The following is a 56424-nucleotide window of genomic DNA, read 5'->3' on the forward strand; positions in this document are numbered from 1 at the left end:
CACGTGGGTCAGGTTTGGATGGAAATCCCGGGGGTTACTGGGTCAGTTCTGCGTGGAAATCAACAGCTCCACTTTGGCCCGCACACTGGCCTTCAGGCGCTCGGCCTTCTCCAGCAGTTTGTGCAGCGCCCGATTGGCATCGAGCGCCTTGCGTTTGGCCGGGCGCATGGCCACCTGCCACCTGGCCTTGCACCCTTGCATCTCCTGGCGCTTGTCCACTCCCTGGTAGCCCGCATCACCCCAAGCATGCTTCTCTTTGCCATGCAGCAGGCCTGCTGCCTGCGTCACGTCGTTGACGTTGGCGGCCGTGCCGATGACGGTATGCACCAGTCCTGAGTCGGCATCCACGCCAATGTGCGCCTTCATTCCGAAGTGCCACTGGTTGCCTTTCTTGGTCTGGTGCATCTCGGGGTCTCGCTCACCTTCCTTGTTCTTGGTCGAGCTGGGCGCCGCGATGATGGTGGCATCCACGATGGTGCGGGTCTTGAGCATCAGGCCCTGCTGGGCCAATCCGGTGTTGATGGCAGCCAGCACCTGGGGAGCCAGTTGATGCTTCTCCAGCAGGTGGCGAAAGCGCAGGATGGTGGTCTCATCGGGCATGCGCGCCGCACCATCGAGGCCGGCAAAGCGGCGGTACAGGGGCCGCTCGTGCAATTCTTCTTCCATGGCCGGATCGCTCAGGTTCCACCACAGCTGCAGGCAGTGGATGCGCAGCATGGTCTCGATGGGGAACGGTGGGCGACCACCCAGAGCCTGGTGCGCGCCCCGGGCGAACGGGGCAATGAGGGCCACCAGAGTTGCCCAGGGCACCACCTGGTTCATCTCATCGAGAAAGATCTCCTTGCGGGTCTTCTTGGGCAGTGGGTCCAGGCCCAGGGTGTATTGATCCATGGCGCCATTGTCTTGGATGCTTGGCGCTGGGGAGGATCAGACGGGGAGGTTTTGCAGACCTTCCTTAGGAGAACTTCGATGAATTCACGATTTCCCAGCCGGTGCGGGACGCTATCGCGCGTGCTGATCTCGCTGTTGCTGACCGCCTGCGCCGCGGCGCCGAAGGACGAGCCGCCACCTATCGCGCGCGAGCCGAAGCTAACGCCGCTGCCTGCGGCAATCTCGCAGATCGACTTGAAGCCCTCGACCGCCACATTGTCGAAGGGGGAGAAGTGGTTGCAGGACTCCGAAAGGATCTTGGCCGGCGAGACGCCGAAGTAGTGCTGCTACGCCGGCAGGTGGACATCGAACGCGCGATGAGTGCCGAATAAGAGACTCGGTTACTCAGAAGCTCAAGGTCTATTCATCGTGATCGTCTCGCAACGGTGAAGTATCAAACCTACCGCGCTCTCGAATTGTCCATCCTTCGCCGCGCGCGTCATTGGCATGGGTTCCGAGCGGCGCGGGCTTGCTCACCTTTTTCCGCAACACTGACTGAGCAGTATCCGGCCGCTCGGTGTAGTGGCGGGGGTAGATGCCCACGCCGCCGCACTTGAAGCAACCGTCATTCAAACCATTGCAGGTGCAAGCCTCGGCAATGTAGTAGCCCTGTCGAGAGGTATGCAGCAGAGTGCCTAAGGGGGGGGCGAGGTTGATCTTGCTGCGTGCTGAGTCAATCGCTAACTTCAGGTCGCCGGTTGCGCGCTTGCGGGAATTCCGCAATTTGGCTGCTGTAGACGGATGGGGGACCTTGATGCCTTTAGGGCTGGGCGGTCGTCGTTTCTTCGCCAAATTGCCTCCTACGTTTTTCTTTCGAACATGCTACTGCTTTCTGCCACGCACCAATCCCTAGCGAACGGATGCTGTTTTTTTATACAGTATTATTCCGACATGACGACCGAACAAACCAAAATCATTGAGTCAATGAAGGATCAGATCGAAGTGCTGACGCATGCCGTGAAATGCCTCTGCACCCAGCAAGGCGGCCGACTGACGCGCCAGCAAATGGCCGACCGCCTGGGTATCCACCGCAACACCCTGAGCAACATGCTGGCACGCGACCGATCTATGCCTCGCCCAGGGAAAGAGGGAAAGTGGCTTCTGGCGGACGTAATTGATTGGGAGTTGCGGAAACGGCGGATGGCCTAGACAGGACGGCCGGCTGGATCAGGCAGTCCGCGATCTGCTCAACGGTGGGGTTGTAGGAGATCATGGCCCGCTTGGGGGGATCTTGCAAGATCCAGAATTTCCGCAGTTTCCTGGTCTTGGTGTCGTGGGAGATTTCCGCGGGAGATTTGCGAGGATTTTTGGGGAATCCTGGGGAATAGGTTTGGCGGGTGCACTTGGAAGCCACTGATTTTCCATACAGGTCCACTTGGTTCGAGTCCAATTGCGCCTACCAAATACCAAAAGCGTTCGCTATTCCGTAGCGAACGCTTTTTGCTTTGGGGCCTGCATGGCCTGGCGCCGTCAGGGTAAATGCTGCGCTGCGGCAGGACGTCCGTTACTACAATGAATGCAGGCTTGGCGGTCGCTGCCGCCTGGGTACGAGCATTCTCAACTTGTCAGGAGTCACCGCGTGTCGGAGAACCAAGCAACGGGCGCTGCCGCGTCTGCGGAACGAGTCATCAAGAAATATCCCAATCGCCGTCTGTACGACACGCAGACCTCGGCCTACATCACGCTGGCCGAAGTCAAGGCGCTGGTGATGCAGAGCGAGCCCATTGCCGTGCGGGACGCGAAGACGGGCGAAGACCTCACGCGCAGCATCCTGCTGCAGATCATCCTCGAAGAGGAGGCCGGCGGCGCGCCCATGTTCTCCGAGGCCATGCTGGCCAACATCATCCGCTACTACGGCCATGCGATGCAGGGCTTCATGGGCTCGTACCTGGAACGCAATGTGCAGGCCTTCACCGAGATGCAGAACCGCTTTGCCGAGCAGATGCAGGGCATGACGCCCGAGACCTGGCGCAAGATGATGGGCGTGCAGGGGTTTGGCGACGTGGCCACGATGGCCGGTAGCTACCAGGAGCAGTCCAAGCAGATGTTCACCCAGATGCAGGAGCAGATGCAGAAGCAGACCGAACAGATGCTGGGCGCCTTCGGCATCAAGAAGCCCTGAGCTTCGCCCGCCATCTCCCGCCAAGGCGCACCCCGGTGCGCCTTTTCTTTGGGGCGAATGCCCCGCGCATGGCGGCCGGTGCGCCGACCTGCGAAAATATCGCCCCTATGAGCGATACGATCACCACCCTCCCATCCCCCGCCGATGCCGCCAAAGCCCCCAAAGTGGGCTTCGTGTCGCTGGGATGCCCTAAAGCCCTCACCGACTCCGAGCTGATCCTGACCCAGCTCAGCGCCGAGGGCTACCAGACCTCCAAGACCTTCGAGGGTGCGGACCTGGTGATCGTCAACACCTGCGGCTTCATCGACGATGCGGTCAAGGAGAGCCTGGACACCATTGGCGAGGCGCTGGCCGAGAACGGCAAGGTGATCGTCACCGGCTGCCTGGGTGCCAAGGCGGCCAGCGACGGCGGCAACCTGGTCAAGGAGATCCACCCCAGCGTGCTGGCGGTGACCGGCCCGCATGCCACGCAGGAGGTGATGGACGCGGTGCACACGCACCTGCCCAAGCCGCACGACCCCTTCATCGACCTGGTGCCGGGCGCCTTCGGCGAGGCGGGCATCAAGCTCACGCCCAAGCACTATGCCTATCTGAAGATCAGCGAGGGCTGCAACCACCGCTGCACCTTCTGCATCATTCCGTCGATGCGCGGCGACCTGGTGTCGCGCCCGATTGGCGATGTGCTCAAGGAAGCCAAGGCGCTGTTCGAAGGCGGCGTCAAGGAGTTGCTGGTCATCAGCCAGGACACCTCGGCCTACGGCGTGGACGTGAAGTACCGCACGGGCTTCTGGGATGGCAAGCCCGTCAAGACCCGCATGCTGGAACTGGTGCAGGCGCTGGGCGAACTGGCCCGCGCGCACGGCGCCTGGGTGCGCCTGCACTATGTGTACCCGTATCCGAGCGTGGACGAGGTGATCCCGCTGATGGCCCAGGGCCTGGTGCTGCCGTACCTGGACGTGCCTTTCCAGCACAGCCACCCCGACGTGCTCAAGCGCATGAAGCGGCCGGCCAACGGCGAGAAGAACCTGGAGCGCATCCAGCGCTGGCGCGAGCTGTGCCCCGACCTGGTGATCCGCAGCACCTTCATCGCCGGCTTCCCGGGCGAGACCGAGGAGGAATTCGCGCACCTGCTCGACTTCATCCGCGAGGCGCAGATCGACCGCGCCGGCTGCTTTGCCTACAGCGATGTGGAGGGCGCTGCCGCTAACGAGCTGCCCGGCATGCTGCCGGTGGAGCTGCGCGAAGAGCGCCGCGCGCGCTTCATGGCCGTGGCCGAGGAGGTCTCCACCCAGCGCCTGCAGCGCCGCGTGGGTGCGACCATGCAGGTGCTGGTGGACAAGGCCGTGGCGCTGGGCAAGAAGGGCGGCGTGGGCCGTAGCTATGCCGATGCGCCCGAGATCGACGGCCTGGTGCACCTGCTGCCGCCCGAGAAGATCAGCAAGACCTACAAGGTCGGCGACCTGATCCGCGCCCGCGTGGTGCGCACGCAGGGCCACGACCTGGTGGCGCTGCCGATCTGATTGCTATATAAAAAATAGCTTCTAGCGCTTGCTGGTATTGCGCTAGAGGCTGTTTTTGCTTGAAATCCCTTAGTCGACCTTCAGGCCCTTCAGCTCAGGCTGGTCCACCGGGTACTGCGGGTTCATGCCGCGCAGCACCTGGTTCAGCAGGGTGTTGACCATCAGGTTGCGGTGCAGCTTGCTGTCGGCCGGCACCACGTACCAGGGCGCATGCCGGGTCGAGGTGGCGTTCAGCAGGTTCTCATAGGCCTGCTGGTAGTCGCTCCAGCGCTTGCGCACCTCGAGGTCGGCCAGGTCGAACTTCCAGCGCTTCTCGGGCGTGTCGATGCGGTCCTGCAGGCGGCTGCGCTGCTCGTCCTTGCTGATGTGCAGCATGCACTTGACGACGGCCGTGCCGTTCTCGACCAGCAGGCGCTCGAAGTCGTTGATCTGCGCATAGCGCTGGCGCGTGGTGGCGTCGTCGATCCAGCCGTTGACCACCGGCACCAGCACATCCTCGTAGTGGCTGCGGTTCCACACGCCGATCTCGCCGCGCGCCGGCACTACCGCGTGGCAGCGCCACAGGTAGTCGTGCGACAGCTCTTCCTTGCTCGGGCTCTTGAAGGTGGCCACGCGGATGCCCAGCGGGCTGGTGCAGGCGAACACGCCGCGCACCGTGCCGTCCTTGCCGCTGCCGTCCGTGCCCTGCAGCACCAGCAGCACCGAGCGCCGGGCCTCGCCCTGCAGCGCGCGCTGCAGCCGGGCCAGGGTGTGGTTGAGCTTGTCCAACTCGTCCTTCTGGTCCTTGCGGTCGCCGCTGGCAAATGGTGTGGCAGCCGGATCGGCGTCCTTCAGCTGGAATTTGCCCGAGGCGGGCACCCGGTAGTCTTTGAGGTTGGGCATGGACGATGTCGCAGGATGGATCAGGAAGACGATTTTTACACCATCCGGCGGATGGGCTTGTGCTTCCACACCCGGTGGTAGTACGCCGCCTGCAGCGCCAGCGTGATGGTGTAGGACAGCGGAAACGCCATCCACACGCCCGTCAGCCCGAAGTGGCGGCTCAGCAGCCAGGCCAGCGGCAGCTCGAGCACGGCCAGCACGGCGATGGTGATGCCGGTGGGCACCAGCACGTCGCCGCTGGCACGCATCACCGCCGACAGCGCCACGAAGCAGCCGAAGATCAGCCCGCTCCACAAGATGATGTGCAACAGGTGCACGGCGGTGTCCACGACCTGCGCATCGGCGATGAACAGGCCCAGCAGCGGCCGCGCCAGCACGCTGCCGATCAGCGCCAGCGAGCCACCAATGAGCAGGTTCATGCGGATGGCCGTGGCCGCGATGGCGCCCAGGCGCTCCGCATGGCCGGCGCCGATGGCCTGCGCGCCCAGGATGGACGCGGTGATCGCCACCGAGACGATGGGGAACTGCGCGAAAGCATTGATCTGGTTGACCGCGCCATAGGCAGCCGTGGCGTTGGAGCCGAAGCCGTTGACCAGCGACACCACCACCAGCGCCGCCAGCGAAGACGCCACCATCTGCACGCCGGTGGGAATGCCCATGCGCAGGATGGCCTGGAACAGCTGCGGGTCGATGCGCAGCGCGCGCCACAGCGCCCGGTTGGGGGCGAGCGGGCTGCCGATGCGGCGCAGCCGCCAGCCCAGCCACAGCAGGGCCAAGGTGAAGCCGAGGATCATCGACACGCCGGCGCTCATCACGCCCAGGCGCGGCAGGCCGCCCCAGCCGGCGATGAGGGCGGGCGTGGCCAGCAGGCCTACGCCGGTGGACACCACCAGCGACCACATCGGCGACACCGTATCGCCCACGCCGCGCAGCATCGAGGTGGCGAGCAGGAAGACGAACAGCCCCGGCATGCCCAGCAGCACCACGCGCGAGTAGGTGGTGGCGGTCTCCAGGATGTCGGGCGGCGTGCCCAGCAGGCGCATCAGCGGCGCGGCGAACAGGCCGCCGAACAGCGCCACCAGGGCGCCGAAGATCAGGCCCACCGCCAGGCTGGTGCCGGCCAGCGCGCGCACCTTGTCGGGTTGGCGCGCGCCCCAGGCCTGGCCGATCAGCACCGAGGTGCCGGCGCCCAGGCCGATCATGAAGGCGATGAACAAAAACATCACCGGAAAGAACGCCGCCACCGCGGCCAGCGCCTGCACGCCGATCATGTGGCCGAGGAAGGCGGCATTGACCGTGCCCGACAGCGACTGCAGCAGGTTGGACAGGATCATGGGCCCGAGAAAGCCCAGGAACACGCGCCACAGTACCGGCTGGCCGGCAGTGGCCGCGCCGGCCGGGCGCGCCGGGCGCGCCGGGGCGCCGCCGGGGGCGGCGAGGGGCGGATCGGATTTCATGAGGCGGACGGCTCGGATTGCCACACCGGCTGGCTGAGCCGGTGCAGGTAGGCCAGCACGTCGCCGGGCCAGCTCTGGGTGTGCAGCACGAAGGGCTGGTACTGGCGCGCGAACAGGGCGCGGCAGGCTTCCTCGAAGCCGGGCAGGTCGCCCGCCATCTCGTTCATGAAGCGGTAGCTGGCCTCGGTGGCGGCGCGCAGCGCGTCCTGCGCGGCGCTGGCATTGCGGGCGTCGTCGATCAGGCGGCGCAGCGTGCCGGAGGCGCCGCCGGGCTGGCGGCCCAGCCACTCCCAGTGCCGTGGCAGCAGCGTCACCTCGCGCGAGATCACGCCCAGCTTGGGCCGGCCCACCGAGCGCGCCTTGGCGGGCGAGGCCTGCTCGGGCGCTGCTGCCGGATCGGGCGCGGCCGGGGCCAGTTCGCGGCGCCAGTCCAGGTCCAGCCGCAGGCCGGTCTGGTCGTCGAACACCCACAGCGGCGCCGAGGCACCGCCCTGCGTGGCGATGTCGTGGTGCTGCAGATACTGCAGCACGGCCTGGCGGTCGCCCTGCAGCAGGCGGTGCCGACCCTGGAAGATGGTGTATTGGGGGGAGTTGTCGCTCATGATGTCGCTTATATTACCTGGGTTAAATTGTGCATGTCAATTTAATCAGGGTAAATTAATGTGAGCGACGGCTGCAGGTGTCAGCGCCGGATCCACTGCCAGGCGTGGTGCACCAGGCGCAGGGCCGAGCGGTTGAGCACCCGCACGATGCGCCAGGGCCGGCTGTTGCGGATGGCGCCCAGCACGCCGTCCTTCCACTGCACCCAGCGCGGGTACCAGCGGGCGAACCAGGGCAGGCGCATCAGCGTGGGCTGCACCAGCTGGAACAGCCGCGCCACCAGGGCCGTGCCCAGCAGCTTGGCGCCCACCAGGGCCGACATGCCGAGCAGCACATGGCCGTGGCCGATCAGCAGCAAGAGCAGCAGCTTGACCGGCAGCAGCAGCAGGGCTGGCGCAGCGAACAGCGCCAGCGCCGCCCAGGGCGGCTGCCGCTGTATCCAGGCTTCGAGCCGACCCCACAGCGGCAGGCGGGCGAGCTGCTGGGCCAGGCGCTGCAGCGGCTCCCAGCCCCATTCCTCGAACAGCAGCAGCGGCGCGAGAACGAGGGCGGCCGCGGTGTGCAGCAATTTGCGGAGCCAGGTCTTCATGCGCTGCATATGGCGCCGCACGGGCAAGAAAAAAGGCCCTGCGCCGTGGAACGCAGAGCCTTTTTGCCGCGAGGGCCGAGGGATTACACGCGCTTGCGGTATTCGCCGGTGCGGGTGTCGATTTCGACCTTGTCTTCCTGGGCCACGAACAGCGGCACGGACACTTCGAAGCCCGTGGCGATCTTGGCGGGCTTGAGCACCTTGCCGGACGTGTCGCCCTTGACGGCGGGTTCGGTCCAGGTGATCTCGCGCACCACGGTGGTGGGCAGTTCGACCGAGATGGCCTTGCCGTCGTAGAACACCACTTCGGCGGTCATGCCGTCTTCCAGGTAGTTGATGGCGTCGCCCATGTTCTCGGCTTCGACTTCGTACTGGTTGAACTCGGGGTCCATCCAGACGTACATCGGGTCGGCGAAGTACGAGTAGGTGCAGTCCTTCTTGTCGAGGATCACGTTGTCGATCTTGTCGTCGGCCTTGAACACGTTTTCGGTGCCGAAGTTGCCGATCAGGCTCTTGAGCTTCATGCGCACGGTGGCGGCGCCGCGGCCGCCGCGGGCGTATTCGGTCTTCAGGACGACCATCGGGTCCTTGCCGTGCATGATGACGTTGCCGGCGCGAATTTCTTGAGCGATTTTCATAGCAGATTTGCCTGTGGTGGAGCCGCTCGATCTTGCGGCCGATCTTGCAGCCGATGTCGCAGCTTTGAGCGCTTTACCAGGGTTGGTTCCCAGGCTTGGTGCCCGGGCCTGCCGCCGGCACGGTGCCGAGGCCGCAAAAAGCGCAAAGACCGCGATTTTAACCTTTTTCGGCGGCGAATGTCAGCAGCTGGCTGGCCAGGTCGGTCTGCGCCAGCAGCCGCGCACGGGCCTGGAGCACGCAGTCGCGCCATTCCGCCAGCAGCGCCGGGGTCAGCGCGGGCCAGTCGTCGTCGGCACCGGGCAGGCCGTTCCAGCGCAGGTGGGCCTGGCGCAGGCTGGCCGGGGCATCGAGCCAGTCGAGGAAGGCGAGCAGCTTGTCGTGGTGGGCGTCGTCGTGCTGCGGGTAGATGTGCCAGACCAGCGGCTGCCCGGCCCAGAGCGCGCGTACCAGCGAGTCCTCGCCGCGCACGAAGTTCAGGTCGCTGGCCCAGAGCAGCTCGTCGAAGGCGGGCTGGGGCAGCAATGGCAAAAACTGTAGCTGCTCGCGCTTGATAGGTAAGGATTCTGAAGCATTTTGTATTTGAGTGGCTTGTGCATCAAGCGCTGGAAGCTCCTGCTTCAGGAGCGACTGCACGGCCGCCGTGGCGCGCCCGGCCGTCACCGCAAGCGCCAGCGGCAGCGGCGATGCAGCCAGCGACCGCCACCACGCGGCCAGCCCGGGTGGCTCGTAGCAGAACAGCGAGACCTGGGTGGCAGCGGACGGCAGGCCGTGCCGGGCGCGCCAGTCTGCGCGGTCGAAAGCGGCCTGGCGCGCGGGCAGGCCGGCCTCGCGCAGCAGGCCGCCGGTGTCGGGCGTGAAGCCGGGGTAGAAGAACCAGCGCGTCCAGCCCGCGGCCGGGCCGCTGGCCAGCAGCGAGGGCAGGCGGTGGCTGCGCGCCACATAGGCTTCGGCCGACAGGTATTCGAGGTTGATCCAGGCCGGCTGGCGCGGCCCGGCCTGGCGCACCAGCTCCGTGAGATAGGCGTCGGGCGGCTCGCAGCCGAAGGCCTCGACCAGCACCTGCGGCGGCGCGGCGGCGAGCAGCGCGTGGGTGCCGGCATCCAGCACCTCGGGCCAGGGCAGGACCTGCACGTTGGCGGGGCGTTCGGGTGCCATCCACGCGAGGGCGCTGGCGTCGTCCACCCACAGCCGCACGGTTTCGCCGCGCGCCGCGAGCTGGCTGGCCAGGCGCCAGCAGACGCCGATGTCGCCGAAGTTGTCGATCACCTGGCAGAAGACGTCCCAGATGCGGGGGGGAAAGGGATGGGAAGGCATGGTCGGAACAGGGATTCAGTCGGCGGCCGAGGCATCGTCGGCCGCGCGCAGGTGGTTGAACAGCAGGCGGCCGGCGCTCGACAGCGATTCGACGGAGCGCACGCACAGCGCCAGCTGGCGCCGGGCCCAGGGCTCGCGCAGCGGCCGCACCACCACCGGCAGGCTGCCCTGGTAGAGCGCGGCGCTGCCGCGCGGCAGCACGCCTATGCCCATGCCGGCGGCCACCATCAGGCACTGCGCATCGTAGCTGGTGACTTCCATGCGCATGCGCACCGACTGCCCCACGGCGTTGGCCGCCTGCTGCAGCAAATGGTTCATCGCGCTGCCGGGGTGCAGGCCGATGAAGTCGTGCTCCAGCACCTCGGCCAGCGCAAAGCCGTCCGGCGCGGGCTGCCGCGCCAGCGCGTGGTCGGCCGGCATGATGAGCACCAGCTCGTCGCGCCGGTAGGCAAACTGCTGCACACCGGGGCCGTAGTGGCCGGCGTTGAGGATGCCGATATCGGCGGCGTTGTCGGCCACCTGGCGCGCGACCGCGGTGCTGATCTGCTCCTGCAGCCGGATGTCCACCTGCGGGTAGCGCTGCAGAAACTGCTGCAGCTCGGCGGGCAGGAACTGGGTGATGGCTGAGATGTTGGCCGCGATGCGCACCTGGCCGCGCATGCCGCTGCCGTAGTCGCGCATCTGCTGTGCGATGCCGTCCATCTGGTCCAGCACGCCGCGGGCCAGGTTCTGCAGCGCGAAGGCCGCGGCCGTGGGCTCCATGCCGCGGTTGCTGCGGGTGAACAGGCTGACCTTGAGCTGCTGCTCCAGCTCGGCCAGGCGCCGACTGGCGGCGCTGGGCGCGATGTGCTCGCGCTGCGCCGCGCGGGCGATAGCGTTCTCTTCCATCACGGCGAGGAAGAGGCGCAGCGACAGCGGATCGAGCTTCATGGCGGGGTGGGGCGTGGCCATCGCATATTGCGATGGTGAAATGCCGTAATAGCGTTTTGCGCAGAATCGGTAAGCGGTCAATATTGTCGTATGGTTCCGCCATGCCGAAAAGGGATGGCAGACCGCAATGACGAAGGAGACCGGATGACAAGCAACACACACAGCGGCGCAGCGCCCGCTCCCATGGCCCTGCAGGGCGTCAAGGTGGTGGAGATGGGGCAACTGATCGCTGGGCCGTTCTGCGGCAAGACGCTGGGCGAGTTCGGCGCCGAGGTCATCAAGATCGAGCCGCCGGGCGCGGGCGATCCGCTGCGCAACTGGCGGTTGCTCCAGCACGGCACCTCGGTGTGGTGGCAGGTGCAGTCGCGCAACAAGAAGTCGGTGGCGCTGGACCTGCGCCAGAAGGAGGCGCAGGACATCGCCCGCCGCCTGATCGCCGAGGCCGACGTGCTGGTCGAGAACTTCCGCCCCGGCACGCTCGAGGGCTGGGGCATGTCGCCCGAGGAGCTGCATGCGCTCAACCCCGGCCTGGTCATGCTGCGCATCTCGGGCTACGGCCAGACCGGGCCGTACCGCGATCTGCCCGGCTTTGGCGTGATCGGCGAGGCCATGGGCGGCCTGCGCCACCTGACGGCCGAGCCCGGCCGCGTGCCGGTGCGCGTGGGCGTGTCCATAGGCGACACGCTGGCCGCGCTGCACGGCGTGATCGGCGTGATGATGGCGCTATACCACCGCAAGGTGAATGGCGGCGCCGGCCAGGTGATCGACGTGGCGCTGCACGAGGCCGTGTTCAACGTGATGGAGAGCCTGCTGCCCGAGTACAGCGCCTTCGGCGCGATCCGCGAGGCCGCGGGCAGCGCGCTGCCGGGCATCGCGCCGTCCAACGCCTACCCCTGCCAGGACGGCTGGGTGCTGGTGGCCGGCAATGGCGACTCCATCTTCAAGCGGCTGATGGCGGCCATCGGCCGGTCCGACCTGGAACACGACGCCGGACTGGGCGACAACGCCGGCCGCGTGGCGCGCATCACCGAGATCGACGCGGCCATCGCCGACTGGACACGCACGCGCACCGTGCAGGCCGTGATGGACAGCCTGGCCGCCGCGCGCGTGCCGGCCGGCAAGGTCTACACGGCGCGCGACATCGCCGAGGACCCGCACTACCGTGCGCGCGGCATGATCCTGACCCAGCACACGCGCGACGGCGACCGCCTCGAGGTGCCGGGCATCGTGCCCAAGCTCTCGGCCACGCCGGGCACGGTGCGCAGCAGCGCGCCGCATGTGGGCGACGACACCGGCTCCGTGCTGCGGGGCATGGGCCTGAGCGAGGCGCAGATCGCCGAGCTGCGCGCGCGCGGCATCGTGGCCGGCGCGCTCTGACACCAGAACCACCAAGGAGACAACACCATGCACCAGAGGATTCGCCATGCACTGGCGGCCTGCGCCGCCGCCTGCCTGCTGGCCGGCTGCGCCGGCGGCGATGGCCTGCGCGTCAAGGAAGTGGGCAGCTTCCATGTGGGCGGGCGCAGCGCCACGCTGTCGGGCCTGCCCGAGCGCGAGATGCGCTACAGCCCGGGTTCGCCGCCGGTCAAGCTCAACCCCAACGGCGACTTTGCGGTGGAGCAGATGTATGCCCGCTACACGCGGCTGGCCGAGCCCCGTGGCCAGGTGCCGCTGCTGCTGTGGCACGGCGGCGGCCTGTCGGGCGTGACCTTCGAGACCAAGCCGGACGGCCAGCCGGGCTGGGAGATGTATTTCCTGCGCGCGGGCTGGGACGTGTACGTGAGCGACGCGGTCGAGCGCGGCCGCGCCTCGTGGGCGCGCTACCCCGAGATCTTCAAGACCGAGCCGGTGTTCCGCACGGCCAAGGAGGCCTGGGAGCTGTTCCGCTTTGGCAAGACCTACGACAGCGATCCGGCCAGGCGCGTGGCGCTGCCGGGCACGCAGTTCCCGGTGCAGAGCTTTGCGCAGTTCACCAAGCAAAGCGTGCCGCGCTGGGCCAGCAACGACGCGGCCACGCAGGCCGCCTACGACCAGTACGTGGAGCAGGTCTGCCCCTGCGTGATCGTGGTGCACAGCCAGGGCGGCAACTTCGCCTTCCAGGCGGCGCTGCGGCACCCCGACAAGGTCAAGGCCATCGTCGCGGTGGAGACCAGCGGCTCGCCCGATCCGGCCAGCACCGACTTCGCGCGGCTCAAGGACGTGCCCATGCTGTGGGTCTGGGGCGACTACCTGGACGACTACCCGTTCTGGCAGGCGATCTTCCAGCGCCAGGAGGCGTTTCGCCAGGGGCTGGTGCGCGCCGGCGGCCGCGGCGACGTGATCGTGCTGCCGCAGCAGGGCATCCGCGGCAACAGCCACATGCTGATGATGGACCGCAACTCCGACCAGGTGGCGGCGCTGGTCCAGCAGTGGCTCGCGGCCCAGGGACTGGTGCGATGAACGCGCAGCACAACCCCTGGCACGGCGCGGGCCGCCGCATCCACATCAACGAGGTCGGCACGCGCGACGGGCTGCAGATGGAGCCGGTCTTCGTGCCCACGGACGAGAAGATCGCGCTGGTCGATGCGCTGTCTCGCACCGGGCTGGCGAAGATCGAGGTCACGGCCTTCGTCTCGCCCAGCGCCATCCCCGCGCTGCGCGATGCCGAGATCGTGATGCGCGAGATCGAGCGCCGCCCCGGCGTGGTCTACACCGCGCTGGTGCCCAACGTGCGCGGCGCCGAGCGGGCCATCGAGGCGCAGACCGACGAGCTGAACCTGGTGATGTCCGCCAGCGCCACGCACAACCTGGCCAACCTGCGCATGACGCAGGAGCAGTCGTTCGCCGCGCTGGCCCAGGTGGTGCGCACCGCGCAGCAGGCCCAGGTGCCGGTGAACGTGTCGCTGTCCTGCGTGTTCGGCTGCCCCATGGAGGGCGACGTGGCCGAGGCCGCCGTGTGGGGCTGGGTGCAGCGCTTTGCCGACCTGGGCGTGGACGGCATCACGCTGTGCGACACCACCGGCATGGCCTACCCGCCGCAGGTGCATGCGCTGGTGCGGCAGGCGCTGGCGCGCTGGCCGCAGCTGGCCTTCACGCTGCACTTCCACAACACGCGCGGCATGGGCCTGGGCAATGTGCTCGCGGCCATCGATGCGGGCGCGCGGCAGCTCGACACCTCGCTCGGCGGCCTGGGCGGCTGCCCCTATGCGCCCGGCGCCACCGGCAACGTCTGCAGCGAAGAGGTCGTGCATGCGTTGCAGCTGATGGGCTTCGACACCGGTGTGGACCTGGAGGCGCTGCTGGCCGCGGCCCGGCGCCTGCCCGGCCTGATCGGGCACGAGATTCCCGGCCAGATCGCCAAGGCCGGGCGGCGCGAGGACCTGCATGCGCCGCCAGCCGATTTCGAGGCCATCCGCGAACGGGCGCTGGCCCGCTGAGCGCACTGTTGCACGCAAGAAAAGAAAGGAACGACGATGACGGAGACCAACATGCAATGGAGCCGGCGCCAGCTGCTGGCGCTGTCCGGCCTGGCCCTGGGGGGCATGGCCTGGGCGCAGGACAAATACCCCGCCAGGCCCATCACGCTGGTGGTGCCGCAGACGGCCGGCGGCGCCAACGACGCGATAGCGCGCGTGCTGGCGCAGCGGCTGTCCGAGCAGCTGGGCCAGTCGGTGGTGGTCGACAACCGGCCCGGCGCCGGCGGCACGCTGGGCACGGCCTACACGGCCAAGGCTCGCGCCGACGGCTACACGCTGCTGTTGACGGCCGACAGCGCTCAGGTGGTGAGCCCGGCCTTGTACAAGGCGCCGGGCTTCGATGCGGTCAAGGACTTCGAGCCCATCGCACCCATCGCCACGGCCGGCTATGTGCTGGTGGCGAATCCCTCGTTCCCGGCCAGCACCATGGCCGAGCTGATCGCGCTGGCCAAGGCCCATCCGGGGCAGTACGCGATCGCATCGGCGGGCAACGGCACGCTGAACCATTTGATCGGCGAGCTGCTGCAAAAGGACGCCGGCATCCGCCTCACGCATGTGCCCTACAAGGGCTCGGCGGCAGCGGCCACCGACGTGGCCGGGGGCCAGGTGCAGCTGTCGGTGCAGAGCCTGCCGTCGGTCATCGCGTTCATCCAGTCGGGCAAGCTCAAGGTGCTCGGCGTGGTCAACGCCAGGCGCGTGGCCGCCTTGCCCGGCGTGCCCACCATAGCCGAAACCCTGCCGGGCTTCGGCCAGGCGCCCTGGTATGCGCTGTTCGCGCCGGCCGGCACGCCGGGCGCCATCGTGCAGGCGCTGAACGCCCAGGTGAACCAGGCGCTGCGCCACCGTGACCTGCAGGACAAGCTGGCCGCCGTGGGCTGCGAGCCTTCCGGCGGCACGCCGGCGCAACTGGCCGCGCTGGTGAAGGACGACCTGGCGAAATGGAGCCGCCTGGTCAAGGAGACCGGCGCGACGCTGGGCTGAAGCAGGCAACAACCATCAGGAGACAAGCAAACATGTTCAAGGCAATGCAACAACCCTGGCGCCGCGCGGCGCTGGCTGTGCTGGTGGCGGGTGCCGCTGCGCAGGCCGGGGCGGCGGGCTACCCGGACCGTCCCCTCACGCTGATCGTGCCGGCCGCCGCCGGCGGCACCACCGACCTGGCGGCCCGCATGGTGTCGCAGGCGCTGGCGCCGGTGATCGGCCAGTCGGTGGTGGTGGACAACAAGGCCGGTGGCAACGGCAACGTGGCGGCCACCCAGGTCAAGCGTGCCGAGCCGGACGGCTACACGCTGCTGATGCAGTACTCGGGCTACCACGTGATCTCGCCGCACCTGGCCCAGCAGAGCGCCTGGGCGCTGAGCGACTTCCAGCCGGTGGCCAATGTGCTGTCGGCGCCGCAGATCATCGTGGTGCGCGCGGGCCTGCCGGTCAGGACGCTGGCCGAGCTGGTGGCCTATGCCAAGGAGCACCCGGGCAAGCTGAACTACGCCTCGTCGGGCAGCGGCTCGCTGCAGCATGTGACCGGCGCGGTGCTGGAGCAGCAGGCGGGCATCCGCATGGTGCACGTGCCGTACAAGGGCACCGGCCCGGCGCTGCAGGACCTGCTGGGCGGGCAGGTGGACCTGACCTTCGGCACCGCGCCGCCGTTCATCCCGCACATCCACAGCGGCAAGCTGCGCGTGCTGGCGGTCACCGGCAAGCAGCGCCTGGCCAGCCTGCCCGACGTGCCGACCACGGCCGAGGCGGGTTACCCCAAGGTGGACGCGACCTCGTGGTTCGCGCTGTTCGCGCCGGCCAAGGTGCCCCAGCCGGTCATCGACAAGCTGGTGGCGGACGTGCGCAAGGTGGTCAGCGACCCGGCTTTCCAGAAGAAGGCGCAGGAGCAGGGCGCAACGGCCGACTTCCAGAGCCCGGCCGAGCTGGGCGCCCAGGTGCGGCGCGACTATGCCCAATGGGGCGAGGTGGTGAAGGCCGCCAACATCCAGGCGGAGTGAGGGGCGGCGAAAGAAAAAAATGGCGCAACTGTCATCGAAACTTAAGTAAAAGCTAAGGCAAGCTCCCGGATACTGGCGCCCGTCGAAGTCCAGTATTCCGGTGGTGGGGCGCCTGTCCCCGCAAGGTCCGGTCTGACTCGGCTTTAAAAAAAGCTGCATTGATGGACCATTTCAACCAACAGATGTTTGCCTGGCTCGCGGCGGGCTACGAGCCCCATGCGGTGCTGCTGGCGCTGTCGCGCCTGCTGGCCGATGGCGGCGGGTGGCTGGCCTTTGCCGGCGTGGCCTGGGTGGCCTGGCGCAAGCCATCGCAGTTCGGCTACCTGCTGTGCGCCGTGGCCGTTGCCGGCCTCGCGGCCCTGGCAGCCCACGTGCTGGCGGCCTTCATCAACCATCCCCGGCCGTTCATGGTGGGCCTGAGCCCCGCCTATGTCTCGCACGCGGCGCGGGGCTCGCTGCCCAGCGCGCATGCCACGGTGCTGTGGACCCTGGCCTGCATCTGCCTGCAGCGCCTGAACCTGCTGCGCCTGGGGCTGTGGGTCAGCGCCTGCGCGCTGGCCACCTGCTGGGCGCGCATCTACGCCGGCATCCATTTTCCGCTCGACATTCTGGCCGGCATGGGGCTGGGTGCCACCCTGGCCGTGGCCTTCGGCGTGGCGCGGCTGGTAGTGCTGCGCGGCCTGGCCCTGCTGCGGTCGGCGGTGGGCCATCCCCCGGCATCGGGCCTGCGCACGCTTGGCTCCTGAATGCAGGTTGCCTTCCGCCGGGCGCCCCGGCGACCTTGTTCCTTAGAGCGTGTTATGCACTTTTACGTGCCCGCGAAAGCCGGGGAAAGGCCCGGCAACGCGACGCAGGCCGCGCCGCGGTTCGCACACCGCCAGCGGACTGCAACAAAGTGGCCGGGCCTTTCCCCGGCTTTCCCTTCGGGTTGGCCCGCAGGCCGGCGCTCGCGGCGTTGCAGCGCTTGCCAAGACCACCAGTCTTGGCTGCGCACTGCGCCTTGCGATCATCCGGCCTGCGGGCCAACGCGGGTACGTAAAAGTGCATAACACGCTCTAGCTCTATGAATCTTTCCTATTCCAGCCGCGGCACGCTGGCAGGCGGACACGCGTCGCGCGCCGACTGGCATCCGCTGGCGCTCTCGCTGCCCCTGGTGCTGCTGCTCAGCCTGGCCTGGCTGGCGGCGCTGGCCTGGGTGCGGCCGCTGAGCAACCCCGACGAAGGGCGCTACGTGGGCGTGGCCCTGGACATGCTGCGCACCGGTGACTGGCTCACGCCCCGGCTGGCCGGCATGCCGTTCTTCCACAAGCCGCCGCTGTTCTACTGGATCTGCGCCGCGGGCCTGAAGCTCTTCGGCGTGCACGAATGGGTCGGGCGCCTGCCTTCGCTGCTGGGTGCCAGCATGGCGGCCACCGGCGTCTACGGCTTTCTGCGGGCGTTCGCCACGGAGCGCCTGGCGCGCCTGGCCTGGCTGGTGCTGCTGACCACGCCGCTGTTCTACCTGGGGGCGCAGTACGCCAACATGGACATGCTGGTGGCCGGCTGCATGGCAGTGACCGTGCTGCTGGGCGCGGCGGCCGCGCTGCGCCACCACGAGGGCCTGCCCTGGCGCGGCCTGCTGGCCGGCGCCTATGCGTTCGCGGGCGTCACCTTCCTGGCCAAGGGGCTGATCGGCTTCGTGCTGCCGGTGGCCGTGCTGGTGCTGTGGAGCGCCTGGGGCCGGCGCTGGAGGCAGTTGCAGCTGCTGCTCTGGAGTCCCGGCTGGGTGGTGGCGCTGGCGGTGGTCGGGCCGTGGATGTGGGTGATGCAGCGGCACTACCCACAGTTCTGGGATTACTTCATCGTCACCCAGCACTTTCGCCGCTTCACGCAGAGCAGCTTCAACAACCACCAGCCGCTGTGGTTCTACCCCGGCGTCATCCTGATCGCCTGCCTGCCGTGGACGGTGCTGCTGGTCAGCCGCAGGCTCGCGGGCGCGCGCCGCCTGCCGGCGCTGAACCCGGTCGACCGGCTGATGGTGGTGTGGGCCGTGGTGGTCGTGGGCTTCTTCTCGCTGCCGCAAAGCAAGCTGGTGGGCTATATACTCCCGGCGCTGCCGCCGCTGGCCTACCTGCTGGCGCGCCTGGCCCTGTGGCGCTTTGCGCAGCCGCAGCAGGCCGGCGTGCTGCGCCGCTGGGTGGCCGGGGCGGCCTTCGTGTGCGCGGCGCTGGCTGTGGTGCTGGGGACGGTGGCCGCGCCGCAGTCCACGCTGCTGCGGCCGCTGCGCCAGTTCGCGGTGCAGCCCGAGGACAAGCTGGTCATGCTGGACGGCATGGCCTACGGCCTGCCGTTCTACCTGCGCGTGCATGGCGAGCCCTACATCTATTCGCAATGGAACGATCCCGACATCGCCCGCAAGGACAACTGGAAGAAGGAGCTGTCCGATGCCGCCGGCTTTGCCGCGCCGGAGCAGGCGGCGCACCTGATCGGCTATGCGCGGCTGCGCGAGCTGGTGTGCAGCGAGGAGGGCATCTGGGTGGCTGCGAGCGGCCAGGACTACGTGCTCCAGGTGCCCGAGCTGGCCGCCCTCAAACCGGTGTTCCGCACTGGCGACATCTCGGTATGGCACGCGCCGCAAGGCCAGGTGCTGGTGCATACCTGCCCGTGAGGACCTGACGATGTTCCAGGGCATGCAATGGAGTGGAATGGCCCGCGGTGCGCGCAGCCGGGGCGAGGCCCAGTTGCGCGCAGGGCCGGCCGTCCCGCGCTGGCGCGCCGTGGTGGCGATCAGCCTGTGGCTGGCGGTGTTCTCCAACGTGGCGCTGTGGCAGCGCATCGCTGGCCTGCCGCAATGGACCGGCGTGCAGAGCCTGGCGCTGGGGCTGGGCATGGCCGGCATGATCGCGGGCGCGATGGTCGCCATCCTCGCGCTGCTGGCCTGGGGGCGCGCGGCCAAGCCGGTGCTGCTGCTGTCGGTGTGGGTGGCGGCGTTCGCGGCTTACTTCATGCTCACCTACGGCATAGCGATAGACACCGTGATGCTCATCAACGTGCTGCAGACCGATGTGCGCGAGTCGGCGGACCTGCTGCACTGGCGCATGGCGCTGATCGTCGGCGTGCTGGCCCTGCCGCCCACCTGGTGGCTGCTGCGCATCCGGCTGGCGCCCGCCAAGGGCCTGCGCCAGGTGGCGCGCGGCGCGGGGCTGGCGCTGGCCGGCGTGCTGCTGGCGCTGGCGGCGGGGCTGCTGGCCTTCCAGCCGCTGTCCAGCGCCATGCGCAACCACAAGCAGCTGCGCTACATGATGAACCCGCTGGCCACGCTCTATGCGGCCGGCGATCTCGCGGCGATCAAGCTGCGCCATCCGGACACCAGCCTGCACCCCATCGCCGAGGATGCCGCGCCGGGGGCCAGCTATGCCCGGCAGTCCGCACCGCCGCTCGTGGTGCTGGTGGTGGGTGAGACGGGCCGCGCCGGCAATTTCGGCGTCGACGGCTATGCCCGGCCCACCACGCCGATGCTGTCGGCGCGCAGCGACCTGGTCGTGGCGCGCAACGCCTGGTCCTGCGGCACCAGCACGGCGGTGTCGCTGCCCTGCATGTTCTCGCACCTGGGCCGCGCCGAGTACGACGACAGCAAGCGCTACGAGAGCCTGCTCGACGTGCTGCAGCGCGCCGGCCTGGCGGTGCTGTGGGTGGACAACCAGGCGGGCTGCAAGGGCGTGTGCGACCGCGTCCACTCGGCCAAGACTTCCGACACCGCCGCCGACCATCCCGGACTGTGCGCCGACGGCGAATGCCTGGACATGGTGCTGCTCGAGAACCTGGACGAGCGCATCGCCGCGCTGCCGCGCGAGCAGCGCGAGCGCGGCGTGGTGCTGGTGCTGCACCAGATGGGCAGCCACGGGCCGGCGTACTACAAGCGCTCGCCGCCGCAGGACAAGAAATTCCTGCCCGAGTGCGCGAGCAATGCTCTGCAGTCCTGCAGCCGGCAGGAGCTGGTCAACGCCTACGACAACAGCATCGTCGCCACCGACCGCATGCTGGGCGGGCTGATCGAGTGGCTGGCGAAGGCGCGCGCGCAGCAGCCCACGGCCATGATGTACGTGGCGGACCACGGCGAGTCGCTGGGCGAGAACAACATCTACCTGCACGGCCTGCCGTACTCGGTGGCGCCTGACGTGCAGAAGCACATCCCCTGGATCACCTGGCTGTCGCCCGCGATGCAGCAGCGCATGGGTGCAGACCTGGCCTGCCTGCAGGGCTCGCTGGCGCAGCAGCGCATCTCGCACGACAACTACTTCCATTCCGTGCTGGGCCTGGCCGATGTGCGCACCCGGCTCTACCAGCCGGCGCTGGACATCTTTGCGCGCTGCGAAAACCGGGATATGCAAAAAAGATAGCTGAACCCGCTTGTGCAGCAAGCGGTTTCAGCTATTTTCATCAAAAAAGGTGCGGCTTACTTCATGCCGTCCTTGGCCATGCCGTCCTTCTTCATGGCGTCCTTGGACATCGCGTCCTTGCCCATGGCATCCTTCTTCATGCCGTCCTTGCCCATGGCGTCTTTGCCCATGGTGTCCTTGGCCATGGAATCCTTGCCCATGGCGTCCTTCTTCATGCCATCCTTGGCCATGCCCATCTGGTCCTTGCCCATGGCGTCCTTCTTCATGTCGTCGGCAAAGGCCGAGGCGCTGCCCAGGGCCACGCAGGCTGCCAGGAGGCTGGCGGTGAATCGGTTCATGGTGATCTCCTTGCTTGAGGTTGCGAAAAAGGCGCGCTGCGCCGAAGCTTCAGGGCAGCCGAGCGGCGCTCAGCTGCCACCGAACCAGTTGTAGCCCTGGTCTTCCCAGTAGCCGCCGGAATAGGTGTTGCTCACGAAGAGGGCCTGGATGTGCTTGGGGTTCTTGTAGCCCAGCTTGGTGGGCATGCGCAGCTTCATCGGAAAGCCGTACTTCGGCGGCAGCGGCCCGTCGTCCCAGCTCAGCGCCAGCAGCGTCTGCGGGTGCAGGGCCGTGGCCATGTCGATGCTGGTGTAGTAGTCGTCCGCGCACTTGAAGCCCACGTAGCGCGCGCCCAGGTCGGCGCCCACGCGGCGCAGAAAATCCGAGAAGCGCACGCCGCTCCATTTGCCGATGGCGCTCCAGCCCTCCACGCAGATGTGGCGCGTGACCTGGCTGTGCTGCGGCAGCGCGCGCAGCTCGGCGAGCGTCCAGCGGTGGCGGTCCGCCACCAGGCCGGTGACTTCGAGCGCGAAGTCCTGCTCGCGCACCACGCGCACCTCGTCCTCGCCGTAGTAGGCGTTGAACGGGAAGGGGCGGGTGATCATCGAGTCGGGGTAGGTGGGCGCGAGGCGGTTCGGGTCGAACAGCCGGGCCTGCACCTCGTCGTTGAAGCGCGAGATGCGCTGCAGCGCGGCCTCGACGCCCGCGTTGTCGCTGAGGCTGCAGCCGCTCAGCAGGCCGAGCCCGCCGAGCGTCAGGCCGCGGCGCAGGAAGTCGCGCCGCGCGGGCTGCGGCAGGCGCGGGGCCAGCACGCGGCGCGCCTCGGCCAGGATGGCGTTGCGCTGACTGTCGAGCCAGGAGGAGGGGGACTTCATGGCGCTTCCTTTCCGGCCCGGGGCTGGGCCGCGCGGCCCGAGAGCATGGTCAGCAGCGAGCGTGGCACTAGCGCCACCATGGCCAGGTGCAGCGCGACGAAGGCCACCAGCAGCGCCATGGCCGCGAAATGCACCCGACGCGCGCCTTCGTAGCCGCCCATCAGCTCGCGCAGCAGCGGAAACTGCACCGACTTCCACAGCACCAGGCCCGACAGCACCAGCAGCACCAGGTCGGCGACCGCGAACAGGTAGGCCAGGCGCTGCACCTGGTTGTAGTGGCGCAGGTCGGCGTGCGACAGCCGGCCGTGCAGCGCGGCTTGCGCATCGCGCCAGACGCCGCCCGGCGTGAGCGGCAGGAAGCGCCGCGCCATGCGGCCGGACAGCAGGTTCAGTGCCAGGTAGGCCAGGCCGTTGAGCGCCAGCAACCACATCGCGGCAAAGTGCCACTGCAGCGCGCCGCCCAGCCAGCCGCCCAAGGTGAGGGCGTTCGGAAAGCGCCAGCCGAACAGCGGCGAGGCGTTGTAGATGCGCCAGCCGCTGGCCACCATCAGCAGCACGGCGAGCGCGTTGGTCCAGTGGGCCACGCGCAGCCACAGCGGCTGGATCGGCGGCTCGGGCGGGGTGGGGCGGGTTGCGGAGGACATGGCTGCATTGTGGAAAGCAGCCGGTCCCGAAGTCCTCACCAAGAGTTCAAAAAATCGTGATACCTGGCCGCGGGCCGCTGCGGGACAATGGCGCCATGAATCCGAGCAAACGCGTACTGATCGTCGAGGACGATGCCCACATCGCCGAGCTGCTGCGCATGCACCTGCGCGACGAAGGCTATGCGGTGGAACACGTCGCCGACGGCCATGCCGGCATGCGCGCGGTGGAGCAGGGCGGCTGGGACGCGCTGGTGCTCGACCTGATGCTGCCCGGCGTGGACGGGCTGGAGATCTGCCGGCGCGTGCGCGCCATGACGCACTACACGCCCATCATCATCACCAGCGCCCGCTCCAGCGAGGTGCACCGCATCCTGGGCCTGGAGCTGGGGGCAGACGACTACCTGGCCAAGCCCTTCTCGATGCTGGAGCTGGTGGCCCGCGTGCGCGCGCTGCTGCGCCGCAGCGACGCGCTGGCGCGCAACGCCCAGCTCGACGCCGGCGTGCTGGCGCTGGGCGGGCTGTCCATCGACCCGCTGGCGCGCGAGGTGCAGATCGACGGCCGGCGCATCGAGCTGACGCCGCGCGAGTTCGACCTGCTGCACTTCTTCGCGCGGCACCCCGGCAAGGTGTTCTCGCGGCTCGACCTGCTCAACCAGGTCTGGGGCTACCAGCACGACGGCTACGAGCACACCGTCAACACCCACATCAACCGGCTGCGCATGAAGATCGAGGCCGACCCGGCCGAGCCCCGGCGCATCCTCACCGTCTGGGGCCGCGGCTACAAGCTGGCGGAGGCCGCGCCATGATCGCGCGCCTGTCACTGTCGCAGCGTTTGTCGCTGGTCTTCGCCGCGCTGCTGCTGGCCTGCTGCGGCATATCGGTCGCGCTGCAGATGCGGGCCAGCGAGCGCCACGAGCAGGAGGTGGTGCAGCGCCTGTCCGGCGGCCTGGCCGCGCACATCGCCGGCTACCCGGCGCTGATGCAGCCGCAGGGCCTGAACGCCGGCGCGGTGCGCGAGCTGTTCGACAAGCTGATGGCGGTGAACCCCAGCGTCGAGGTCTACCTGCTCGACGCCGATGGCCGCATCGCCGCGCATGCGGCGCCTCCCGGCCATGTGAAGCGCGAGCGCGTGGACCTGGCGCCGGTGCGCCAGCTGCTGCAGGGCGCCATGCTGCCGGTGCTGGGCGACGATCCGCGCAGCGTGGGTGGCCGCAAGGTCTTCAGCGCCGCGCCGCTGCAGTCGCAGGGCCGGGACGCGGGCTATGTCTACGTGATCCTGCAGGGCGAGGACCGCGAGACCCTGGCCGCCAGCCTGGGCGCCAGCAGCGCGCTGCGCACGCTGCTGTGGTCCACGGCGCTGGTGGCGCTGCTCGGCCTGGTGGCGGGGCTGGTGGCCTTCCGCCTCATCACGCGGCCGCTGCGCGCGCTGACCGCGGCGGTGCGCAGCCTGGAGCCCGACGGCATCGAGGCCGCCTGGCCGCAGGCCGAGCCGCTGCTGGAGCGTGCCGGCCGGGGCGGCGGCGAGATCGGCGAGCTGGCCCAGTCCTTCGCGCGGCTGGCGCGGCGCACGGCCGAGCAGTGGCAGGCGCTGCGCGCGCAGGACCAGCAGCGGCGCGAGCTGTTCGCCAACCTCTCGCACGACCTGCGCACGCCGCTGACCTCGCTGCACGGCTATCTTGAGACCTTGCGCATGAAGGCCGACCTGCTCGCGCCCGACGAGCGCCGCCGCTACCTCGACATCGCGCTGGACCAGAGCCGCAAGGTGGGCCGGCTGGCGCAGGAGCTGTTCGAGCTGGCGCGGCTGGAGTACGGCGTGGTCAAGCCCGAGCTGGAGCGCTTCGGCCTGCCCGACCTGGTGCAGGACGTGTTCCAGAAGTTCGAGCTGGCGGCCGAGGCGCGCCGCCAACGCTTGGTGGCCGACATCGCGCCCGGCCTGCCGGCCGTCACCGCCGACGTGGCGATGCTCGAGCGCGTGCTGGTCAACCTGCTCGACAACGCGGTGCGCAGCACGCCCGAGGGCGGCGAGATCGTGGTGCAGCTGCGCGCCAGCGGCGGCGGCGTGCAGGTGACGGTGAGCGACACCGGGCCGGGCGTTCCTGCCGCGCTGCGGGCCGGGCTGTTCGAGCGCCCGGCGTTCACCGGGCTGGCCGCGCCGGCGGGCGGGCGCAGCGGCGGCCTGGGGCTGATGATCGTGCACCGCATCCTGCAGCTGCACGGCAGCCGCATCGAGCTGCTGCAGCAGCCGCAGCGCGGCGCGGTGTTCCGCTTCGCGCTGGGTTGATGCTATTCAATAAATAGCTGCTTGCGCTTGCTGGATGAGCGCTGGAGGCCGATTTGGTTCAAATCTGCACCCGCGTGCCCAGCTCGACCACCGCGTTGTCGGGCAGGCGGAAGAACTCCACCACGCCGCCGGCATTGCGGCTCATGGCGGCGAACAGCCGCTCGCGCCAGCTGGCCATGCCCGAGCCGGGCGTGGGCACCACGGTTTCGCGGCTGACGAAGAAGCTGGTCTCGAAGGTGGGGATTTTCAGCCCATGCGAAGCCGTCAGCTCCAGCGCCTTGGGCACGTCGGGCACGTTCATGAAGCCATAGTGCACCGTCACTTGCCAGAAGCAGTGCGTCAGCGGCTGCACCTCGATGCGCTCGGCCATCGGCACCCAGGGCACGTCGTGGAAGCGCACGGTCAGCACCACGTTGCGCTCGTGCAGCACCTGGTTGTGCTTGAGGTTGTGCAGCAGCGCCTGCGGCGCGGTGGACGGGTCGGCCGCAAGGTAGACCGCGGTGCGCGTGCTGCGCGGCAGGCTGCGCGGGTCCAGGCTTTCGATGAAGGGCGCCAGCTCCAGGCCATCGCGGTGGATGCCATCAAGCAACAGCTGGCGGCCGCGCGCCCAGGTGCTCATGCCGGTGAACAGCAGCCCGCCCAGCACCAGCGGGAACCAGCCGCCGTCGAAGAACTTGACGGCGCAGCCCGCCACCAGCAGCGCGTCGACGGCCAGGAAGAAGGCCGTGGCCCCGAGCGCCACCGGCAGCGGCAGGCTCCAGGCGCTGCGCACCACGAAGAAGGTGAGGATGGTGGTGATCGCCATCGTCAGCGTGACCGCGATGCCGTAGGCCGAGGCCAGCGCCGACGAGCTGCCGAAGTGCAGCACGGCCGCGATCACCGCCGCCAGCAGCAGCCAGTTGACCGAGGGGATGTAGATCTGGCCGGCCTCGCGCGCCGAGGTGTAGTGGATGGTCATGCGCGGCAGAAAGCCCAGCTGCATGGCCTGCTTGGTCATCGAGTAGGCGCCCGAGATCACGGCCTGCGACGCGATGATGGCCGCCAGCGTGGCCAGCAGCAGCGCGGGGATCAGCCAGGACTCGGGGAACAGGCGGTAGAACGGGTTCTCGATGGCCTGCGGCTCGCCCATCAGCAGCGCGCCCTGGCCCATATAGTTGAGCGCCAGCGCGGGCAGCACCAGGGTGGTCCAGGCCAGTTGGATGGGGCGGCGGCCGAAGTGGCCCATGTCGGCATACAGGGCCTCGGCGCCGGTCAGCGCGAGCACGATGGCGCCCAGCGTGGCCAGCAGCTTCCAGCCGCGCGCGGCGATGAAGTCCCAGGCATGCAGCGGGTTCAGCGCCGCCAGGATGGCCGGGTGCTGCGCGATGTGCCACAGCCCCACGCAGCCCAGCACCACGAACCACAGCACGATCACCGGCCCGAAGAAGCGGCCCACGAGGTGCGTGCCGAACTGCTGCACCATGAACAGCCCCACCAGCACGACCACGGTGATCGGCAGCACCAGGCTTTCGAGCCCCGGCGTGATGATCTGCAGGCCCTCGACCGCGCCCAGCACCGAGATCGCCGGCGTGATGACGCTGTCGCCATAGAACAGGCTGGCGCCGAACACGCCGAGCAGCAGCAGCGCGCGCCGCAGCCGCGGGCTGCCCTTGACCGCGGCCGCCGCCAGCGCGGTCAGCGCCAGGCCGCCGCCTTCGCCGTGGTTGTCGGCGCGCAGGATCAGGATCACGTACTTGAGCGTGACGACGAGCATCAGCGCCCAGAAGATGGTGGAGATGGCGCCGATCAGGTTGGCCTCGTTCAGCACCACGCCGGTGTGGGGCGCGAAGATTTCCTTGACGGTGTACAGCGGGCTGGTGCCGATGTCGCCATACACCACGCCGATGGCGCCCAGCGTCAGCGCGCCCAGGCCCTGCTTGCCGAGGTGGCCGCCGCCTTCGTGCTGGTGGTTGTTGTTCATGTGCGGGTACGCAAAGTGGTCCAGCCCGCAGTATCGGCACGCGCGTATCAGGAAAGCATATGGATGCCAGGATGGCAAAAAACATAGCGGCTAGCGCTCTATTTCATTGGGTTGCAGATATTTTTGTATCTGTAAGCCAGATATGGCGAGCGCGAGAAGCTATGTTTTTAGAAGCGTGCGTTCAGCGCTCTTCCGCCAGCCGGTAGCCCACGCCGGTCTCGGTGAGCAGCAGCTGCGGATCGGCCGGCTCGGCCTCGAGCTTGGCGCGCAGCTGCGCCATGTACAGGCGCAGGTAGTGGGTGTCGGCCGTGTGTCCGGGCCCCCAGACCTCGGACAGCAGCTGCCGGTGGGTGACCACGCGCCCGGCGTTGCGCACCAGCACGGCCAGCAGCCCGAACTCGTTGGGCGTGAGGTGCACGGGCTGGCCGTCGCGCGCCACCGCGCGGCGCGCCAGATCGACCTCGACGCCGTGGCCGCTGAAGCGCGTGAGCGCCGATTCGACGCGCCGGCCGCGGTGGCGCAGCGCCACGCGCATGCGCGCCAGCAGCTCGCCGGCGCTGAAGGGCTTGACTAGGTAGTCGTCGGCGCCGGCGTCGAGCAGCGCGATCTTCTGGCCGTCGTCGTGCCGGGCCGAGACGATCAGCACCGGGCAGGCCGACTGGCGGCGCACCGTGGCCAGGAAGTCGCTGCCCTCGCCGTCGGGCAGGCCCAGGTCAAGCACCACCAGGTCGAAGGCGCGCAGCTCCTGGCCGGCGGCCTGCGCATGGCTGAACTGGATGGCCGCATCGGCCAGGCTGGCGGCCGATGCCACCTCATAGCCCTCCACGCGCATCACCTCGCGCAAGGTGGCGCGCAGCTCGGGGTCGTCCTCGACCAGCAGCACGCGCAGGCTCATGGCGACTCCTCCGGCTCCATCGCCGGAGGCTCGGCGACGGGCATGCACAGCCCCACGCAGCAGCCGCCCCGGCGGCGGTTGCGGATGGCGAGCTGCGTGCCATGTGCGCGGGCCACGGCATCGCACAGCGCCAGGCCCAGGCCCGCGCCGCGCGTGCCCAGGGGCTGGCCGCCGCCGCGCTCGAAGGCCGCCAGCAATCGAGCCTGCTCGGGCTCGGCGATGCCCGGCCCTCGGTCGCAGACCGCCAGCCACACTTGGCCATGGCGGCTGCGGCCCACGATGTCGATGGCCGCATGGGCGCCGGCATGCTTGAGCGCGTTGTCGATCAGGTTCTCCAGCAACTGCACCATCAGCACCGCGTCGCACTGCACCAGCGGCAGCCGCGCGCCGAGCCGGGCGCGCACGCGGCGCTCGGGGTCACGGGCGCGCACCCGGCGCAGCACCGCGCCCACCAGTTCCTCCAGCGACTCCCAGTCGCGGTGCAGGCTGGCTGCGCCGCCGTCGAGCCGGGCGAGCTGCAGCGCGTTGTCGGTCAGGCGGCTGAGCTGCGTGGCCTCGTCGACGATGGTGGCCGCCAGGCGCTGGCGCTGCGGCGGCGTGAGCCGCTCGTCCTGCTGGCACAGTGACGAGGCCGCGCCCAGGATGCTGGCCAGCGGCGTGCGGTAGTCGTGCGACACTGCCGCCAGCATGGTGTTGCGGAAGGCGTGCACCTGCGCCGCCTGCTGCGCGGCCTGCGCGGCGGCGGCGGCATGCAACTGCTCCACCGCCTGCCCCGCCAGGTCGCACATGGCCTGGGCATGGCGCCGCTGGGCCGTGTCGTGCAGCAGGGCGGGCGGCGGCTGCAGCAGTACCGCGCCCTGCACGGCGCGCATGCCGTGCGCCGGCAGGTACCAGCCGGGCTGGTTGTCGTACACCTGCGTGCCGGGGCCCATGGGCTGGTCCTGCCTGCAACACAGCGCGAGGCCGCTGGCCTCGTCGTCGCTGGGTGCGCCAAACGGCTGCCAGGCGCCGGGCTCGGCAGATGCCGCGCGGAACACGGCCTTGGCCGCGTCCGTGGCCTGGCACGAGGCCGACAGCGCCGCGTCCAGCGCGCCATGCACGGCCGCCGGGGTCTGCGCCACGCGCAGCGCCTCGGACAGCGCATACAGCTCCTGCACGCGCTGGGCGTGCCGCTCGCTGGCCGTGGCGAGCCGGCGCTGGCGCGCCATCATCAGCGTGACGCCGCCGCTCACGGTCAGCATGGAGCAAAGGAACAGCAGGTCGCGCGGCAGCGACACCTGCAGCGTGCCCCGCGGCGAGATGAACCACCAGTTGAAGGCCACGACCGTGGCGGCGCTGGCGGCCACGGCCATCCACGATGGCCACCACAGGCCGGCCATGGCCACGGCCAGCACCAGCGGCAGCGCCTGGCTGCCCTGGTCGGCATGCCCCTCGAGCGCAAAGGCCACGGCCCAGCCCAGCAGCCAGACCACGCCGCCCATGGCCAGGCCTCCCGGCAACGGGCCTGCCGCCATCCTGGGGGCACGCGGGGTCTGGGTCTGGTGGGGAGAGGGCATGGCGGCATTGTTACCGCAGCCGGCGGGCCGATGCATATATCTGTGAATAACTAAAAGATATAGATTTAATGGATATTAAAAATGCCTGCATCCAAAGAAAAATGGCAAAAATCTTCAAGGCAAGAGATTTTTTCAATGAAAGGTAGTTTGCAATTTGTGAATATTCGTGCAATTCCGTTTTAAATTCATTACATTTGGTGACTATAAGAAATCGGGATCTGCAGGGAGGGGCGGATGCTGCCATCAGCCGACATTCGGTCGGAGCAGATCTTTGTCAACCAGTTTTTGCACAAGGAGCTGTCCACATGAATGAAACGATTCAAGCGGGTGAATTGGCCCAGACCTCGTACCGCCTGGGGCTGGTGGTCATGTCCTATGGCATCTCGGTGCTCGGCGCCTTCGTGGCGCTGACGGCCGCGCAGCGCATCCGGGGCCGCAAGGGCGGCATCAGCTGGCTGAACCTGCTGGCGGCAGGCACGGCGCTGGGCGGCATCGGCGTGTGGTCCATGCACTTCACGGGCATGCTGGCGCTGAACCTGGGCATGGCTTCGGGCTACTCCATGGTCGAAACACTGGTGTCGCTGGTGGCGGCGATCGGCGCCACGTCGGCGGCGCTGGCCTATGTGGCGGCGCGCCCGCAAAGCAGCGTGCGCCTGCTGAGCGCGGGCTGCGTGCTCGGCCTGGGCGTGGCCTTCATGCATTACCTGGGCATGTACGGCATGCGCTTTCCGGGCTACATCGTCTGGTCCATGGAGATCGTGGGGCTGTCCATCCTGATCGCGATGTTCGCGGCCAGCGCGGCGCTGTGGCTGGCCTTCCGCACCAGCTCGGTATCGCTGCGGGCCGTGGCGGCGGCGGTGATGGGGCTCGCCGTCTGCTCCATGCACTACACCGGCATGGCGGCGGCCGACTTCATCTGCACCACGGTGGCCAAGCGCTTTGCCACGCCCCAGGGCTTCGCGGTGATCAGCTCGATGGACCTGCCCGTGTTCACCGCCATCGTGGCCATCGGCCTCGCGGCGCTGATCGGCAACGACCAGCTGATCCAGCGCGACCAGGCGCTGCGGCGCCTGCAGGGCGGCTGATCCCGCCCCGGCTTTACAGCTCTTCCACGCGGCGTGGCGGGTAGCTGTCCCAGGTCTGGCAGCCCGGGCATTGCCAGAAATGCTGCCGGGCCTCGAAGCCGCAGGCCGCGCAGCGGTAGCGGGTGAGCGGCTTGGTGGCATTGTCCAGCGCGCGTTGCACTGCGGCGTGGTACTGCTGGTGCTCCAGCTTCTCGCCTTCCAACCAGCGGCTGGCCGCCACCAGCGAGGGCTCGTGCTGCAGGTGTTGCACGTAGCGCTCGCGCCCCTGCGGGCCGGTGCCGCCGGCCGGGGCTTCTTCATCCAGGCTCACCAGGCATTGCAGCACATCCAGCGACGGCGCCTGCAGGTAGTTGGCTTCGAGCAGCTGGCGCACCTCGGCCTGGCGCTGGGTGGCGCGGCCGAGCTCGGTCATCAGCTGCGCCACCAGGGCCACCGAGGCCGGCGAGGCCTGGGCGAGCACCACCAGGGTGTCGAGCGCGGCCGAAGGCTGGCCTTGCTTCTGCTGCAGGCGCGCGAGCTCGATGTGCGGCCGCGGTGCCTCGGGGGCGGTGGCGAGGGCCTGGTCGAGCAGCTCGCGCGTGGCATCGAGCTGGCCGTTGGCCTGCTGCTGCAGCGCTTGCTCGCACAGGTAGTGGGCGATGCGCACGTTGTACTCGCCCTGGCCCTGCTGCTGCATCTGGCGCGCGATGGCCGCGGCCTGCGGCCAATCGTGGGCACGCTCGTAGATGGCCAGGCGCGACAGCCGGGCCTCGTTCTCGAAGGCCGTGTCATCGAGCTTGGCCAGCGCGTCCTCGGCCCGGTCGAGCAGGCCGGCCTTCAGGAAGTCCAGCGCCAGCGCGTGCTGGGCGCGGTCGCGCTCTTCCTTGGAGATGTCGGCGCGCGACAGCAGGTGCTCGTGCACGCGCACGGCGCGGTTGTACTCGCCGCGGCGGCGAAACAGGTTGCCCAGTGCGAAGTGCAGCTCGGCGGTGTCCGGATCGTTCTGCACGGCTTCTATGAAGGCGTCGATGGCCTTGTCCTGCTGCTCGTTGAGCAGGAAGTTCAGGCCTTTGAAATAGGCCTTGGGGGCGCTCTTGTTCTCGCGGCGCATCTGGCGCAGGTCGAAGCGCGATGCCAGCCAGCCGAGGACGAAGGCCGCCGGCAGGCCCAGCAGGATCCAGGTCAGGTCAAATTCCATGGAAGCTCGATTCGATCTTGGCGGCAGGGGTGGCCTCGGCGGCGGCCGGGGCGGGCTCGGCGGGCACCGGGGCGGGGCGCAGCGCGGCCTTGCGGTGCTTCCACCAGCGCGGCACCATGCCGACGACGCCGACCACCACGCCGGCGCTGAAGGCCACCAGCACCACCAGCACCAGCGGCGCGCTCCATTGCGTGCCGAAGAAGAAGTGCACCACCACGTCGCGCTGGTTGTTCAGCGCGAACGCGAAGAGGGTAAAAAAAATGGCTGCCTTCAGCAGCCACAGCAGGTATTTCATACGAGGCCCCGTGTGGATCAGGCGATTCTACGGTGTCGCCGATGGGGCCGGGGTGTTTGTTTTTGCTATTTATCTAATAGCTGTCCGCGCTTGTATGGCGGGCTCTATAGACTTAATCCTTCTGCAGGCTGGTCGGGTCGATGGGCGCTGCATCGACGGCTTCGCGCAGGGCCTTGCCGGGCTTGAAGTGGGTCACGCGCTTGGCGGGAATGTGCACCGATTCGCCGGAGCGCGGATTGCGGCCCAGGCGCGGCTGGCGGTGGGTGATCGTGAAGCTGCCGAAGCCGCGGATCTCGATGCGCTGGCCACGGACCAGCGAGTCCTCGATGGCGTCCAGGATCGTTTTGACGGCCTGCTCCGCGTCCCGCTGGGTCAGCTGGTGGAAACGGGCGGCAAGCTCTTCGATGAGATCGGATCGGGTCATGCGGATGGCAGTGTAGCGGTATCAGAAAACAGATGGGCGCCGCGAAGGCGCCCATCTGGATCAAGGAGCCGTCCCGTGCAGCACGGGACGGGCGCCAGGCGCTGGATTACTTGTCGGAGTTGTCCAGCTTGGCGCGCAGCAGTGCGCCCAGGCTCGTCGTGCCGGCGTTTTCACGGGCGGATTGCGCGGACAGCGAGGCCATGGCCTGGTGCTGGTCTGCGGAGTCCTTGGCACGGATCGACAGCTGGATGCTGCGGTTCTTGCGGTCGACGTTGGTCACCACGGCGGTGACTTCGTCGCCTTCCTTCAGCACGGAACGGGCGTCTTCCACGCGGTCCTGCGAGATCTCGGAAGCGCGCAGGTAACCGGTGACGTCGTCGCCCAGGTCGATTTCAGCGCCGCGCGCGTCCACCGACTTGACCTTGCCGGTCACGATCTGGCCCTTGTCGTTCACGGTCGAGAAGGTGGTGAAGGCATCGCTGTCGAGCTGCTTGATGCCCAGCGAGATGCGCTCGCGGTCCACGTCCACGGCCAGCACGATGGCTTCCACTTCCTGGCCCTTCTTGTAGTTGCGAACGGCAGCTTCGCCAGCTTCGTTCCACGACAGGTCGGACAGGTGCACCAGGCCGTCGATGCCCGAGGCCAGGCCCACGAACACGCCGAAGTCGGTGATCGACTTGATCGGGCCCTTCACGCGGTCGCCGCGCTTGGTGTTCTGAGCGAACTCTTGCCAGGGGTTGGCCTTGCACTGCTTCATGCCCAGCGAGATGCGGCGCTTGTCTTCGTCGATCTCGAGGACCATGACTTCGACTTCGTCACCCAGCGACACGATCTTGGAAGGTGCCACGTTCTTGTTGGTCCAGTCCATTTCGGAGACGTGCACCAGGCCTTCGATACCGGGTTCCAGCTCGACGAACGCGCCGTAGTCGGCAATGTTCGTGACCTTGCCGAACAGGCGGGTGTTGGCCGGGTAGCGGCGCGAAACGCCCATCCACGGATCGTCGCCCATCTGCTTCAGACCCAGCGAGACGCGGTTCTTCTCGGTGTCGAACTTGAGGATCTTGGCGGTGATTTCCTGGCCAGCCTGCACCACCTCGGACGGGTGACGCACGCGGCGCCATGCCATGTCGGTGATGTGCAGCAGGCCGTCGATGCCGCCCAGGTCCACGAACGCACCGTATTCGGTGATGTTCTTGACCACGCCGTTGACGATGGAGCCTTCCTTCAGGGTTTCCATCAGCTTGGCGCGCTCTTCGCCCATCGAGGCTTCCACCACGGCGCGGCGGCTCAGCACCACGTTGTTGCGCTTGCGGTCGAGCTTGATGACCTTGAATTCCAGGGTCTTGTTCTCGTAGGGGGTCAGGTCCTTGACCGGACGGGTGTCGATCAGCGAACCGGGCAGGAAGGCGCGGATGCCGTTGACCAGGACCGTGAGGCCGCCCTTGACCTTGCCGGAGGTCGTGCCGGTCACGAATTCGCCCGATTCCAGGGCCTTTTCGAGAGCCAGCCACGAAGCCAGGCGCTTGGCGGTGTCGCGCGACAGGATGGTGTCGCCGTAGCCGTTTTCGATCGAGCCGATGGCGACCGACACGAAGTCGCCCACCTGGACTTCGATTTCGCCCTGGTCGTTCTTGAATTCGTCGATCGGCACATAGGCTTCGGACTTGAGGCCAGCGTTCACGACGACGAAGTTGTGCTCAACGCGCACGACTTCAGCGGTGATGACCTCGCCGGGGCGCATTTCGGTGCGTTGCAGCGATTCTTCAAACAGGGCGGCAAAAGATTCAGACATGTGGTTCCTTAGACGCATGCAGGTTTCCGACAGCACCATTGCTATCGTTTCTATGGCTGTATGCGCAGGTAGTTTGCGGAAGGTTCCGCGGGTTAAGGTTGCAAAGCCCTGCTGCCCATGACCGCCAGATGCCGTCAGTGGAAGGCCGCAGGGGCCGTTTTCAACCTTTTGCCTCCTCAGGCAAAAGGCTGTCGCTGTGCCCACCAGTCCAGCACCTGGTCCACGGCCTCGTTGACCGAAAGATCGGAGTTGTCCAGCAGCACGGCATCCTGCGCGGCATGAAGTGGGGCGGTGCTGCGCTGCATGTCGCGCGCATCCCGCGCTTCCAAGTCAGCGCGAAGGTCGGATATTTTAGCCGACATTCCTTTTTCGATCAACTGCTTATGGCGTCTTTCGGCACGTTTTTCGGCGCTGGCCGTCAAATACACCTTCAGCGGGGCCAGCGGGAAGATCACCGTGCCCATGTCGCGGCCGTCGGCCACCAGCCCCGGCAGGCGGCGGAAATCGTGCTGCGACTGCACCAGCGCCTGGCGCACCGCGGGCAGGGCCGAAACCAGCGAGGCGTTCATGCCGGCCTCTTCGGTGCGGATGGCCAGGCTCACGTCCTCGCCGTCGAGCAGCACGCCCTGCTGCGGCGTGAAGCGGATGTCGAGCTGGGCGATCAGCGCGGCGATCTGGGCCGCATGCTCGGCGTTGATGGGGATGCCAGCGCGCGAGGCCGCCAGGCCGGCGATGCGGTACAGCGCGCCGGAGTCGAGCAGGTGGTAGCCGAGGCGCTCGGCCACGGCCGCCGCCAGCGTGCCCTTGCCCGAGGCGGTGGGGCCGTCGATGCACAGCACCGGCACGCTGCCGGGCACCGGGCGGACCACCGAGAACAGCGCCTCGAAATAGTCCGGGAAGGTCTTGGCCACGCACTTGGGGTCTTCGATGCGCACCGGCAGGCCGGCGGGGTTGAAGGTGGCGAGCGAGAAGCACATGGCCACGCGGTGATCGTCGTAGGTGTGGATGCTGGCGGGCTTCCAGGCCTCGACATTCACGGGCGGTGTCACGCGCAGGTAGTCGGCGCCTTCCTCGACGGTGGCGCCGAGCTTGCGCAGCTCGATGGCCATGGCGGCGAGGCGGTCGGTCTCCTTGACGCGCCAGCTGGCGATGTTGCGCAGCGTGGTCGTGCCCTGGGCATACAAGGCCATCACGGCCAGGGTCATCGCGGCGTCGGGGATGTGGTTGCAGTCCAGGTCGATGGCCTTGAGGGGCCAGGCGCCACGCCGCACTTCGAGCCAGTTGGGGCCGCTGGTGACGTGCGCGCCCATGGCTTCGGCGGCCTCGATGAAGCGGATGTCGCCCTGAATGGAGTCGGCGCCCACGCCCAGGATCTTCACCGGCTCGGCCACCGCGCCGTGGCCGTCCTTGGTGGACTTGCCGGCGGCTATCGCGCCCAGCGCGATGAAGTAGCTGGCCGACGAGGCATCGGCCTCGACGTGGATGGTGCCGGGCGACTGGTAGTGGCTGCCGGCGGGGATGACGAAGCGCTGCCAGCCCTCGTTGGCGACGACGATGCCGAAGCGCTTGAGCAGCTCCAGCGTGATGTGGATGTAGGGCCGCGAGATCAGCTCGCCGACGACCTCGATGCTCACGTCCTGCTGGCGGGCCACCAGCGGCAGCGCCATCAGCAGCGCGGTGAGGAATTGGCTGGAGACATCGCCGCGAACGCGGATCGGCGCCTGCAGCTGCAGCTGCGAGGCCGGCGTGGGGTGGATGGCCAGCGGCGGGTAGCCGGCATTGCCGAGGTAGTCGATGCGGCAGCCGAGCTGCAGCAGCGCGTCCACCAGGTCGCCGATGGGGCGCTCGTGCATGCGCGGCACGCCGCTCATCTCGAACTCGCCGCCCAGCAGCGCCAGCGCAGCCGTCAGCGGGCGCATCGCGGTGCCGGCATTGCCCAGGAAGAGCTTGGTCACCCGCGTGGCCATGCCCGGCGCGAGCTGGCCGGCGATGCCGGTGATGTGGTAGCTGTTGAGGTGGGCCGGGTCGGTGCTGCGCACCACGGCGCAGCCGAGCTGGCGCAGCGCCTCGAGCATGACCTGGGTGTCGTCGGAGTCGAGCAGGTCGTGGATGGTGGTGGTGCCGCGGCTCAGCGCCGCCAGCAGCAGCACGCGGTTGGAGATGCTCTTGGAGCCGGGCAGCTGCACCTCGCCATGGGCGCTTTGCAGGGCGGGAAGGTCGAGGAAAGCGGTGGCGTACATGGCGGGGCGGATGAACGGTTTTGGTAAAAATGGCCGCCAGCGCTTATGGAATAAGCGCGAGCAGCTATCGTTTTCGATAATCAGGCGGCCTTGCCGCCTTCGGGTGCATAGATTTTGCCCACATGCCACTGCGAGCGCGCGTCGCGGGCCTGGTTGATCAGGCCTTCGATGCGCTGCGGCTGCTCGGACAGCAGCGCGGCCTCGTACTGGCCCAGCATGTGCTGCAGCTGGTGGATCTGCTTGAGCACCTCGCTGCGGTTGGCCAGGAAGATGTCGCGCCACATGGTGGTGTCGGCGGCGGCGATGCGGGTGAAGTCGCGAAAGCCCGGCCCGGCCAGCGACAGCATGCGGTGGCCGTCGGGCTGGCTGACGATGGAGTTCATGTAGGCCATGGCGACGAGGTGCGGCGCATGGCTGCTGGCGGCCAGCGCCGAGTCATGCGCCTCGGGCGACATGCTGGTCACGTGGCTGCCGAGCGCGCGCCACAGCGACTCGGCCGCGCGCAGCTGCGCCACCTGGGTCAGCTCGGTGGGCGTGAGCACCACCTGCTGGCCGTTGTACAGGCCGGCCTCGGCGTATTCCACGCCCGAGACTTCCTTGCCGGCGATGGGGTGGGCCGGCACGAAGCAGCCGAAGCGCTGGCGCAGCCCGGCGCGCGCCGCCTGCACCACGTCCTGCTTGGTCGAGCCCACGTCCATGATGAGGGTGTCGGGGCGCACCAGGTCCTTGATGGAGCGCAGCGTGGCCTCGGTGGCGGCGACGGGAATCGCCAGCAGCACCAGGTCGGCGCCCGAGACCGCGACCATGGCCGAGCCGGCCTCCTCGTCGATCACGCCCAGGCGCAGGGCCTTGGCGGTGGTGGAGGGCGACTTGCTGTAGCCGACCACGCGCTTGACCAGGCCGGCCTGCTTCATCGCGAGCGCGAACGAGCCGCCCATCAGGCCGCACCCGATCAGAGCCAGTTGTTCAAACACGGTTCAGCCTCCGACCGGATAGGCGCCCAGCATCTTGTAGAAGGCGGCGAGCTGCTGCAGCTCTTCGAGCGCCTTGGCCACGTGGGGCTGCGAGGGGTGGCCGTCCAGGTCGATGTAGAAGTAGTACTCCCACTGGCCGGTGCGCGCGGGGCGCGACTCGAAGCGCGTCATCGACACGCCGTGGCGCTTGAGCGGCACCAGCAGGTCGTGCACCGCGCCGGGGCGGTTGGGCACCGAGATGATGAGGCTGGTGCAGTCCTTGCCGGTGGCCTCGGGCATGGGCAGCGTGTGCGGCAGGCAGATGACGGCGAAGCGCGTGCGGTTGTAGGCGTCGTCCTGGATCGCATGGGCCACGATGTGCAGGCCGAACTGCTGCGCCGCGCGCTCGCTGGCCAGGCCCGCGATCTCGGGGTGCAGTGCGGCCAGGCGGGCGCCTTCGGCGTTGCTCGACACCGGGCGGCGCTCGGCGTGCGGCAGGTGTTTGGTCAGCCAGGTCTGGCACTGGGCCAGGGCCTGCGGGTGCGCGGCGACGACGGTGATGCCGTCGAGCGAATTGCTCTGGCGCAGCAGGTTGTGGCGGATCAGCATGCTGACCTCGCCCACCACGTGGCAGGGCGTGTGCAGCAGCATGTCGAGCGAGCGGGTGACCACGCCTTCGTTCGAGTTCTCGACGCCCACGACGCCGAACTGGGCGCTGCCCGCGGCCGTGGCGTGGAAGACCTCGTCGAAGTTGGCGCAGTACATCAGGTCGGCCGCACCGCCGAAGTACTGGATGGCCGCTTCTTCGCAGAAGGTGCCCTGCGGGCCGAGCACGGCCACGCGCTGGGGCGATTCCAGCGCCAGGCAGGCCGACATGATCTCGCGCCAGATGGCCGAGACATGGGCGCCCTTGAGCGGGCCGGGGTTGGCGTGCTGGATCTTGTCGATGACCTGGGCCACGCGGTCGGGGCGGAAGAACGGCGTGCCTTCGGCCTTCTTCAGCTCGCCGACCTGCTCGGCCACGCGGGCGCGCTCGTTGAGCAGCAGGAGCAGCTGGTGGTCCAGCGAGTCGATCTGCACGCGCAGGTCGGCCAGCTCGGGGCTGGCCACGGGGGTGATGCTTGGGGTTTTGTCTGCCATGGTTTTGATAGCTGCTGTCGCTTGCGGTAGCTCGTTTCTGATATGAAAACTATCTGAAATGCTTGTGAATCAAGCGCAAGCAGCTCATTTTTGTGTAGTGCTGCGGATCGGGGTGCTTCAGGCGGCGCTGCGCTCGAAGTCCCTCAGGTAGTCCACCAGCGCCTGCACGCCGGCCAGGGGCATCGCGTTGTAGATGCTCGCGCGCATGCCGCCCACGGACTTGTGGCCCTTGAGTTGCAGCAGGCCGCGCGCCTTGGCGCCGGCCAGGAAGGCGTCGTTGCGGGATTCGTCCTTCAGGAAGAAGGGCACGTTCATGCGCGAGCGGCTGTCCAGCGCCACGCGGTTCTCGTAGAACGCGGACTGGTCGATGGCGCCGTACAGCAGCTCGGCCTTGGCGCGGTTGCGCGCCTCAAGCGCGGCCACGCCTTCGAGCGCGCCTTCGCGCTGGCGCAGGATCCACTCGAAGGTCAGGCCCGCGATGTAGATGCCCCAGGTCGGCGGCGTGTTGTACATCGACTGGTTGGCGGCCACGGTCTGGTAGTTGAAGGCGCTGGGGCAGATGTCGAGCGCGCGGCCGAGCAGGTCGTCGCGCACCACCACCAGCGTCAGGCCGGCGGGGCCCAGGTTCTTCTGCGCGCCGCCGAAGGCCACGCCCACGCGGCTCCAGTCCACCGTGCGCGAGGCCACATGCGACGAGAAATCGATCACCAGCGGCGCCTGGCTGCCCAGCGCCCGCAGGTCGGGCAGGGTCTGGAACTCGATGCCGTGGATGGTCTCGTTGCTGCAGATGTGCAGGTACTCGGCCTGGGGGTTGAGCTTCCAGCCGGCCGCATCGGGGATGCGGGTGAAGCCGCTGTCCTCGGCCGAGGCGGCCACCGCAGCCTGCGCGTACTTGCCGGCTTCCTTCAGCGACTTCTGGCTCCAGCTGCCGGTGAGCACGAAGTCCACCGCGCCGCCGCGCGACAGGTTCAGCGGCACGATGGCGTTCTCGGCCAGGCCGCCGCCCTGCATGAACAGTATGTGGAACTGCTCGGGCACGGCCAGCAACTGGCGGAAATCGGCCTCGGCCTTCTCGCAGATGGAAATGAACTCCTTGCCGCGGTGGCTCATCTCCATCACGCTCATGCCGCTGCCGTGCCAGTCCAGCATCTCGCTGGCGGCTTGCTGGAGAACCTCTTCCGGAATCGCGGCCGGACCTGCCGAGAAGTTATAGGGGCGATGCATGGTGCTGTGAATGGTGTGGAGGTCCAGCACCGGCGGAGCCGGCGCTGAGGTGGGTTGCAGGAGGCTGGGCTTTATTCCTCGGAGGCCTGGCCTTCGGGTGCTGCGGTGTCGGGGGCATCGGTGGCGCCTTCGCCGGCCTCGCCCTCGGCCGCGTTGGCGTCGTTCTCGACGATGCGCTGCAGGCCGCCGAGCTTGGCGCCCGCGTCCAGGCTGATCAGCGTCACGCCCTGCGTGGCGCGGCCGAGTTCGCGGATCTCCGCGACGCGGGTGCGCACCAGCACGCCGGTGTCGGTGATGAGCATGATCTCGTCATCGGCATGCACCAGCGTGGCGGCGACGACCTTGCCGTTGCGCTCGCTCTGCTGGATGGCGATCATGCCCTTGGTGCCGCGGCCGTGGCGCGTGTACTCGACGATGCTCGTGCGCTTGCCGTAGCCGTTCTCGGTGGCGGTGAGCACGCTCTGGGTCTCGTCCTCGGCCACCAGCATGGCGATCACGCTCTGGCCTTCTTCCAAGTTCATGCCGCGCACGCCGCGCGCATTGCGGCCCATGGGGCGCACGTCGTTCTCGTCGAAGCGCACGGCCTTGCCGCCGTCGCTGAACAGCATCACGTCGTGCTTGCCGTCGGTCAGCGCCGCGCCGATCAGGTAGTCGCCTTCATCGAGGCCCACGGCGATGATGCCGGCCTTGCGCGGGTTGCTGAACTCATCGAGCGCCGTCTTCTTCACCGTGCCCATGCTGGTAGCCATGAACACATAGTGGTCGGCCGGGAAGCTGCGGTACTCGCCGGTCAGCGGCAGCACCACGTTGATCTTTTCGCCCTCGGCCAGCGGGAACATGTTGACGATGGGCCGGCCGCGCGAGCCGCGCGAGCCCGCGGGCACTTCCCAGACCTTGAGCCAGTACAGCCGGCCCTTGTTCGAGAAGCACAGCAGGTAGTCGTGCGTGTTGGCGATGAAGAGCTGGTCGATCCAGTCGTCTTCCTTGGTGGCCGTGGCCTGCTTGCCGCGGCCGCCGCGCTTTTGCGAGCGGTACTCGGACAGCGGCTGGCTCTTGATGTAACCGGTGTGGCTGAGCGTGACCACCATGTCGGTGGGCGTGATCAGGTCTTCGGTGGACAGGTCCTGCGCGCTGTACTCGACCTCGCTGCGGCGTGCGCCCAGCTTGGTCTGGCCGAACTCGGTCTTGATGGCGTTCAGTTCCTCGCCAATGATGATGGACACGCGCGCCGGCTTGGCCAGGATGTCGAGCAGGTCCTCGATCACGGCCATCACGTCCTTGTACTCGGCGACGATCTTGTCCTGCTCCAGGCCCGTCAGGCGCTGCAGGCGCATCTGCAGAATCTCTTGCGCCTGCGTCTCCGACAGGCGGTACAGGCCGTCCTGGCCCAGGCCGAATTCGGCCTCCAGCCCTTCGGGGCGGTAGTCGTCGGCATTCACCACGCCGCCATCCTCGCGGGTGCGGGTCAGCATCTCGCGTACCAGCGTACTGTCCCAGGGGCGGGCCATCAGCTCGGACTTGGCCACCGGCGGCGTGGGCGCGTTGCGGATGATGGCGATGAAGTCGTCGATGTTGGCCAGCGCCACGGCCAGGCCTTCCAGCACATGGCCGCGGTCGCGCGCCTTGCGCAGCTCGAACACCGTGCGGCGGGTCACCACCTCGCGGCGGTGCTGCAAGAACACCTGGATCAGGTCTTTCAGATTGCACAGGCGCGGCTGGCCATCGATCAGCGCCACCATGTTCACGCCGAAGGTGTCCTGCAGCTGCGTCTGCTTGTACAGGTTGTTCAGCACCACCTCGGGCACTTCGCCGCGCTTGAGTTCGATCACCAGGCGCATGCCCGATTTGTCGGACTCGTCCTGGATGTGGCTGATGCCCTCGAGCTTCTTCTCGTGCACCAGCTCGGCCATGCGCTCCTGCAGCGTCTTCTTGTTGACCTGGTAGGGCAGCTCGTCGACGATGATGGCCTGGCGTTGGCCGCGGTCGATGTCCTCGAAGTGGCACTTGGCGCGCATGATCACCTTGCCGCGGCCGGTGCGGTAGCCGTCCTTCACGCCGTTGATGCCGTAGATGATGCCGGCGGTCGGGAAGTCGGGCGCGGGCACGATCTCCATCAGATCGTCCACCGTCGCCTCGGGGTGCGCCAGCAGGTGCAGGCAGGCGTCCACCACCTCGTTCAGGTTGTGCGGCGGGATGTTGGTGGCCATGCCCACGGCAATGCCGGCCGAGCCGTTGACCAGCAGGTTGGGCAGCCGCGACGGCAGCACCAGCGGCTCCTGCTCGCTGCCGTCATAGTTGGGGCCGAAGTCCACCGTCTCCTTATCTATATCAGCCAGCATCTCGTGGGCGATCTTGGACAGGCGGATTTCCGTGTAGCGCATCGCGGCTGCGTTGTCACCGTCCACCGAGCCGAAGTTGCCCTGGCCGTCGACCAGCATGTGGCGCAGCGAGAAATCCTGCGCCATGCGCACGATGGTGTCGTACACCGCGCTGTCGCCGTGCGGGTGGTACTTACCGATCACGTCGCCGACGATACGCGCCGATTTCTTGTAGGGGCGGTTCCAGTCGTTGTTCAGCTCGTGCATCGCATAAAGAACCCGCCGATGCACCGGCTTCAGGCCATCGCGAGCGTCAGGCAGCGCGCGGCCGACGATCACGCTCATCGCGTAGTCGAGATAGCTGCGGCGCATTTCCTCTTCGAGGCTGATAGGGAGGGTTTCTTTTGCAAACTGGGTCATATGGTCTGTGCCGATGGACGGGAAGTCGGGAGGCATTTTAGGCGCTTCCCGTTGTTGCATCACGGCAACATTCTAGGCGTGTTGCGCTTTTGTCTTGCGCCCGGCGCTACAGATAACTCTATTCATCCGGCGCGCCTATGGCACAATCGGTTAGAACGTTTTTGGTGATGGTCACTGACGACGTCTTGATTCGCAGCGCGGCTGCGGCTTTTTCCCCAAGAGGAGAACCATGAAGAAACTGAACAAAGTGGCGATGTTGTTTGCCTCTGCAGCGCTTGCAACCGCCGCTGGCGCACAAATCAAGGCTGCTGACGGCGGCAATACCGTTGACAACTGGCAGAACGGCACTGGCGAACTGGTGTGGAAGAACGGCACGAACGAACTGTGCTGGCGCGATTCCAACTGGACCCCTGCCACCGCTGCTGAAGGTTGCGACGGCGCGCTGCAGAAGGCTGCTCCTGCACCGGCTCCGGCTGCTGCACCGGCACCCGCTCCTGCACCGGCTCCCGCTCCTGCTGCCACCACCCAGAAGGTGACCTACGCTGCCGACGCATTCTTCGACTTCGACAAGTCGGTGCTGAAGCCCGAAGGCAAGGCCAAGCTGGACGACCTGTCCGGCAAGGTCAAGGACATCAACCTGGAAGTCATCATCGCCGTGGGTCACACCGACTCCGTGGGTTCCGATGCTTACAACCAGAAGCTGTCGGTGCGCCGCGCAGAAGCTGTGAAGGCTTACCTGGTGTCCAAGGGTATCGACAAGAACCGCGTGTACACCGAAGGCAAGGGCGAGAAGCAGCCTGTGGCCGACAACAAGACCGCTGCTGGCCGCGCCAAGAACCGCCGCGTGGAAATCGAAGTGGTCGGTACCGCCAAGGCCAAGTAATCGTCTCGGTTACCGCTCTTCAAAAAGCCCCAGCAATGGGGCTTTTTTTATGGCAACTGCGCTTGGGAATTGGTGGACAATCGTCCCCCATGAGCCATACCCTGAATGCCGATCCTGCGGAGCTTGCCAAGTTTTCGGAACTGGCATCCCGCTGGTGGGATCCCGAGAGCGAATTCAAGCCCCTGCACCAGATCAATCCATTGCGCCTGGAGTGGATCAACGGCATCACGCCGTTGGCTGGCCAGCAAGTGCTGGATGTGGGCTGCGGCGGCGGCATCCTGGCCGACTCTATGGCCCGCAAGGGAGCTACGGTGCTGGGTATCGACCTGGCAGACAAGCCCTTGCGTGTGGCACAGCTGCATGCGTTGGAGGCGGGTACGCCGAACATCCGTTACCAGGCCATCAGCGTGGAGGAACTGGCCGATGCGCAGCCGGCGAGCTTCGATACCGTCACTTGCATGGAGATGCTGGAGCATGTGCCCGACCCGGCCTCGGTGGTGCAGGCCTGCGGCCGTCTGGTCAAGCCCGGCGGTTGGGTGTTTCTCTCCACCATCCACCGCAGCGCCAAGGCCTTCATGCTGGCCATCGTGGGGGCCGAGTACGTGCTCAACATGCTGCCACGCGGCACGCACGAGTACGCCAAGATGATCCGCCCCAGTGAACTGGCATCCTACTGCCGCCAGGCGGGTCTCGATATCGAGCATACCAAGGGGCTCGAATACAACCCGCTGACGCGGCGCTACTGGCTCAGCAGCGATACCAGCGTCAACTACCTGATGGCCGTGCGCCGGCCTATTGCCTGACTAGGATCTATTTTGTTGACAAATTCCATCAAGGCGGTGCTGTTCGATCTGGACGGTACCTTGATTGACAGTGCCCCGGACCTGGGCGCCGCCGCCGACCAGATGCGCGTTGCGCGAGGCATGCCATCGCTGCCGCTGGATCTGTACCGGCCTCTGGCAGGCTCTGGGGCTCGCGGCATGCTGAAGGTCGCATTTGGCATGTCGCCGGAAGACGAGGCTTTTCCGGACATGCGGGAAGAGTTCTTCCAGAACTACGAACGGCGCATGACGCAGGCCACGACCATCTTTGACGGTGTGCCAGAGTTGCTGGCCGATCTGGTGAACCGGCAATTGCACTGGGGCGTAGTCACCAACAAATCCAAGCGCTTCACCGAACCCCTGACGCAGCAGATGCCACTGTTCGCCACGGCTGGAGCCATCGTCAGCGGCGATACCACGCCGCACTCCAAGCCCCATCCAGCACCCTTGCTGGAGGCCGCGCGGCGCATCGGCGTGGAGCCGGAGGCTTGCGTCTACGTGGGCGACGATGAACGCGACATGCTGGCTGGCAAAGCGGCTGGCATGCTTACGGTGGCCGCTGTCTATGGCTACCTGGGTGAAAAGCAGTCGGTGACACACTGGCAGGCTGACGCCGTGATCACATCGCCATTCGAGCTCTTGAATCGGCTGAATCTGGCCTAAAATAGCATCCATGGGGCTGTCCCGGTTTCGACGTGGGTTCGGGATTGGTACGGTGCATGCCGAGCTTGAGTGACGCTCGTAAATCTCCATTCAAAAAACTAACTGCAAACGACGAACGTTTCGCACTCGCCGCTTAAATCCGGTGAGCCTTGCAACAGCATGCTGATGGGCTGGGCAAGGGGGTAGCAATACCTCCCGGCTGCAAGGGAATTTACATGAGCTGGCCGCGTATCGGGTACCTTGGTACGTGGCGAGATCCAAGGGTACTGGCCGGCTGTGGAGCGTGCGTCTGCGCGCCATGGCCAGCAAGATCCAAATCAGAACGCTAAGCATGTAGATCTGGCCGACAAAGGCTTACGGACGCGGGTTCAATTCCCGCCAGCTCCACCACCATAACGTCCAAAGGCGTTCGCCAACATCCGGTGAACGCCTTTTTTCTATGGAAAATCAATAGCTTAGTGTCTATTGTCGTCCGGAGAGATTCGCTGACTGCCGAGGTGAGGTGGGGGAACAAATGGGGGAACAGGGCAAAAAATCGTAGAATTTAGGCAGTTGTTCCCCCGTTTTCGAGGGGGAAAGGCCTAAAAGTCCTTGGAGTTGTTCCCCCATGCTGACCGATTTGAAGTGCCGAAACGCTGTTTGTTCCCCCGGTGCCAAGCGAGAACGCCTGGCCGACTCGGGAGGCCTGTACCTAGAGATTTCCCCTGCCGGATCCAAGCGCTGGTTCTGGAAGTACCGATACAACGGGAAAGAGGGGCGAATGGCTCTTGGCAGCTACCCCGCGGTCAGCCTCATGGCAGCGCGCAAGGCCCGGGACGTGGCCAGGTTGCAGAAGTCCACGGGAGTGGATCCGGTCCAGGTTCGCAGGGTCGAGAAGCTCAAGGCCATGAACCCGGAAGGCGACACCTTCAATGTCGTTGCCCTGGAGTGGTTCGGCAAGCAGAAGGCTCAGTGGAGCGACACCCATGCGATTCGTGTATTACGGCAGTTGGAGCGGGATCTGTTCCCCTGGCTGGGTGATCGTCGGCTGGCCGACATCGAACCGGTGGAGTTGCTGGCGACCTTGCGCAAGATCGAGGCGCGTGGGGCCATGGAGACGGCTGACCGTGGCCTGATGGTGGCCCGTCAGGTATGGCGCTATGGGGTGGCCACGGGCAGGGTGGAACGCGACATCACCGGCGACCTGAAGGGGGCGCTGTCACCCTACCGCGGCAAGCACTTTGCGGCCATCACCGATCCTGAAAAGTTGGGAGAGTTGCTGCGTGCCATCCAAGCCTACAGGGGAGGGCTCATTGTGCGTGCCGCGTTGCAGCTCGCGCCGCTTCTATTCCAGCGTCCGGGCGAGCTTCGGGGTGCGGCGTGGGCAGAGGTCGATCTGGATGGGGCTCTCTGGACCATACCTGCCGCCCGGATGAAGCGCGGCAAGGAGGGGAAGGAGTATGGAAATCCGCACCTGGTGCCCTTGTCTACCCAGGCGGTGGCGATACTCCGGGAGTTACATCCGTTGACAGGACGTGGAGCCTTGGTGTTCCCGGGCGAGCGTAACCATGATCGGCCAATTTCAGAGAACTCGGTGCGTACGGCATTGATCACGATGGGCTATACGCCAGAGATCCAGACGTGGCATGGTTTCAGGGCCACGGCGCGCACGATGCTGGCGGAGCGGCTAGAGGTTGATCCCATGGTCATCGAAGCGCAGCTCGCCCATGCCGTGAAGGACGCGAATGGGCGCGCCTACAACCGCACGCAGTATCTGGCCCAGCGGGCGCGGATGATGCAGCAGTGGGCTGACTATCTTGATCAACTTCGGCAAAGCCAGGTTGTCCACTCATAGGTGCATATGTCAGCCCCTCGCAGTTAGGAAGTCCAGAGCTGGTGACCAATGCACTTACGTCGTAACCATCGATCATAAAAGGCTTTGGATAACACTCCTTGAAAGGCGGAGGACGTGCCGGCATTGCCACTCTATGACTGCAGCGGTCAAATCGGCTTCGCGGCGATTGCTACTGCTCGTCCTGGCGCCAAGGCTGGCGGCTACCTAGCGACGGGTTTCGGGTGAGCACCCGACGGCGATCAGCAGTGCGGCCCGGTGACTGCTAGAAGTCCGTCATTGCTCACGAATAGGTATTGCTGACCCATTGCAATCACTAGTGTCCTATAGCTAAATGTCGGCTACGCGAAAACGGGCTCCCGTCGCAGTATCCAGAGCGATTGCAACGCGATCTGCCGTTGCGAACACTCTTTCGCGATATCAAGGGTGTGATGGTAAGACGATCCATTACTGGCACTCAGCAACGCCATGCGCACCTCATGTGTGCTGGCGTTATTTGTGAACGTCAGTTATATTGCCGCTTGGACCGGTCAGCAGACCTTTTGCCGCGCCCATCGCGGTATGTGAAAAAAATGTGCGGGGCTATGCCAACCGTGCTTCCTTACGCTACGTCATCGTGGTATGTCTCTGCGTTGGCGTATGAGTGCTGGCCGGCCCACCTAATCAATGTCGAAGCTCCAACGTCTCAAGTCAACCAGCAGCCTCCACGGTGTTGCTAACCTCCTCGGGCTTAAAGCGGCGCACTTGTCGTACAACCTGTACAAGAAGCCCGATGTGCAGAAATACAGCAAGTTCGAAATACCAAAGCGGTACGGTGGTAAGAGAACAATATGCGCCCCCATTGGGGATTTAAAGCATATCCAAATGCTGCTTGCCGACTTGTTGATGGATTGCCTAAACGAGTTAAATACCAAGTACAATCGTCAGGCTGCCCATGGCTTCATTACGGGTCGTTCGATTATGACCAATGCTCATCAGCATCGCGGTCGATCCTATGTTTTTAACGTAGATCTACAAGATTTTTTCGGCAGCATCAACTTCGGACGTGTGAGAGGCTTCTTCATCGCCGACAAAGATTTTGCGCTACAGCCCGCAGTAGCCACGGTTTTAGCGCAGATTGCGTGTTTCGAGAACGTGTTGCCACAGGGAAGCCCGGCATCTCCAGTTATCTCGAACCTTATCGGCAACGTATTAGATACGCACCTAATAAAGCTTGCACGTAATAATGGTTGCGTCTACACACGCTATGCTGATGACCTGACTTTTAGTACAAATTTACCAAAATTTCCGGAGGAAATTGCGCGCTTAAATGGAGGGGTTTGGACTACTGGTGCAGCTTTGTTAAAAGTTATCAAGAAATCTGGCTTTGCTGTGAATGAAAGCAAGGTACGATTGCAGTTCGAGGATAGTCAGCAAAGCGTGACCGGTCTTGTGGTTAACCACAAAGTCAACACGCCCAGGAGCTATAGGTCTTCGCTAAGAGCGATGGCAAAAAGTCTTTTTAAAACTGGATCTTTCACTCACGACTCTTTTATTAAAGACCCATCAGGGGTGCTGTCCAAGCAGATGGAGCTTGGCACTATATCTCAATTGCAGGGTATGTTCGGGCACGTCAAGCATATTGATGAGTTCAACTTGCATGTGCGAGGTCAAGAAGTACCGTTAGGCCGAGCAAAGCTTTACAGACGATTTTTCCTCTTTAGTCAGTTTTTTTGCTCTCCCGTGCCCGTTATCCTTTGCGAAGGCAAGACCGATAACATTTATCTTTTGCATGCTATCCGATCACGTGCAATTAAATTTCCGGAGCTTGCTTCACTGGGTATCGCCGGGGAGGTAAAGCTAAATATTCGGATTTTTAAGTATGTGGAAAGAAAGGCCGGAAGAACAATTGGGATGAGTGGTGGCGATGGTGAAGTTAGTAAATTTATCGGAATGTATCTCACTGAAGTTTTCAAACATTTCAAAGCGCCTGGTATCTCGCAGCACCCCGTAATCCTAGTCGTGGATCACGACAGCGGGGGCAAAGGTCCCTACGAAACCGCCTCGAAAAAAGTGGGTAGGCCATTGGATATGCTGAAACCTTTCGAGCACGTTGCTGCCAATCTTTATCTGGTGCCCACACCGCTTCCCATTGGAGCGACCTCGTCATGCATAGAGGATTGCTTTCAGCCTGCAACGTTAGCCAAAAAGCTTGGCGGCAAAACCTTCAACTATAAAGCTAAGGCGCTAAAGCCGACAGAGTATGGTAAAGCCTATTTCGCTGAGCACGTTGTACAAGCTGAGGCTGACAAGATTGACTTCAGTGGATTCGATCTGCTTCTTAATAACATCAAGGGTGTTATTGCACACTACGACACATTGCCTAAGTAGTTTTTAATAAACGCTACTTGCTTGCGATATTTGAGATCGAGCGATAGCCCCTTATCGGCGACTATCTCTCAATATGCGTTGAGGCTGAAGCCTTTTCGGCGTGGGCTGTTGTGGCGCTTGCCAATCTTGCCGCTAGTGAAGTTGTGATCGAGGGTGTTGGCCGCCTGAACTTGCTGCCGTCTAGGGCCGCCAGCGCCTAGTTGAATAGTTTGAGCTCTCGGCATAGCATCGCAAAGCGGCGGCACATGTTGCAGATGCCTGTGCCATTGTCGCGACGGAAGTCCGCAATCGTCTTGAAGCCAGGTGCCGACTGGGCTGGACGCGATTGCCGGAAAGAAGCAGATTACCCCGGGCATTGAGCGCGTGCGCGCAACTCTTCGGCACGTGCTTCAAACCGCCACAAATGGAGGCGTTGTGAACGGTGTCGTGGGACCACATCGACCTTGATGGTAGCGCTCGGTGGAAGTTAAATGATCAGGCGGCCGGCGACGGTGAAATCAACGCGACTTCGTTGAGTGTACTGTGCCAATGCGCCGATAGAAGGCTCCAACTCGAATGCCATCTGCCTGATACGCAAACGTCGTAAAGACTGAGCTGAATGGTGTTGTTCCTGGTCGGTGACCTGCGCGACAAACTGAACGATCAGCGCCCACACGCTCCATGAGGAAATTGGCTCGTCGGAGTCCAAGCGGGCGATTGCCGGGCTCTTGCACGTCAGCGAGACGTCGTTATTCTGCCGGATGTCTATGTACCGCAGCCAGGTGTTGACCACATCGCCTTGCGTTTCCTTGATGCTTTTCGAACGCGGATGCAAGAGCCGCAGCACTCCGGTGTCCGTCAGCATATCGCAGCATCGGAGTGCTGCGATATCGCTAGAACCAAGGCCGCCCCAGTAGGCCAGCAACACGGCTAGATGGGCTCTCAGCAGACCTATGTCTGCTTCCTTGTCGAGCGGATTGTGTAGTGCCGCGTAGAGGTTCGGATGGACTTGCTCCTTATCGGCGGAAAAGCCAACCAGTGGCCTTCGAAGGCTCGGGACTTCCGAACTCGCACAGGTGTGCATTCGCCGGGCCTTGGGCGCCCACGACAGCAATCCATCATCCCGCGCCCAACGAAGGAATGCCGCTGAGATCCTGATCGCCTGTTCCACGGATGCTGGGGCAAGCGGCTTCTCCTTACAGCTCATCACATGGGGCCGTGTGCCTCGAACTTCATCGATGTACTCATCCCAGTGAACTTCGTTGAACTCGCTCAGCATCAGTCCGCCATGCTTGGCGGCAAAGAACTGTGCCAATCGGTCTACCTCGCCGCGATAAGCGCGCTCGGTTGATTTACTCAGCGGCACATCTCTCTTGCGAACCCACTCGGTCGCAGCCTCTGCTAACGAAACAACATTCCTTTGCATTTGCAAAGTTTATGTTCATAATCTTGGTTCATGCAAGTGCGGCAAACATTAGGTACCGACGGCGCCTCAGGCGCGGCGGAGCCGTTGCTGCGTTGGGCCGGTAGCAAGAAAAAGCTGTTGCCCTTGCTACTCGCCGCGGTGCCTGAGGATGCAGACCGCTACATTGAGCCATTCGCAGGCTCGGCAGTGCTGTTCCTGCGTCTGCATGTAGAGGACGCCATCCTTGGAGACCTGAACCGATCTCTCATTGAAACGTACCGCATTGTTCAGCGCTATCCGCGTGCGGTGTGGCAGCGCGCGTCTCAGTTCGGCAGCAATCCCGAGGATTACTACAAGCTTAGGGCGGTACCGCGAGAGCAGTTGAACGCCTTTGACCGTGCGGCGCAGTTCGTGTACCTGAATAGATATTGCTTCAACGGCGTTTATCGAACAAACCGCGCAGGTCAGTTCAACGTCGCCCGAGGCAAGGGTCATCTTTTCATGCCAAGCCTTGAGGCTTTTCAGGCGTTCGCCAAGCTATTGAAGGTTGCTGAACTGCGCTGCAGCGACTTTGAAGAGATTCTCGAGGAGGCCGGCAACGGTGACTTTGTCTACCTAGATCCGCCATACGCTTTGGGCGATAAGCGGGATCGGGGTGAGTACGGTTGTGACGCATTCAGAGAGAAGGACGAGAGGCGGCTGATTGCATCGCTCCGGGCGGCGGACCGTCGCGGCGCGAAAGTGCTCCTCTCATACTCGCCTGCAGACACCGTCTTACAAGGTCTCAAGAAATGGTGCCGTCACGATCTCACTGTGGCGCGCAACGTTGCCGGATTTACGTCGGCGCGCCGTCATGCTGCCGAAGTGCTTCTTTCCAATTACGATTGGTAGTGCGACTAGCATTGTGCAAAATCAATATCAAAGGAGGGCGCTCGTGGAGGATGCGGATGGGCATGGTGGACGAGTCGTAGAGGCGGTGTTCGCCGTTCTGGGCGATCCGCACTTTGCCCATGCGGCAGGTGCGCGAACGCACCTGAAAATCAAGCCCACGGGCGAATTGGCCAGCGAAAGCCCAAAGCAGAATCCTTGGGCTGGGCTGAACGACCTCGTTGCCACGCAGGCGTTAACAGCCGATGCGGTTCTTTGCCCGGGCGATATCGCGTTCCAAAATGACGGTGTGACGCTTGCGGCGGGGTGGAAGCACCTGGTTGACCTAGGCAAGCGGTTGCAAAGTGAGCACGTGCTATGCGCGACTGGTAATCACGATGTCACCTCTCGCAGCCTGGAAGCCAAGGTTCACGAGAACGTCGTCGCGAACCTGAAGGCCGGCCTGGGACCCTTCGAACCGCTGAAGGTCCTCAAGCCCCCGTATCCGTCGGTGACTCGGGACGACGACGATGGAGCGAAGGGGCGAGATCACCGGGTACGGTACTTCGGAGCCGGGCTTGTGCTGGTTGAGGCCGAGAAATATCAGGTGTTGATCGTCAACAGCTGCAGCGAACACGGTCACGATAAGTTCGAGCACGAGCGAGGAACGTTCCCGAAGTCAGCGGTGTCGGAGCTGGAGCTGGCGTTGCAGCAATGTGATCACCGCAAAATCAGCATCGCGATCATGCATCATCCGCCTGAGCCGCACACGCAGGACGGCGAAGGCGCTCACGACTTCATCGACAACGGCCAGGAGCTCTTGCGTCTGCTGTCTGAAGAAGGCAATTGGCTGGTGATCCACGGCCACAAGCACGAAGCTCGGCTGGGACTCTCCTCGGGCAATGGCGAACAACCGTTCGTGTTCGGTGCGGCGAGCCTCGCGTTCTACATCAGCGAACTAGCGGGGACCTTCCAGAACCAGTTCTACCTGCTCAAAGTCAGGTTGGATTCTCGCGGCATCACTGGGCGGTTTCGCACCTGGGACTGGGCGCAGGGGAAGGGCTGGCAGCCCGCGGTCTCTGATGGCAACAGCATCTACGACGGGGCATCATTTGGTGCTCGAGATCCAGGAAGGGTCATTGCCGAGATCGCGAAGCTCGAGGATCTTCCGATGAACTGGTCAGACGTCATCAAGCATGTTCCCGAAGCTGACCTGCTGACGCCGGAGTCGCGCAACCACGTCAAGAGACAGCTCGATCGTCGGCATAGTCTGAATATCCATGCAGACAGGGACGGCCACTGGCTGACACTAGAGAGGAAAACCTCATGAGTCAGGGCTTCCTGGAACCATTCAACGCCAAGGCGATGAGCTTTGCGGATGTGGCTCGCACGTTCGTGCCATCTACGAAGTTTGCGCTCCTGGCGGGACCGTGGAACTCGGTGCTGGTCGGACCTCGGGGCGGCGGCAAGACGACGCTTCTGAAGATGCTGAGCGCAGAGGGACAGGCGGCCTGGAGTGGTCCGCAGGCGGACGAGGTCAAGCCCACGCTCGGCTATACAGGGGTCTACGTTCCCTCTGACATAGCGTGGGGCACCATGCTCGAGTCGCTGCAGCGCTCGGGCCAGAACGAACGGGTTGGCATCCTGTTCTCGCAGGCCGCGTTTGTGACGCACGTACTGCTGGCGGTTGCCAGCGGGATCGATCGGCATGTTCTTTTGAACCCCGTACGGCGCGGCAACGATGTCGTTGATGGCGGACTACGTCCGACGCAGACCGAACTGGAGGCCGCGATCAAGTCAATCGCTGCATTGTGGCGCCTCAAGCCGATTTCGCTCTCGCCAGCTAGCCTGGTAGAAGCACTGCGCCTTCGTCTGCTGGACATCAAGAGCCAGGCACATCTATGCGCATCGCTGGGCCCGGAGGTGGCTGGAGAAGCAGTTGTTCGCAGCTGTGACTATCTTGGTCTCGACATGTTGGAAGCGACATCCCAGGGGCTGCAGACGTTTGACGCCACGTATGGCCGGTCGGACCATCGTTGGTGCCTGCTCCTTGACGAGTTCGAGGTGGCGCCGATGCATTTGCAGCAGACGGTGCTGGCGTCTATGCGAGCGAGTGGTGGTCAGAAGCTCCTACTAAAGGTCGCGCTGGCACCGTGCGGGCCTGATGTGCTCTACCAGCGAGACGTTGCTGCTCCAAGCCAGCTCAACGACGTCCGACAGGTCGAGCTTTGGTACGCGGACAAGGCAGAGGCCAGCGAGTTCTGCAAGAATGTGTTCCTTTCAAGAAGCCAGTCTTATGCAGGGCTGAGCGGTGAAACCCCTAACAACGTGTTCGGCACGTCTGCTTACTCAGTGGTCGACGAGGGTGAAGAGGCGGAGCAGTTGGGGTTGTTCGCACGGGCTACGCGTGCAGCGACCAAGCAGATCACAGATCACTTTGTCTCTCTCTCGGAAAAGGACGCTTCCTTCGTCAGGTTCCTCGAGCGCAAGGAGATCGACCTCACGCAGGAACTGGGGACGCAGCCGAGCGACTTCAACGGCAACACTCTACGCAAGGTCGCACCGCTGGTTGCGTTTCGGAATGCCTACCGAGGCAGGTCAGAAGGACGCAAGCGCGGCGTGAAACCGTTCAATGCCACCTACGCGGGCTGGGAGTCTCTCTCGGCGATCAGCGAGGGCAATCCACGTTGGCTGATCGGTCTGATCACACGCATCCTGTCCCATGCTGACCTGAAGCAGCTCCCTGTACCAGTGCCTCGGCAGACGGAAGGGGTGCTCTGGAACTGTCAGCGGTACTCTGAGATGTTGCAGTCCCTGGCCAGTGAGCAGTTCCACTCAATCAAGACTTCTGCATCGGTTTTCCAGGTGCTGGAGAAGATAGGCGACTACTTTCATGACCGTTTGGTCACCGCCGACTTTGTCGAGGACCCTCCGTTGTCCTTCATCGTCGACAACGACGTCGACGATGACGTCGAGAACGCCCTGCGGATCGCAATGAACCATGGTGCGATTGTCTGCTTCGAATCGCCTGCGACGGTCGGTGGATACCGGTCACTTCGTGGCAAGCGCTTCAGGTTGACTTATCTCTTGGCGCCGATTTTCAAGTTGCCGATGCGGAAATCGAAGCCAGTGTCGTTGTCCGCAATCCTCAATCCACCGCCCGTGGAGCGAAAGAGCGAAGCGAAAGTTGTTAAACCGCTTCCGGAGCAATCCGGGGCCTGGAAGCAGGACGGGTTGTTTTGAAGCTGGCCATCCGAAACCTCACGCAAGTAAACATCAAAGGCAAGGCGTCTTCTGCTGTGCTCAGCAGCGAGCCTGCACTGATCATTGTCGGTGACGGCGAAGGTCGGCGGAGACGGAATCTGCTGATGCTGCTGACGGCCGATGGCGATCTAAACGCGCGGATGATTGCGGTTGGCTATGGAGCTGAAGGTGAAGCCCAATTCTCGAAGCGTCTTGAGGTTGAACGTCTGACATGTCACGACACACGCGATGCCATTCGTACCCTCTCGCGTAATAGCAACGACACCGTTTCGATATTTGTTGACGTGTCTTGTCTGTCGCGACAGCAGATGGGCTCCATTTTTTCGGAAATCAAGAACCTTGCGCGCAGTGGGCCAGTGGATCTTCAGATCGGCTACAGCTTGGCGCGGTACGTGAAGCCCACTGCTCAGTGGTCCTCTTCCATCCGCCGCATCGCCCCAGTGAACGACGAGTTCGCGGGCTGGACTGCAGCGCCGGACAACCCAATCGAGCTGATCGTGGCATTGGGTTACGAGAAGGGCAAAGCCATTGGGGCGGCGGAGTATTTGGAGCCGGGGGACACCTGGCTGTTCGTCCCGACCTCTCCTGAAGAGAAGTACCTAGAGGAGGTACGGGAGCAGAACAAGGATCTGCTGCAGGAGTTGAATGACAAGCAGATGGAATATGGGGTGATGGAGCCCGTCGATGCTTACCATTCACTCCTATCTCTCGTGCGAGGGACTCGACGCACTGCACGTCCCATCCTTCTTCCATTCGGGCCGAAAGTGTTCTTTGCGCTGTCTTTACTGGTAGCCATGATCATTGAAGAGGCTGCAGTCTGGTTCGTCGATGGAGAGAACACGTCCAGTACGGACCAAGGTCAGCCTTCGCCTCACGCCGTCATACTGAGCTGCCGGATCGAACCCGTGGTTGAGACATCAGACGCTATCTAATCGAGTCGATTGATGGTGGGTGGGACGCAATCGCAGCTTCCCGCTGTTGAAATGGTTCTGAAACTTTGGTTGCTTTCAGAAGATACAAGCTGACGGTGAGCCGAGTTGGGTCTCCAGCGGCTGCTTTCATTCTCTCTGTCTTTGGTCTTGATTGACGTCTTCTAGGTTCGGAAGATCTCTTCAACCATGTTGTCGAGCTTTTCCTTCACCGCTCGCCAGTTAGGCATGTGCCGGTCCAACGTTCGGTAGAACTTGGGGCTGTGGTTGTGATGAAGCAGATGGCACAGCTCGTGAAGCAACACGTAGTCGATGCACTCGCGTGGTGCCTTCACCAGCAGCGGGTTCAGTGTGATGCGGCCAGAAGGCGAACAGCTTCCCCATTGCACGGTCATGAACTGCAGGCGCGTAGGTGGAGGCTGTTTGACCCATCGTAGAGAGGCCGCAATTGAATCAAGTCGATCAGCGAAAACCTCCCGCGCTCGCTGTCGATACCACGCATCCAATGCTGCTTTGATCGTAGCCGGGATGTAATCCGGGGTCATCACGGTAATGAAGGCCCCTCGCATGCGAGTCTCCGTCTTGTCCTTTGCGTCGATGATGACCTTCAGGCGATACCGTCGGCCCAAATAGTGCAGTGACTCACCACTCACGTATTCCCGAGGCAGCACATGGGCCAGTCGTGACTTGGCTGCGTCCACATGCTGGCTGATCCAGCGCGCTCGCTTCTTCACCGCAGCCAGCACGTCTGTCAGTGGCGCTATGTCTGGAGCATCCACCAGCACACGCCCGTCCGGCTCCACATGGATGGCAACGCGCGTCACAGTGCGTGACGGTTGACGGCGAAGACTGAAGGCAATGACTTCGTCGCCATAGGCGATGCGGTGTTGGGAGAGGTGTTCCATGACCTGCATGCTTAGGACTTGCTCAACCCAACACGCGTGATTTGGATGACCTGCTCGACTACCAGCTTGGCGTTGTCCAAGCCCAGCGTGCCAAATAGC

General features: G+C 65.4%; 50 protein-coding genes, 1 other RNA gene and 2 pseudogenes (1 of these 53 only partly in view). 25 read left to right on the forward strand and 28 right to left on the reverse strand.

Annotated elements, in window-relative coordinates; translation table 11 throughout:
• Positions 1 to 66: 66 nt before the first annotated feature.
• Positions 67 to 891: pseudogene (locus ACYVKR_RS09870) on the reverse strand (IS5 family transposase); the annotation flags it as partial.
• Positions 892 to 969: 78 nt separating this feature from the next.
• Between ACYVKR_RS09870 and ACYVKR_RS09875 the strand changes: the two are divergent.
• A complete protein-coding gene (locus tag ACYVKR_RS09875) occupies positions 970 to 1212 on the forward strand; it encodes a hypothetical protein (protein WP_460480693.1) in 243 nt (80 codons plus the stop codon).
• 78 nt (positions 1213 to 1290) lie between these two features.
• On the opposite strand, the gene ACYVKR_RS09880 is transcribed toward ACYVKR_RS09875, so the two are convergent.
• Entirely contained in the window at positions 1291 to 1722 is a 432-nt protein-coding gene (locus ACYVKR_RS09880; RefSeq protein WP_460480694.1) for a hypothetical protein, read from the reverse strand.
• Between the two features lie 99 nt (positions 1723 to 1821).
• Between ACYVKR_RS09880 and ACYVKR_RS09885 the strand changes: the two genes are divergently transcribed.
• From ACYVKR_RS09885 to rimO, 3 genes are all read left to right on the forward strand, one after another.
• Positions 1822 to 2079, forward strand: a complete 258-nt coding sequence (locus tag ACYVKR_RS09885; RefSeq protein ID WP_460480695.1) for a hypothetical protein — start codon at positions 1822 to 1824, stop codon at positions 2077 to 2079.
• 430 nt (positions 2080 to 2509) lie between these two features.
• Complete coding sequence (gene phaR / locus ACYVKR_RS09890) at positions 2510 to 3052, forward strand: polyhydroxyalkanoate synthesis repressor PhaR (RefSeq protein ID WP_460480696.1); 543 nt, start codon at positions 2510 to 2512, stop codon at positions 3050 to 3052.
• A gap of 107 nt (positions 3053 to 3159) precedes the next feature.
• Positions 3160 to 4572, forward strand: coding sequence for a ribosomal protein S12 methylthiotransferase (gene rimO / locus ACYVKR_RS09895; protein WP_460480697.1), 1413 nt, complete (start codon positions 3160 to 3162; stop codon positions 4570 to 4572).
• Positions 4573 to 4641: 69 nt separating this feature from the next.
• Here rimO and ACYVKR_RS09900 read toward each other — a convergent pair whose 3' ends face one another.
• The 7 genes from ACYVKR_RS09900 to ACYVKR_RS09930 form a co-directional block, all read right to left on the reverse strand.
• Positions 4642 to 5454: a polyphosphate kinase 2 family protein gene (locus tag ACYVKR_RS09900; protein ID WP_460480698.1), complete on the reverse strand. Its 813-nt coding sequence runs from the start codon at positions 5452 to 5454 to the stop codon at positions 4642 to 4644.
• A 35-nt stretch (positions 5455 to 5489) separates the two neighbouring features.
• Positions 5490 to 6911, reverse strand: coding sequence for an MATE family efflux transporter (locus ACYVKR_RS09905; protein ID WP_460480699.1), 1422 nt, complete (start codon positions 6909 to 6911; stop codon positions 5490 to 5492).
• Positions 6908 to 7513, reverse strand: coding sequence for a DUF2239 family protein (locus ACYVKR_RS09910; RefSeq protein ID WP_460480701.1), 606 nt, complete (start codon positions 7511 to 7513; stop codon positions 6908 to 6910). Before ACYVKR_RS09910 ends, ACYVKR_RS09905 begins: the two co-directional genes overlap by 4 nt.
• Before the next feature lie 80 nt (positions 7514 to 7593).
• Positions 7594 to 8100: a hypothetical protein gene (locus ACYVKR_RS09915; RefSeq protein WP_460480703.1), complete on the reverse strand. Its 507-nt coding sequence runs from the start codon at positions 8098 to 8100 to the stop codon at positions 7594 to 7596.
• Positions 8101 to 8183: 83 nt separating this feature from the next.
• A complete protein-coding gene (gene efp / locus ACYVKR_RS09920; protein WP_460480705.1) occupies positions 8184 to 8738 on the reverse strand; it encodes an elongation factor P in 555 nt (184 codons plus the stop codon).
• A gap of 157 nt (positions 8739 to 8895) precedes the next feature.
• Positions 8896 to 10053 carry an elongation factor P maturation arginine rhamnosyltransferase EarP gene (gene earP / locus ACYVKR_RS09925; RefSeq protein WP_460480706.1) on the reverse strand — a complete coding sequence of 386 codons (1158 nt, stop codon included), beginning with the start codon at positions 10051 to 10053 and terminating at the stop codon, positions 8896 to 8898.
• 15 nt (positions 10054 to 10068) lie between these two features.
• Positions 10069 to 10983 (reverse strand): LysR family transcriptional regulator, encoded by a 915-nt coding sequence (locus ACYVKR_RS09930; protein ID WP_460480994.1) that lies wholly within the window; start codon positions 10981 to 10983, stop codon positions 10069 to 10071.
• Positions 10984 to 11127: 144 nt separating this feature from the next.
• Between ACYVKR_RS09930 and ACYVKR_RS09935 the strand changes: the two genes are divergently transcribed.
• The 8 genes from ACYVKR_RS09935 (at position 11128) to ACYVKR_RS09970 (ending at position 20811) form a co-directional block, all read left to right on the forward strand.
• Positions 11128 to 12360 (forward strand): CaiB/BaiF CoA transferase family protein, encoded by a 1233-nt coding sequence (locus ACYVKR_RS09935; RefSeq protein ID WP_460480707.1) that lies wholly within the window; start codon positions 11128 to 11130, stop codon positions 12358 to 12360.
• A 27-nt stretch (positions 12361 to 12387) separates the two neighbouring features.
• Positions 12388 to 13422 carry an alpha/beta hydrolase gene (locus ACYVKR_RS09940; protein ID WP_460480708.1) on the forward strand — a complete coding sequence of 345 codons (1035 nt, stop codon included), beginning with the start codon at positions 12388 to 12390 and terminating at the stop codon, positions 13420 to 13422.
• The gene (locus tag ACYVKR_RS09945; protein WP_460480710.1) at positions 13419 to 14399 is read left to right on the forward strand and encodes a hydroxymethylglutaryl-CoA lyase; all 981 of its coding nucleotides are present in this window, start codon (positions 13419 to 13421) and stop codon (positions 14397 to 14399) included. Before ACYVKR_RS09940 ends, ACYVKR_RS09945 begins: the two co-directional genes overlap by 4 nt.
• Positions 14400 to 14435: 36 nt before the next feature.
• Positions 14436 to 15419: a tripartite tricarboxylate transporter substrate binding protein gene (locus ACYVKR_RS09950; protein ID WP_460480711.1), complete on the forward strand. Its 984-nt coding sequence runs from the start codon at positions 14436 to 14438 to the stop codon at positions 15417 to 15419.
• Positions 15420 to 15451: 32 nt separating this feature from the next.
• The gene (locus tag ACYVKR_RS09955) at positions 15452 to 16432 is read left to right on the forward strand and encodes a Bug family tripartite tricarboxylate transporter substrate binding protein (protein WP_460480712.1); all 981 of its coding nucleotides are present in this window, start codon (positions 15452 to 15454) and stop codon (positions 16430 to 16432) included.
• Between the two features lie 161 nt (positions 16433 to 16593).
• Complete coding sequence (locus ACYVKR_RS09960) at positions 16594 to 17178, forward strand: phosphatase PAP2 family protein (protein WP_460480713.1); 585 nt, start codon at positions 16594 to 16596, stop codon at positions 17176 to 17178.
• Positions 17179 to 17495: 317 nt separating this feature from the next.
• Positions 17496 to 19079, forward strand: coding sequence for an ArnT family glycosyltransferase (locus tag ACYVKR_RS09965; protein WP_460480715.1), 1584 nt, complete (start codon positions 17496 to 17498; stop codon positions 19077 to 19079).
• A 22-nt stretch (positions 19080 to 19101) separates the two neighbouring features.
• On the forward strand, positions 19102 to 20811 hold the full coding sequence (locus tag ACYVKR_RS09970; RefSeq protein ID WP_460480717.1) for a phosphoethanolamine transferase: 1710 nt from the start codon (positions 19102 to 19104) through the stop codon (positions 20809 to 20811).
• A 56-nt stretch (positions 20812 to 20867) separates the two neighbouring features.
• Here ACYVKR_RS09970 and ACYVKR_RS09975 read toward each other — a convergent pair whose 3' ends face one another.
• The 3 genes from ACYVKR_RS09975 to ACYVKR_RS09985 all read right to left on the reverse strand — a co-directional run bounded on the left by ACYVKR_RS09975 (position 20868) and on the right by ACYVKR_RS09985 (position 22648).
• Positions 20868 to 21149, reverse strand: a complete 282-nt coding sequence (locus ACYVKR_RS09975; RefSeq protein ID WP_460480718.1) for a pentapeptide MXKDX repeat protein — start codon at positions 21147 to 21149, stop codon at positions 20868 to 20870.
• Between the two features lie 69 nt (positions 21150 to 21218).
• Positions 21219 to 22004, reverse strand: a complete 786-nt coding sequence (locus tag ACYVKR_RS09980) for a molybdopterin-binding protein (RefSeq protein ID WP_460480719.1) — start codon at positions 22002 to 22004, stop codon at positions 21219 to 21221.
• Complete coding sequence (locus ACYVKR_RS09985; protein ID WP_460480720.1) at positions 22001 to 22648, reverse strand: cytochrome b/b6 domain-containing protein; 648 nt, start codon at positions 22646 to 22648, stop codon at positions 22001 to 22003. The genes ACYVKR_RS09980 and ACYVKR_RS09985 overlap by 4 nt, the downstream gene beginning before the upstream one ends.
• A gap of 95 nt (positions 22649 to 22743) precedes the next feature.
• On the opposite strand from ACYVKR_RS09985, the gene ACYVKR_RS09990 reads away from it, so the two are divergent.
• On the forward strand, positions 22744 to 23454 hold the full coding sequence (locus ACYVKR_RS09990; protein WP_460480721.1) for a response regulator transcription factor: 711 nt from the start codon (positions 22744 to 22746) through the stop codon (positions 23452 to 23454).
• Positions 23451 to 24929, forward strand: coding sequence for a sensor histidine kinase (locus tag ACYVKR_RS09995; protein WP_460480722.1), 1479 nt, complete (start codon positions 23451 to 23453; stop codon positions 24927 to 24929). Before ACYVKR_RS09990 ends, ACYVKR_RS09995 begins: the two co-directional genes overlap by 4 nt.
• 58 nt (positions 24930 to 24987) lie before the next feature.
• Here ACYVKR_RS09995 and ACYVKR_RS10000 read toward each other — a convergent pair whose 3' ends face one another.
• From ACYVKR_RS10000 to ACYVKR_RS10010, 3 genes are all read right to left on the reverse strand, one after another.
• Positions 24988 to 26889: a potassium transporter Kup gene (locus ACYVKR_RS10000; protein ID WP_460480723.1), complete on the reverse strand. Its 1902-nt coding sequence runs from the start codon at positions 26887 to 26889 to the stop codon at positions 24988 to 24990.
• A 181-nt stretch (positions 26890 to 27070) separates the two neighbouring features.
• Positions 27071 to 27784 (reverse strand): response regulator transcription factor KdpE, encoded by a 714-nt coding sequence (locus tag ACYVKR_RS10005; protein WP_460480724.1) that lies wholly within the window; start codon positions 27782 to 27784, stop codon positions 27071 to 27073.
• Positions 27781 to 29340, reverse strand: a complete 1560-nt coding sequence (locus tag ACYVKR_RS10010) for an ATP-binding protein (RefSeq protein ID WP_460480726.1) — start codon at positions 29338 to 29340, stop codon at positions 27781 to 27783. Before ACYVKR_RS10010 ends, ACYVKR_RS10005 begins: the two co-directional genes overlap by 4 nt.
• Positions 29341 to 29645: 305 nt before the next feature.
• Here ACYVKR_RS10010 and ACYVKR_RS10015 point away from each other — a divergent pair, with 305 nt between their 5' ends.
• Complete coding sequence (locus ACYVKR_RS10015; RefSeq protein WP_460480727.1) at positions 29646 to 30425, forward strand: MHYT domain-containing protein; 780 nt, start codon at positions 29646 to 29648, stop codon at positions 30423 to 30425.
• A gap of 13 nt (positions 30426 to 30438) precedes the next feature.
• Here the strand turns inward: ACYVKR_RS10015 and lapB are convergent, their stop codons facing one another.
• The 9 genes from lapB to gyrA all read right to left on the reverse strand — a co-directional run bounded on the left by lapB (position 30439) and on the right by gyrA (position 42408).
• Positions 30439 to 31602, reverse strand: a complete 1164-nt coding sequence (gene lapB, locus ACYVKR_RS10020) for a lipopolysaccharide assembly protein LapB (protein ID WP_460480728.1) — start codon at positions 31600 to 31602, stop codon at positions 30439 to 30441.
• Entirely contained in the window at positions 31592 to 31897 is a 306-nt protein-coding gene (locus ACYVKR_RS10025) for a LapA family protein (RefSeq protein ID WP_460480729.1), read from the reverse strand. The genes lapB and ACYVKR_RS10025 overlap by 11 nt, the downstream gene beginning before the upstream one ends.
• Before the next feature lie 112 nt (positions 31898 to 32009).
• Entirely contained in the window at positions 32010 to 32321 is a 312-nt protein-coding gene (locus ACYVKR_RS10030; protein ID WP_460480730.1) for an HU family DNA-binding protein, read from the reverse strand.
• A gap of 106 nt (positions 32322 to 32427) precedes the next feature.
• Complete coding sequence (gene rpsA / locus ACYVKR_RS10035) at positions 32428 to 34113, reverse strand: 30S ribosomal protein S1 (RefSeq protein ID WP_460480731.1); 1686 nt, start codon at positions 34111 to 34113, stop codon at positions 32428 to 32430.
• A 176-nt stretch (positions 34114 to 34289) separates the two neighbouring features.
• Positions 34290 to 36353: a bifunctional 3-phosphoshikimate 1-carboxyvinyltransferase/cytidylate kinase gene (locus ACYVKR_RS10040; RefSeq protein ID WP_460480732.1), complete on the reverse strand. Its 2064-nt coding sequence runs from the start codon at positions 36351 to 36353 to the stop codon at positions 34290 to 34292.
• An 80-nt stretch (positions 36354 to 36433) separates the two neighbouring features.
• Positions 36434 to 37327: a prephenate dehydrogenase gene (locus ACYVKR_RS10045; RefSeq protein ID WP_460480733.1), complete on the reverse strand. Its 894-nt coding sequence runs from the start codon at positions 37325 to 37327 to the stop codon at positions 36434 to 36436.
• A 3-nt stretch (positions 37328 to 37330) separates the two neighbouring features.
• A complete protein-coding gene (gene pheA, locus ACYVKR_RS10050) occupies positions 37331 to 38446 on the reverse strand; it encodes a bifunctional chorismate mutase/prephenate dehydratase (RefSeq protein ID WP_460480734.1) in 1116 nt (371 codons plus the stop codon).
• 117 nt (positions 38447 to 38563) lie between these two features.
• Entirely contained in the window at positions 38564 to 39670 is a 1107-nt protein-coding gene (gene serC, locus ACYVKR_RS10055; RefSeq protein WP_460480735.1) for a 3-phosphoserine/phosphohydroxythreonine transaminase, read from the reverse strand.
• A gap of 71 nt (positions 39671 to 39741) precedes the next feature.
• Positions 39742 to 42408, reverse strand: coding sequence for a DNA gyrase subunit A (gene gyrA, locus ACYVKR_RS10060; protein WP_460480736.1), 2667 nt, complete (start codon positions 42406 to 42408; stop codon positions 39742 to 39744).
• A 229-nt stretch (positions 42409 to 42637) separates the two neighbouring features.
• Between gyrA and ompA the strand changes: the two genes are divergently transcribed.
• From ompA to ACYVKR_RS10090, 6 genes are all read left to right on the forward strand, one after another.
• Positions 42638 to 43291: an OmpA family protein gene (ompA, locus tag ACYVKR_RS10065; RefSeq protein WP_460480737.1), complete on the forward strand. Its 654-nt coding sequence runs from the start codon at positions 42638 to 42640 to the stop codon at positions 43289 to 43291.
• Between the two features lie 89 nt (positions 43292 to 43380).
• Positions 43381 to 44094 (forward strand): bifunctional 2-polyprenyl-6-hydroxyphenol methylase/3-demethylubiquinol 3-O-methyltransferase UbiG, encoded by a 714-nt coding sequence (gene ubiG, locus ACYVKR_RS10070; protein WP_460480738.1) that lies wholly within the window; start codon positions 43381 to 43383, stop codon positions 44092 to 44094.
• A 15-nt stretch (positions 44095 to 44109) separates the two neighbouring features.
• Positions 44110 to 44775: an HAD-IA family hydrolase gene (locus ACYVKR_RS10075; RefSeq protein WP_460480740.1), complete on the forward strand. Its 666-nt coding sequence runs from the start codon at positions 44110 to 44112 to the stop codon at positions 44773 to 44775.
• A gap of 12 nt (positions 44776 to 44787) precedes the next feature.
• Positions 44788 to 45165, forward strand: a transfer-messenger RNA (tmRNA) gene (gene ssrA, locus ACYVKR_RS10080).
• A 217-nt stretch (positions 45166 to 45382) separates the two neighbouring features.
• Positions 45383 to 46609 (forward strand): tyrosine-type recombinase/integrase, encoded by a 1227-nt coding sequence (locus ACYVKR_RS10085; protein ID WP_460480741.1) that lies wholly within the window; start codon positions 45383 to 45385, stop codon positions 46607 to 46609.
• A 663-nt stretch (positions 46610 to 47272) separates the two neighbouring features.
• Positions 47273 to 48976: a retron Ec67 family RNA-directed DNA polymerase/endonuclease gene (locus tag ACYVKR_RS10090; RefSeq protein WP_460480743.1), complete on the forward strand. Its 1704-nt coding sequence runs from the start codon at positions 47273 to 47275 to the stop codon at positions 48974 to 48976.
• 113 nt (positions 48977 to 49089) lie between these two features.
• On the opposite strand, the pseudogene ACYVKR_RS10095 reads toward ACYVKR_RS10090, so the two are convergent.
• Together ACYVKR_RS10095 and ACYVKR_RS10100 are read right to left on the reverse strand one after the other, a co-directional pair.
• Positions 49090 to 49283, reverse strand: a pseudogene (locus tag ACYVKR_RS10095) (transposase); the annotation flags it as partial.
• Positions 49284 to 49442: 159 nt separating this feature from the next.
• On the reverse strand, positions 49443 to 50381 hold the full coding sequence (locus tag ACYVKR_RS10100) for a hypothetical protein (protein WP_460480744.1): 939 nt from the start codon (positions 50379 to 50381) through the stop codon (positions 49443 to 49445).
• 30 nt (positions 50382 to 50411) lie between these two features.
• Here ACYVKR_RS10100 and ACYVKR_RS10105 point away from each other — a divergent pair, with 30 nt between their 5' ends.
• From ACYVKR_RS10105 to ACYVKR_RS10120, 4 genes are read left to right on the forward strand one after another with little or no spacing between them, the layout of a single operon-like run.
• The gene (locus ACYVKR_RS10105) at positions 50412 to 51251 is read left to right on the forward strand and encodes a DNA adenine methylase (RefSeq protein WP_460480745.1); all 840 of its coding nucleotides are present in this window, start codon (positions 50412 to 50414) and stop codon (positions 51249 to 51251) included.
• On the forward strand, positions 51214 to 52557 hold the full coding sequence (locus ACYVKR_RS10110; protein ID WP_460480746.1) for a metallophosphoesterase family protein: 1344 nt from the start codon (positions 51214 to 51216) through the stop codon (positions 52555 to 52557). The genes ACYVKR_RS10105 and ACYVKR_RS10110 overlap by 38 nt, the downstream gene beginning before the upstream one ends.
• Positions 52554 to 54470, forward strand: a complete 1917-nt coding sequence (locus tag ACYVKR_RS10115; protein ID WP_460480747.1) for a P-loop NTPase family protein — start codon at positions 52554 to 52556, stop codon at positions 54468 to 54470. Before ACYVKR_RS10110 ends, ACYVKR_RS10115 begins: the two co-directional genes overlap by 4 nt.
• The gene (locus tag ACYVKR_RS10120; RefSeq protein WP_460480748.1) at positions 54467 to 55423 is read left to right on the forward strand and encodes a hypothetical protein; all 957 of its coding nucleotides are present in this window, start codon (positions 54467 to 54469) and stop codon (positions 55421 to 55423) included. Before ACYVKR_RS10115 ends, ACYVKR_RS10120 begins: the two co-directional genes overlap by 4 nt.
• A 161-nt stretch (positions 55424 to 55584) precedes the next feature.
• On the opposite strand, the gene ACYVKR_RS10125 is transcribed toward ACYVKR_RS10120, so the two are convergent.
• Together ACYVKR_RS10125 and ACYVKR_RS10130 are read right to left on the reverse strand one after the other, a co-directional pair.
• A complete protein-coding gene (locus tag ACYVKR_RS10125; RefSeq protein WP_460480749.1) occupies positions 55585 to 56325 on the reverse strand; it encodes a M48 family metallopeptidase in 741 nt (246 codons plus the stop codon).
• A gap of 11 nt (positions 56326 to 56336) precedes the next feature.
• Positions 56337 to 56424 carry the 3' portion of a type I restriction endonuclease subunit R gene (locus tag ACYVKR_RS10130; RefSeq protein ID WP_460480751.1) on the reverse strand. 3224 nt of this gene lie beyond the right edge of the window, so 88 of the gene's 3312 nt are visible here — the last part of the coding sequence; the start codon falls outside the window, past its right edge; it ends in the stop codon at positions 56337 to 56339.

This window comes from Comamonas humi, assembly GCF_054782535.1.

Bases quoted from the DNA above. Each gene is read 5' to 3' on its own strand.
- ACYVKR_RS09985 (WP_460480720.1), bottom strand. From the start codon at position 22,648: ATGTCCTCCGCAACCCGCCCCACCCCGCCCGAGCCGCCGATCCAGCCG.
- efp (WP_460480705.1), bottom strand. From the start codon at position 8,738: ATGAAAATCGCTCAAGAAATTCGCGCCGGCAACGTCATCATGCACGGC.
- ACYVKR_RS09940 (WP_460480708.1), top strand. From the start codon at position 12,388: ATGCACCAGAGGATTCGCCATGCACTGGCGGCCTGCGCCGCCGCCTGC.
- ACYVKR_RS09905 (WP_460480699.1), bottom strand. From the start codon at position 6,911: ATGAAATCCGATCCGCCCCTCGCCGCCCCCGGCGGCGCCCCGGCGCGC.
- ACYVKR_RS09900 (WP_460480698.1), bottom strand. From the start codon at position 5,454: ATGCCCAACCTCAAAGACTACCGGGTGCCCGCCTCGGGCAAATTCCAG.
- ACYVKR_RS09915 (WP_460480703.1), bottom strand. From the start codon at position 8,100: ATGAAGACCTGGCTCCGCAAATTGCTGCACACCGCGGCCGCCCTCGTT.
- ompA (WP_460480737.1), top strand. From the start codon at position 42,638: ATGAAGAAACTGAACAAAGTGGCGATGTTGTTTGCCTCTGCAGCGCTT.
- ACYVKR_RS10085 (WP_460480741.1), top strand. From the start codon at position 45,383: ATGCTGACCGATTTGAAGTGCCGAAACGCTGTTTGTTCCCCCGGTGCC.
- ACYVKR_RS09885 (WP_460480695.1), top strand. From the start codon at position 1,822: ATGACGACCGAACAAACCAAAATCATTGAGTCAATGAAGGATCAGATC.
- pheA (WP_460480734.1), bottom strand. From the start codon at position 38,446: ATGGCAGACAAAACCCCAAGCATCACCCCCGTGGCCAGCCCCGAGCTG.
- ACYVKR_RS09910 (WP_460480701.1), bottom strand. From the start codon at position 7,513: ATGAGCGACAACTCCCCCCAATACACCATCTTCCAGGGTCGGCACCGC.
- ACYVKR_RS10005 (WP_460480724.1), bottom strand. From the start codon at position 27,784: ATGAGCCTGCGCGTGCTGCTGGTCGAGGACGACCCCGAGCTGCGCGCC.
- ACYVKR_RS09955 (WP_460480712.1), top strand. From the start codon at position 15,452: ATGTTCAAGGCAATGCAACAACCCTGGCGCCGCGCGGCGCTGGCTGTG.
- ACYVKR_RS09950 (WP_460480711.1), top strand. From the start codon at position 14,436: ATGACGGAGACCAACATGCAATGGAGCCGGCGCCAGCTGCTGGCGCTG.
- gyrA (WP_460480736.1), bottom strand. From the start codon at position 42,408: ATGACCCAGTTTGCAAAAGAAACCCTCCCTATCAGCCTCGAAGAGGAA.
- rpsA (WP_460480731.1), bottom strand. From the start codon at position 34,113: ATGTCTGAATCTTTTGCCGCCCTGTTTGAAGAATCGCTGCAACGCACC.
- ACYVKR_RS10100 (WP_460480744.1), bottom strand. From the start codon at position 50,381: ATGCAAAGGAATGTTGTTTCGTTAGCAGAGGCTGCGACCGAGTGGGTT.
- ACYVKR_RS09960 (WP_460480713.1), top strand. From the start codon at position 16,594: ATGGACCATTTCAACCAACAGATGTTTGCCTGGCTCGCGGCGGGCTAC.
- ubiG (WP_460480738.1), top strand. From the start codon at position 43,381: ATGAGCCATACCCTGAATGCCGATCCTGCGGAGCTTGCCAAGTTTTCG.
- ACYVKR_RS10110 (WP_460480746.1), top strand. From the start codon at position 51,214: ATGCTGCCGAAGTGCTTCTTTCCAATTACGATTGGTAGTGCGACTAGC.
- earP (WP_460480706.1), bottom strand. From the start codon at position 10,053: ATGCCTTCCCATCCCTTTCCCCCCCGCATCTGGGACGTCTTCTGCCAG.
- ACYVKR_RS10015 (WP_460480727.1), top strand. From the start codon at position 29,646: ATGAATGAAACGATTCAAGCGGGTGAATTGGCCCAGACCTCGTACCGC.
- ACYVKR_RS10025 (WP_460480729.1), bottom strand. From the start codon at position 31,897: ATGAAATACCTGCTGTGGCTGCTGAAGGCAGCCATTTTTTTTACCCTC.
- ACYVKR_RS10115 (WP_460480747.1), top strand. From the start codon at position 52,554: ATGAGTCAGGGCTTCCTGGAACCATTCAACGCCAAGGCGATGAGCTTT.
- ACYVKR_RS09975 (WP_460480718.1), bottom strand. From the start codon at position 21,149: ATGAACCGATTCACCGCCAGCCTCCTGGCAGCCTGCGTGGCCCTGGGC.
- ACYVKR_RS09945 (WP_460480710.1), top strand. From the start codon at position 13,419: ATGAACGCGCAGCACAACCCCTGGCACGGCGCGGGCCGCCGCATCCAC.
- ACYVKR_RS10010 (WP_460480726.1), bottom strand. From the start codon at position 29,340: ATGCCCTCTCCCCACCAGACCCAGACCCCGCGTGCCCCCAGGATGGCG.
- ACYVKR_RS09995 (WP_460480722.1), top strand. From the start codon at position 23,451: ATGATCGCGCGCCTGTCACTGTCGCAGCGTTTGTCGCTGGTCTTCGCC.
- ACYVKR_RS10125 (WP_460480749.1), bottom strand. From the start codon at position 56,325: ATGGAACACCTCTCCCAACACCGCATCGCCTATGGCGACGAAGTCATT.
- ACYVKR_RS09980 (WP_460480719.1), bottom strand. From the start codon at position 22,004: ATGAAGTCCCCCTCCTCCTGGCTCGACAGTCAGCGCAACGCCATCCTG.
- ACYVKR_RS09990 (WP_460480721.1), top strand. From the start codon at position 22,744: ATGAATCCGAGCAAACGCGTACTGATCGTCGAGGACGATGCCCACATC.
- ACYVKR_RS09935 (WP_460480707.1), top strand. From the start codon at position 11,128: ATGACAAGCAACACACACAGCGGCGCAGCGCCCGCTCCCATGGCCCTG.
- ACYVKR_RS09875 (WP_460480693.1), top strand. From the start codon at position 970: ATGAATTCACGATTTCCCAGCCGGTGCGGGACGCTATCGCGCGTGCTG.
- lapB (WP_460480728.1), bottom strand. From the start codon at position 31,602: ATGGAATTTGACCTGACCTGGATCCTGCTGGGCCTGCCGGCGGCCTTC.
- ACYVKR_RS10030 (WP_460480730.1), bottom strand. From the start codon at position 32,321: ATGACCCGATCCGATCTCATCGAAGAGCTTGCCGCCCGTTTCCACCAG.
- ACYVKR_RS10090 (WP_460480743.1), top strand. From the start codon at position 47,273: ATGTCGAAGCTCCAACGTCTCAAGTCAACCAGCAGCCTCCACGGTGTT.
- ACYVKR_RS10000 (WP_460480723.1), bottom strand. From the start codon at position 26,889: ATGAACAACAACCACCAGCACGAAGGCGGCGGCCACCTCGGCAAGCAG.
- ACYVKR_RS10040 (WP_460480732.1), bottom strand. From the start codon at position 36,353: ATGTACGCCACCGCTTTCCTCGACCTTCCCGCCCTGCAAAGCGCCCAT.
- serC (WP_460480735.1), bottom strand. From the start codon at position 39,670: ATGCATCGCCCCTATAACTTCTCGGCAGGTCCGGCCGCGATTCCGGAA.
- ACYVKR_RS09930 (WP_460480994.1), bottom strand. From the start codon at position 10,983: ATGAAGCTCGATCCGCTGTCGCTGCGCCTCTTCCTCGCCGTGATGGAA.
- rimO (WP_460480697.1), top strand. From the start codon at position 3,160: ATGAGCGATACGATCACCACCCTCCCATCCCCCGCCGATGCCGCCAAA.
- ACYVKR_RS10105 (WP_460480745.1), top strand. From the start codon at position 50,412: ATGCAAGTGCGGCAAACATTAGGTACCGACGGCGCCTCAGGCGCGGCG.
- ACYVKR_RS09965 (WP_460480715.1), top strand. From the start codon at position 17,496: ATGAATCTTTCCTATTCCAGCCGCGGCACGCTGGCAGGCGGACACGCG.
- ACYVKR_RS09970 (WP_460480717.1), top strand. From the start codon at position 19,102: ATGCAATGGAGTGGAATGGCCCGCGGTGCGCGCAGCCGGGGCGAGGCC.